This is a genomic window from Mesorhizobium sp. LjNodule214, assembly GCF_964252735.1.
GTDB lineage: Bacteria > Pseudomonadota > Alphaproteobacteria > Rhizobiales > Rhizobiaceae > Mesorhizobium.
Genome location: NZ_CAXUPE020000002.1, coordinates 1,238,307 through 1,292,303, shown reverse-complemented (window position 1 = coordinate 1,292,303; position 53,997 = coordinate 1,238,307). Strand labels below are relative to the sequence as shown.

The following is a 53,997-nucleotide window of genomic DNA, read 5'->3' as shown; positions in this document are numbered from 1 at the left end:
CGAACTGTTCGTCGGCAAGCTGAAGCAGAAGCCGAACGGTTATCTGTGGACGGCTCCAGACTCGACACGCACCGACGTGCCCGGCGTGTTCGCGGCGGGCGACGTCACCGACGACATCTACCGCCAGGCGGTGACGGCGGCCGGCCTCGGCTGCATGGCTGCGCTCGAGGCGGAAAAGTATCTCGCCGGCATCGAGGTTCACCGCGAGGCGGCGGAGTAACGAAGCGGCTGAGAAAGTCGTTTAAAAGCCTGATTTTTCATTCAGACGCCAAAACGGAGCGAGGGGAATCATGGCGCTGGACTGGGACAAGCTACGCGTGTTTCACGCTGCGGCGGAGGCGGGGTCGTTCACCCATGCCGCCGAGACACTGCACCTGTCGCAATCGGCGATCTCGCGGCAGGTCAGCGCGCTGGAGCACGATGTCGGCGTGCCGCTGTTCAACCGTCACGCGCGCGGCCTGGTGCTGACCGAACAGGGCGAGATGCTGTTCCGCACCGCGCACGACGTGCTGATGAAGCTGGAGACGATCAAGTCGCGGCTGACCGAGACCAAGGACCGGCCGTCCGGCGTGCTTCGGGTGACTACCACGGTGGGACTGGGTGCCGGCTGGCTCACCGAGCGCGTGCAGGAATTCATCGAACTCTATCCCGAAATCAGCCTGCAGCTGATCCTCGCCAATGAGGAACTCGACCTCACCATGCGCCAGGCCGATTGCGCCATCCGGCTGCGCCAGCCGCAGCAGCCGGATCTCATCCAGCGCCGCCTGTTCACCGTGCATTTCCATCTCTATGCCTCGCCGGCCTATATCGCCAAGCACGGCCAGCCAGCCTCGGTCGCCGAGCTGAGGACGCATCGCATCGTCACCTTCGGCGTGCCGGTGCCGTCGCACCTGTCGGAGCTGAACTGGCTGGAGACGGTGGGCGATTTCGAAGGCGGGCAAAGGGTGCCGACGCTGCAGATCAACGACATCCTCTCGATCAAGCGCGCCGTGCAGGGCGGCGCCGGCATCGCCATGCTGCCCGACTACGTGATCAACAAGGACTCAGGCCTGGTGCAGTTGCTGCCGGAGACCGAAGTGCCGTCCTTCGACACCTACTTCGCCTATCCGGATGCGATGAAGAACCAGGCAAAGCTTCATGTGTTTCGCGATTTCATCATTGCGAAGGCGCGAAGCTGGTCCTTCTGAGGGTGTGTCGATATTCAGGTGAGGCCGGCCTGCGAACCGGCGACTTCTTCCGCTTCCGGTACTCACGTACCAAAGTACGCTCCGTTCCGGTTCTCGGAATTCACCGTTCTCGGCTCGGCCTGACCTGAATCTCGACACACCCCCTACCCGCGCCACGGCGTCAGGCGAGGCAGCCAGCCGGGTACGGCGCGGCGGTAGGCTTCGTATTCCGCGCCATAGCGGCGGGCGAGCGTCGGCTCCTCGTAGAGCTTGACGAACGAGACCATGGCCGCGGCGGCGACGACGCCGTAGGCGAAGACGGCCCAGCTTGAAAACAGCAGCGCCTGGCCGAGGACGATCGACAGCACGGCCACATACATCGGGTTGCGGACATGGCGGTAGATGCCGCCGACGACCAGACGCTCGGTCGGCGCCACCGGTGCCGGCGTGCCCAGCCCCTCGAGCGCGAAACGGGCGAAGGAATGGAGCAGCAGGGCCGCCGCCGCTAGGATCAGGATCCAGCCGGCGGGGACAAAGCCCGGCAGTTTCGACAGCGGCAGACGATAGCGATCGGTCAGCAGCCAGGGAATCACGCCCGCGACCACGCCGGGCGCCGCGATGAAGAACAATGCGCTGCCGGCGATCGCCTGGCGTGCGCGCATCACGATCTCCTGCCATAAAATTGAACGGGCGCTGCTCGTTTCCGCATCATCCGGCGGTTTCTGTTTTTGGGTGGCAAAATCGGGCGGGTTCGGCGTTCCGCAGCGGGTTTGGCCACGAAACCTTCACCATTTCCGGCGATTCTCCTGGTCCTATCGTGCCTGAGAACGGGTTGGACCACAGCCTGCGTCTTTTTGCATGCGTGTGTTGCAAAATAGATGCTTGTTTCTTGGGCATGATGAGCACATATATAGATCATCTCCTGGGCGCGTTCTCCTCCCATTAGCGCCCTCGAGTGTTCCCCTCTGGAGGTTAGCCTTAATCGGCACTTCCAATCAAACTCAGCCGGATCTTTATTGATCCGGCTTTTTTGTTGCCCGAAGTCCACTGACCTCGAAAAAAGTCGATCGGCATTGCCACGTAACAGTGACATGTAACCTCTGGTAACATGGCGCAAACGCACTCCATCGATTAAGCAGATCATAGGACGCGGTTGGCTCGTCCGGGAGATGGGGGCATCACTCGGACGAACCGGGCTCAGGCGGCTACCGCGTCCGAACCATTTTTATCCGTCAGCCAACGGCGGAGCGATGCGGCGGACCTGCCGTTTGCCTCCCACGAGACGGTCCGCAATAGACGGCGTCCGGAACACCCGGGCGCCGTTTTTTGCTTTCTCACGCAGCCTTGCCGCTGGTGTTCATCGCCTCGTCGGCCAGACGTCCGGTGAGTTCGGCCATATGGTCGAACACGGCGCGGTAGCTGGCCACGCCCGCCGTTGCCGAGCGCAACTCGATGATCAGATCGCCGATCTCCGCCTGCGGCATGGTTGCTTCGACGACATCCCAGCCCGGCCAGTCGGGCCGCGCGTCATAGCCGAGAATCTGGCCACGCCGCTGCGGGATCAGCGCGATGATCTTCGAGGTCGCTTCGGACGGCGTGACGATCTCGACCTTCATCACCGGCTCGAGCAACACCGGTGAGCAGGCGGCCATGCCTTCCTTCATCGCCAGCTTGGCGGCCATCTGGAAGGCCATGTCCGAGGAATCGACGGCATGGTAGGAGCCGTCGGACAGGTTGACGGCGACGTCGACCACCGGGAAGCCAAGCGGGCCGAATTTCAGATAGTCGCGTATGCCCGTCTCGACCGACTGGATGTAGGTCTTCGGCACGACGCCGCCGGTGATGGTGTCGGTGAACTGGAAACCCGAGCCGCGCGGCAGCGGCTTGATCTCGATTACCACATCGCCGAACTGGCCGTGGCCGCCGGACTGCTTCTTGTGGCGGCCGCGCTGCTGCGCCGGTTTGCGGATGGTCTCGCGGTAGGGCACGGCCGGTGTGTGGCCTTCGACCGGGATCTGGTTCTTGCCTTCGAGCCGCTCACGCACGACACGCAGATGCATCTCGCCATGCCCCGACAGCACGGTCTCGGCGGAATCCTGGTTGTGGCGCAGGCTGAGTGAGGGATCTTCCTCGGCAAGACGCTGGATGGCCGCCGACATCTTGACCTCGTCCTTGCGTTCCTTCGGCCGTAGCGCGAAGGCGAAGACCGGTTGCGGTGGCGCCAGCGTGGCCAACGGCTTGATGCCGCCCTTGGCTGAACTCAGCGTTTCTCCGGTCTTGACGGTGTCGAGCTTGCCGAGCGCGACAGTGTCGCCGGCCTTGGCGATGGCGAGCTTGGACTGGTCCTTGCCGAGCATCCTGTAGATGCCGGAGACCTTTGCCGTTTCGCCGTTCGACAGGAAGAGTTCGGTGGCGTCGGCGACCTGGCCGGAGAGCACGCGCGAGACCGACAGCTTGCCGCCATGCGCCGTATGGATGGTCTTCATCACCTGGACCACCGTCTGATTGCCGTCGGTAGCAGCCAGGCGTTTGCGCGTCGCCTCGACGTCGGGCGCATCGTGGCGGATCGCCTTCAGCAGACGCAGCACGCCATTGCCCTTCTCGGCGGTGCCGATGAGCACCGGCGTTACAATACCTTCACGCAGGTCGGCCGCGAGGTCGTCGAAGATTTCGTCCTTCGGCGGTTCGATCTCCTCGAGCAGCTGTTCCATGAGCTGGTCGTCGTGGTCGGCGAGGGTCTCCAGCATGGAAAAGCGCGCCTCCAGCTCACGCGCCTTGTCGTCGCCCGGGATGTCGGCGACCTCGCTTTCGGCATATTCGCGATAGATGTAGGCGCGCTCCAAGGCCAGATCGATCGAGCCGATGACGACGCTGTCCTTGCGTAGCGGAATCTGGCGCAGCAGCAGCGGCACCGAGCTTGCCGGCTGCAGCATCTTCAGCGTGTCGCGCACTCCGGCGATGGCCTTGTCGACCTTGTTCAGGAACAGGATGCGCGGCAGGCCGAGATCGTCGAGCTTGCGCATGATGAGCTGCAGGGCAGGGATCTTCTTTTCATCGGCTTCGGCGACGACCACGGCGACGTCGCAGGCGGCGAGCACAGGCTCGGCCTCGAACGAGAATTCGATAGAGCCGGGACAGTCGACGAAGGTAAGCTGCTCGCCCATGAATTCGGTGGTCGCGAAGGTCGCCTCGACGCTCATGGCATGGGCGCGCGCCTCGGGCGAATGATCGGAAACGGTGCTTCCCGACGAAACGGGATTCTGGCGGGGAATGGCGCCCGTGCGGGCGAGTATGGCTTCGAGAAGTGTCGTCTTACCGCTTGCGAAGGGACCGACTATGGCAATGCATTTCGGTCCCGTGCGTCGTCCTCCGGCGCGAGTACCCATGGCTGACCTCCACTCAGGCGTTTCCCTGGGAGCGGCGGCCGGCCTGTTCGGCCGTCGCGGGGCGGGGGTTCTTTTCGTTTTGCCACCTGCCCGAGAGCATCGTCCCACGGGTTTGCGGGGAGGGCAAGGAAAATAGGAAATTCGCCGGCTTTGGTTGTCTCAGGCGGTCCGGGCAAGCGATCCGGAGCGCGCGGCAAGCAGGGCGCCTGCCTTGTCGCGCGGTGCCGGCCTGCCGAAGAAGTAGCCCTGGAAGCGGTTGCAGCCGGCGGCCCTGGCAAGGGTGAACTCTTCTTCCGTCTCGATGCCTTCGGCAACGATGGTGACATGCTGGATGCGCGCGATCTGCGCCAGCGCCGAAACGAAGATCTGGGCGACCTGATCGTGGGCGAGGCTGCGGATGTAGGATCGGTCTATCTTGATGCTGTCGATGGGCAAGGTCTTGAGATAGTTGAAACCGCAATGGCCGGTGCCGAAATCGTCGAGCGCGATGTGAAAGCCGAGGCCGCGCAGCGTTTCGAGGCGCCTCAGGATTTCGGGTGAGGCGGCGGTCGCCACCGTCTCGGTGATCTCGATGATGAATTGCTCCGCCGAGCGGCCGGTCTCACGCAGCACGCGGTCGCACATCGTGACAATCTCGTCGCGTTTCAGTTGCTCGCCCGAGACGTTGATGCTGATGCGGCGCCCGTGAAAATGGGCAACGTCGGCGCAGGCGCGCTTGAACACCCATTCGCCCAGCATGTCGATCAGGGTCGAGCGTTCGGCGATTGGAATGAACTCGGCAGGCGAGATCAGGCCACGCACAGGATGACGCCAGCGTATCAGCCCCTCCAACGCGTAGGCGGAGCCGTCGGGGTCGACAATGGGCTGATAGTGCAGTTCGAGTTCGCCGAGGTAGACGGCTGCCCGCAATTCGCGCTCGATCAGGCGGCGGTAGCGTTTGTCGGACAGCATCTCCTCGTCGAACACTGTGACGCGGCCGCGGCCGCCGGCCTTGCTTTCATAGAGCGCCAGGTCGGCAAGCAGCATCAATTCCGTCGTGTTCGAGGCATGCGCCGGGGCAAGCGCCACACCGATCGAAATGGAGAGCGGGATGGTCTTGCCTTCATGCGACTTGCCGGCCCGCATTGCGTCGAGCAGGCGGCGCGCATCCTTGTTGATCGCTGCCAGATCGCCATGCGGAATGATGACGCCGAACTCGTCGCCACCCAGGCGTCCGACCACCCCGTCGGCAAAGGTGCGTTCAGCGGCCTTGACCAGATGCGCCAGGGCGAGATCGCCAAACTGATGGCCGAACGTGTCGTTGAGCTGCTTGAAATGGTCGAGGTCGATCAAAAGCAGGCTCGCCTGTCGCCGGTTGCGCAAGGAGGTCAGCCTGTCGCGCAGCGCCTCGATGAAATAGCGGCGGGTCATGGCGCCGGTCATCGCGTCCACGGTCAGAAAACGGTGCTTTTCCGCTTCGGCCGCCGCCGCCGACTGCAGGCGCTGGACCACGCTGCTGCGCATGTACATCAGCACCAGCAGCGCCAGGCCGGTAGCGACCATCGAAACGACGAGGGCGGTGATGTAGGAGAAGTCTTCGACCCAGCCGAGCGCGCCAAGCGCGGTCGCTGCTATGCTCAGCACAAGCAGGAACTGGATGCCGCGGTAGACCCTGCCGCTATGGTCCTTGATCGTCGCCAGTATGCTCATGTCACCGTCCCCGCAACACAAGCCACGGCTAGAGCCCAGCTGTTAAGAAGACATTGAGTTTGCCGAAGGCAGCCGCGATTTTTCGTCCTGTGGCGCCGACGATCGGAAACTTCTGGGTTGGCATCGTCGCCGACGCGGTCCGTTCAACCGGCCTGGCTTCGGCGCTGCCTCACCAGGGCGCTATCCGCGCTCTGCGCCTCGACCGCGTCGGCAAAGCGCGACAGCATCGGATTGAACAGGTCCGGCCGCTCCCAGAAGGGGGCGTGCCCGACACCGGGGACGACATGGCAATGTTCCCACAGCGCGCCGTAGTGCAGCGTCTCGAAGTAACTGAGCCGGACAAACGGATCATTCTCACCGTTGACGATCGCAACCGGGAATGCGGCCTGCTCGACCACCTGCCTCTGGTCGGCGCCGTCGCCGCTCATCATGCTGCGCGTCACCGTGGCGCGCAGCCTGCCGTCCGTGCGCAGTATGGTCTGACGGAAGGACGGATCGGCGCTGTCGCCGAAGCACAGTGTCTCGAAACGCTCGGCATCGCGTTCCGAGTAGATTTTCTTGGAGGCGAGCAGCATGTCCCAATGCGCGTGGAAGCCGCGCAGCATGCCGAACAGCCCTTTCGACACTGGCGGGGCGCCGGTCAGCATCAGTCCGCGGATTGCCGGATAGAAACCCGCGAGCTCCATGGCGACGTGGCCACCGAGCGACCAGCCGAAGACGATGGCATGGCCGATGGCCAGACGGTCGAGGAGCTCACCCGCCGATCGAGCCAGGCCGGCGATCGTGTAGGCTGTTGCCGGATCGTGAGCATCCGAGGATCCGCCATGGCCGGGAAGGTCGAAGGCGATCAGTCGGTGGGCATCGGCGAGCGGGCTGTCGAACTGCCTGGCGAACACGGCGCGCGAGCTGCCCGAGCCATGGATCATCAGGATCGGCATGCCAAGGCCCGACGATTCGCTGAGGCGCAAATCGGCCTGTGATGTGCGGATCGTGCGCTCGGCAACGGCCATACTGGATTGAACCTCCGGATTGCGTGGCCGGCAACATCTCACAGCGGGGTCTACACCACCTTTAAGTTTCTGGTTAAGAAAGGATTTATAAGCGGCGACCGGTTATAGTGGCCGAATCCTTGGTGAACGATGGGGGTGGTGATGGAACGCGGGCTTGATCTTCTTCTCTCGATCAGCAGCATCGCAACGGTCGGCCAGTATCTCTGGTCGATGCGTGCCCATTTCCAGGCGACGACCATGTCTGCCGGCGCGATGGTGATTTCGGCGGTCGTGGCCGCGACGGCACTGTTCTTTCTGGCGATACTCTGGATCCTGCCGCAGCCGCCGGCGGCGTTGATCGCCGGGCTGGCAATCCAGTTGATCAGCTCTGCCCTGTTCTGGTGGGCGATCTCGACGTCGCGCAAGGCGCGGCTGCGCTTTGCGTTTGCCGAGGACAATCCCCATAGCCTGGTGACCGACGGTCCGTTCGGCTATATCCGCCATCCGTTCTACACATCCTACATCATCTTCTGGATCGGATGGGGCGTCGCCACCTGGTCGATCCTGGCCGTGGTGCCGGTTGCCGGGATAATCGTGATCTATGTGATCGCGGCGCTGGACGAAGAGAAGAAGTTCTCGCGCACCGAACTGGCCGATGCCTATGCGGCCCACCGCAAGCGAGCCGGCCTGTTCTGGCCGCGGCTGGGGTAACGCTGCCGCAATATCCATGCGTGCCGCTTGCTGGACGGTGTCGAGCAGGCGGTTGCGCAACAGCCGATATCGGACGAGAGTGCCGCCGGCTTCCATGATCGGCGCCGCCGGATCGACGGTTGCCGCGCCATCAGCTTGAGGATCGAGACCATGAAGATCATTGCCTGCGGCAGCGTGCCGACCATTCTCGCTCCGGACAAATATTTCACCGGCCGCGTGCTGCAGACACCGATCATCGAGAAGGAAGCGCCGGCCCGGCTCAGGGCCACCCTGGTCAGCTTCGAGCCGGGCGCACGCACCTTCTGGCACACGCACCCGCTTGGCCAGACGCTCTATGTCACATCCGGCGCCGGCCGCGCGCAGACTTGGGGCGGCCCGATCCAGGACATCAAGGCCGGCGACGTCATCTCGTTCGATCCCGGCGAAAAGCACTGGCATGGCGCCGGCGCGCAAACAGCGATGACGCATGTCGCCATGCAGGAGGCGCTCGACGGCGTCCATGCCGACTGGCTGGAACAGGTCACCGACGCGCAGTTTGGCGGTTGATATCTTGTGGTTTTGAAACAAAAAACCCGGCCGCGTGGGGCCGGGTTTCATTGCAACAATGCCGTGCGCGATCAGGTCAGCGAGGCAGTGAAACGCTGGATGCGGGTGCATGCCTCTTCAAGCAGCGTTTCCGAGGTGGCATAGGAAATGCGGAAGTTCGGGCCGAGGCCGAAGGCCGAGCCAAACACCACCGCTACGCCTTCCGCCTCGAGCAGTTCCGAGCAGAAGGTCTCGTCGGTGTCGATGACCTTGCCGCCCTTGGTCGTCTTGCCGATCAGCTGCGCACAGGACGGGTAGACATAGAAGGCGCCTTCCGGCGACGGGCACGTGATGCCGCGCGCCTGGGTGAGCATCGAGACGACGAGGTCGCGCCGGCCCTGGAAGATCGCCTTGTTCCTGGCGATGAAATCCTGCGGACCGTTCAGCGCCTCGACCGAGGCCCATTGCGCGATGGTGCAGGCGCCCGAGGTCTGCTGGCCCTGGATCATGTCCATGGCTTTGATCAGTGCCACCGGGCCCGCCGCATAGCCGATGCGCCAGCCGGTCATGGCATAGGCCTTCGACACGCCGTTCATGGTCAGCGTGCGCTCGTAGAGCCTCGGCTCGACCTTGGCGATGGTCTTGAAGACGAAGTCGCCGTAGGTCAGGTGCTCGTACATGTCGTCGGTCAGCGTCCAGACATGGGGATGCTTCAGCAGCACGTCGGCCAGTGCCCTGAGTTCGGCTTCCGTGTAGGCGGCGCCGGACGGGTTCGACGGTGAGTTCATCAGAAGCCATTTGGTCTTCGGCGTGATCGCCTTTTCCAGCACGTCCGCCGTCAGCTTGAAGCCGTTGTCTATCGAGGTGTCGGCAAACACAGACGTGCCGCCGCAGATCGCCACCATTTCGGGGTAGCTGACCCAGTAGGGGCGGGGGATGATGACTTCGTCGCCGGGGTTCAGCGTCGCCATGAAGGCATTGAACAGGATCTGCTTGCCGCCGGTGCCGACGATGGTCTGCTCCGGCCGGTAGTCGAGATTATTCTCGCGCTTGAATTTCTTCGAGATCGCCTCGCGCAGCGGCGCGATGCCGGAAACCGGCGGATACTTCGTCTCACCGCGGCGGATCGCCTCGATCGCCGCGTTCTTGATGTTGTCTGGCGTATCGAAATCCGGCTCGCCGGCGCCCAGCCCGATCACGTCGCGGCCGGCATTTTTCAGCTCACGCGCTTTCTGCGTCACCGCGATGGTCGCGGAAGGCTTTACGCGGGAAAGGGCGTCGGCAAGAAAGGCCATGACCAGATATCTCCAGGGACGGTCGGCGCGGCCAGGAGTGGCCGCGGCGCTTCTCTTGTCGCATCATGCCGGCAAGCGCAAGCATTGTCGGATGAGCCAGACCTCAAATCCGCGGCAACAATAAATTCATCAACGGCCGGTAGAACCTTGAGCGGCAGGATCGCAACCCAAATTCCGCCAGTCTTGCGGAGCGAGGAACCGTGTCGCGTAGCATCGGGCTTGCCCACATCATCCGTCATAATGACGGCACCTCCAGCGGTGTCTGGGGCATCTATACGCTGCAGAGCGCCTTCCAGCCGATCTTCGCCTTCAAGGAAGGCAAGTTGTCGGTCGTCGCATTCGAGGGGCTTATCCGGCCGTTTCGTGACGGCGAGCCGCAGCCGCCGATGAACTTCTTCAGCACCTGTCCGGCAGCCGACCGCCTGCACATCGAAGCGCTGACCAGGACGCTGCATCTGCTCAATGCCGGCGTCTGCCTGCCGGAAGAGGCATCGATTTTCATCAATTTCGACCCTTCGGTGTTCAGCGACCGCGCCATTGTCGACATGGCGCTACGCGAAATGAGGCTGGTGCTGCACGAGGCCGGGATCGATCCGCGCCGCATCGTCTGCGAGGTCACCGAGCAGAAGTCGGCATCGCAGGAAACCCTCTACAGTTTCGTCGAGGCGCTGAGGGCCAATGGCTTCCGCATCGCGGTCGACGACTACGGCGCCGACGATTCCGACATCAACCGCATCAAGGAACTCAGGCCCGACATCGTCAAGTTCGACGCGCACTGGATCACGCAGCTGATGGAGTCCGGCGCCGGCTTTGCGCTGTTGACCGCCATGGTGACGAGCTTCGAACGGCAAGGCATCCGCACGGTGTTCGAAGGCATCGAGGAAGGCTGGCAGCTCGAGCTGGCCGAAAAATCCGGCGCCTCGATGGTGCAGGGTTTCGTGCTGGCGCGGCCGGAACTCGCGCCGACCAGCTTTCGCGTCTTCGGCAAGGACGTGCAGCCGCAGGCGGCAGACAGCACGGCCAAGGCACCGGCCAGCCCGGCCGTCGCGGCTTCGGGCCGGCCGGCGAAAGCGTTCGGACGCAGGACCGCGCCATGAGCGGGCGGCCGGACAGGCGGCGCGATGCCGCTGATGCGATCTTTGCCGACGAGGTCGGCATCGAATATGGCGTCTACAACGCATTCCGGCTGAGAAGCGCCTATCAGCCGATCTTCACGCCGCGCGGTGGAACGCTGACGGCGGTCGCCGTCGAAGGACTGATCGAGCCGCATCGCGCCGGCAGGCCGGTTGCCCCGCCAGTATTCTTCGACGGCATTGCGGCGCCTGATCGCCTGTTCGTCGAGACGATGTGCCGGATGTTGCATCTGAGGAACTTCCGCAACATCGGCGTCGAAGGGCTTGACCTGTTCTTCAACTACAATCCGCTGATCAACGACCATCCCGGTCGCGCACTGGCCGAAATCCGGCTGATGACCAGGCATCTCGGCGACTTCGACCTCCATCCAGGCATGCTGGTCTGCGAGATCACCGAGCAGGCGGCGGACGACAAGGTGCTTGTTGGCCTGGTCCATGAAATGCGCCGCCACGGCATCCGCATCGCCATTGACGATTTCGGCACCGGGCACTCGACCGAAGAGAGGATTGCGCTGCTTTCGCCCGATATCGTCAAGATCGACGGTACGTGGTTTGCGCAATTCTGCCGCCATGCCGCTGCCGAACGCTTCTTCCGGCCGCTTGTCTCGATGCTGCACGATCGCGGCGCCAAGGTGCTGGTCGAAGGCATCGAGCAATCGGTGCATCTGCGCGTGGCGCTCGACGGTGGTGTGGATCTGCTGCAGGGCTTTCACCTCGCTCGTCCGGCGCTGGCCGGCACGATCTTCAACGAAGAGCCGCTTTCCATCGAGGCGCTGCTCGGCATGGACAACAAGGTCGTGCCGTTGCATCAACGGCGCTGATGGGAACGCCAAAACAAATCACTGGATGATCTCATCTGCGTCGCGATAGAGCCTTGCAGCGGGCTGAACGCGCGAGGGAGCAGCGATGATACTCTACGGAATGATCGACAGCGGCAATTGCTACAAGCCGCGCCTGCTGATGGCCAAGCTCGGCATCGCCTTCACCAATGTCGAGGTGAGCTCGCACACCGGCGAAACCCGCAAGGCCGACTATGTCGCCAAGAACCCGAATGCCATGGTGCCGCTGCTTGAGCTCGACGATGGCAGGCGGCTCGCCGAATCCAACGCCATCCTGCTTTATCTTGCCGAAGGCACGCGCTTCCTGCCGGCCGACCGCTACCAGCGGGCGCTGGCCTATCAGTGGCTGTTCTTCGAGCAGTACAGCCACGAGCCCTACATCGCGGTGCGCAAGGCGCTGCTGACCTCCCCTGAAAGAGCCAAGGATGCAACACTGGAGCGGCTGGCGTCGACGCTGGAGCGCGGCAACAAGGCGCTCGGCGTGATGAACCGGCATCTGGAGAAAAACACCTTCTTCGCGGGCAGTGCGTTCAGCGTCGCCGACATCGCGCTCTATGCCTATACGCACACGGCCGAGATGGGCGGCTTCCAGCTTGACGCCTATCCGGCGGTGTCGGCTTGGCTTAGCCGAGTGGAGGCGGATCCGGAGCATGTTCCGATGGAATGGCTGGGGTAGTTTTGTCCTCACGCTGTCGCCGTTTCGCGGCTGCTCCGGACGGGGCGCGCCAACAGGCGCGACGCCCGGTCGGGCTTGCGGCCTGCGGCCCGGGTGTCAAATCCGAATACGTCCAGATTGAAGGAATCCGGGCAAATAAAAAGGCGGGACAAATCCCGCCTTCCCATTCCGGTAGCCTGATCGGGAGCGTTGGGGCCGGGCCGGCAGCAATCCGCTGCTTCGGCTTGTCGGGATCCTTCCGCTCCGGCGCGCTTCTCGCGCGACCGTCAGTACATCCGTGACTTGCCGCGCGCCCCGAACCTTCGTCCGGCGCGCGCTATCGCCAAATCAGGCTGCCTTGCTCAGAGATCCAGCAGCGGACTTGCCGGTGCGGCGGTCCTGCTCGATCTCGAAGTTGATCTTCTGGCCTTCGACCAGGGTCGACAGTCCAGCGCGCTCGACTGCGGAGATGTGGACGAAAACGTCCGCGCCGCCCGCGTCAGGCTGGATGAAGCCGAAGCCCTTGGTGGCGTTGAACCACTTGACCGTACCAGTTGCCATTTCGATAGTCCTTCACATTTGCTTTAGTTTGACCGGACCAAGGTCCAGCCGGTGGTATCGAGATTTTGGGGATAGACGTCAGCAAACGCGAAGATCGCGAGGCCCGATCGATCGGCCGAAATATCAATGGGAGCCATATAGGCTGTTTCCACACCGAAAACAAGACTGTGTGAGAAGAGCGTGATTGCGGTATTGTCCAACGGCCGCCCCAATCGCGCGGAAGCGTGGCGGCAGGATCGCGTGGCCTCTAGAGGCTGGGCATCGTGCTTTCCCGAAAAATCGATTGCGATTTTCGGGCCGATGCGGCGGGCATCCGATCGGGTTTGGGAGAGGGTCATGAAAACCATTCTGCTTGCCGCCTGCCTGACGCTGGTGGCCGCCGGGGCGCAGGCGGCTCTGCGCTATGACCCGACACGCATGAACTGCGGCAAGGTGCAGGCGACGATCGCGCGCCAGGGCGCGGTCATCCTGCGCTACCAGTCGGCGCGTGTGCCGGGCCTGCCGCTCTACAATCGCTATGTGCAGAGCGAACGCTTCTGCGACATCGGCGAGATCAGGGCCCGCGCCTACGTGCCGAGCGCCGACACGAAATCCTGCCCGGTCTATGTCTGCAAGCGGCCGGATTTCGACCGCCACTTCCGCCGCCGCATCCTCAAGCATCTCTGAGCCTAGAGCGGTTCAGCTTTTGATAGAATCGCTGAACCGCTCTAACTCTTGTTTTTGCGCAATTCCGGACGGAAAACCGCTACGCACTTTTCCTGGAATTGCTCTGGGGAAATCAGAACCCGAACGAAGCCTGCGCGGCCGACGGCGGACCGACGCGCACGCCTTCCATGGCCAGCATCTTTTCCTTGGTGGCCGAGCCGCCGGGCGCCGAAAAGCCGCCGATCTTGCCGCCGGCGGCAAGGATGCGGTGGCAGGGGATGACCAGTGGCACCGGGTTGGCACCGAGTGCCGCCCCGGTTTCGCGGGGCAAGCCGGCATGGCCGGCGCGCTTGGCCAGTTCGCCATATGTGGTGGTTTCGCCGTAGCTGAGTTTTCGTGCCGCGTCATAGATGGCGAGGCGGAAATCGTCGACACCGGTGAGATCGACCGGCACGCCGGAGAAATCGACGTCCTCGCCCGCGGCATAGGCCTTGATCGAGGCGATCAGCTCGACGACCCAGCGTGGCTCCTCACTCGATGCGGCAACGCCGGGATGGCGCAGTAGCCGGCGCTCCACCGTGTCGCGGTTGCGCTCCGGCAGGCAGAGCCGCATCAGGCCCGCCTCGCTCCAGGCGATGCCCATGAAGCCGAGCACGGTTTCGAAGACCGCATGGCCGGCGGGGTGAGAGGTGGTTCCCATGACATGCTCCTTTCCGTGAAGGGAGGGAATTCAGCACAAATCAGGAACAATATGGCAGTTCCCGGTCACTCCGACCACCCGAAAACCACCTGCTGGCCCGGATTGCCGGGGGAAAGGCGCTGGTGTAAGGACTTCTTAACAACCCGATGAACCGGACCCGTGCGCGGCTTGCCAGCAAAATTCATCTTTTCTGCGATCGGCGTGCTCATCGTCGCGGCCGGCCTGAGCGGCTGCACCTCGACGTCGCAGATGAAGGCGGCGCCGGCGCTTGCGGAAGCAGCGCCCGCAGTTGCCAGCGATGACAGCCCGACGCTGGCGCTGCCCGATACGGTGGCGGTGCTGCCGGAATCGTCCGGCCTGGTCCCGGTGCAGACGGCAGCGCTTCCCGCCGATGGCAGCGCCGCGGCGACGGCCGGTGAGCCGTTCCCGGCACCCGCGCAGCCGGCGGCCTTTGCCGGGCCGACGCCGCTGGCCGCTCAGCCCGCTGTGATGGCTGGAACCTCTCCGGCCAGCCCCGGTTCGGTCGAGACGGCGCCCGTCTATGCAACGGCAGCGATGGCCATGCCGGTCACCGGACAGACGGTCAAGACAGGCGCTATGCCGGGCGTCCAGCAGGTCGCCTATGTCGTGCCTGAGAACCCGGCCCTGCTTGCCCCGGCCGGCCCACCGGTCGAGCACGCGACAGGCCCCCGCGGCGAGATCGAGCGGCTGATCGAGAAATATTCCGCGCTCTACCAGGTGCCGGTCGACCTGGTGCGCCATGTCGTCAACCGCGAGAGCACCTTCAACCCGAAAGCCTACAATCGTGGCCATTGGGGGCTGATGCAGATCAAGCACGCCACGGCGCGCGGCATGGGCTATCTTGGGCCGGCAGCCGGCCTGTTCGATGCCGAGACCAATCTGAAATACGCGGTGAAGTATCTGCGCGGCGCCTGGCTGGTGTCGGGCGGCAACGCCAAGCGCGCCGACCAGCTCTACCAGAGCGGCTATTATTACGACGCCAAGCGCAAGGGCCTGCTCGAAGCGACCGGCCTCGGCCGTGACCGTGCGCGCCGACGCATGCAGCCCGATGCCTGAGCGCGATGCCTGAACCGCGTCCGCCGGCACCAGACGACATCCGGCTGCGCAAGATCCTCGACGACACGCTGCTGCCGCCGCGCTGGCCCGAAGGCTTCGTCATGCGCGGCTTCGCGGCGACCGATGCGCTGCCCCTGCACGCCCTGCTGACGGAAGTCTTCGACGATGGCGCCGATGGGCCGTTCGACGAGTGGTGGCCACGAATTTCCGATGATGCGGAGTTCGACCCCGCTTTGTGTTTCCTCGTCATCGATGGCAAAGGGCGGCTGGCGGCTGCTGCACTTTGCTGGACAAGGGCGTTCGTGAAAGACCTCGCCGTCCATCCCGAGGCGCGCGGTCTGGGCATCGGCGAGGCGCTGATGCGGCACGCCTTCCTCGCCTTTCGCGACCGCGGCGCCACCCATGTCGACCTGAAGACCAACACGGTGGAAAATGCCGCCGCCGTCCGCCTCTATGAGCGGCTGGGCATGATCCCGGTCGCCTGGGAAGGTTAAGTCCCCGTTTACCAAGATTTCGGCGCTGTCTTGTCATCGCGACGCTTCGCGGTGGGAAGCACGGCGGCTTTGTGAACCGCTTCACAGCGTCCGGCAAAAAGTAACTGCTAATAGATTTTCGTCACGCAGTGCATCTGACCAAATATTTTGGATAGTCGAATTTCAAAATGGAGGGACGAGACTATGGCAGGACCAAACCTTCGACAGAGAATTGGGCACGGCTTTGTCAGCCGGCAAGTGTTCGCCGAAAAGGCGATTGAACAGGTCGCGATGGCCGCCAAGGCGGCGGCCGCGCCCGGGGCCAAGAAGGCCAAGGCCGGCGCTGCGGCGGCCATCGTGCCCGGCGGCAAGCTGGGTGCGGGCTTCTTCGATTTCATGTTCAAGAATTTGCCCCCTTTCTCCGCCAGCGATGCCGACCTTGATACGCTGGCAAAAGCCATGAAGGATCCGGCGCCGGTCGACCAGCCCAATCCCGATCCGCACGACAACAAGAAGATCCCGTCCGGGTTCACCTATCTCGGCCAGTTCGTCGATCACGACATCACGCTCGACATGACGCCGCTCAGCCGCGCGCTGGCCGATCCGGGGATGGTGAAGAACTTCCGCTCGCCGAGCCTCGACCTCGACTGTGTCTACGGTGCAGGCCCCGGTCCGCATCGCTTCCTGTTCGCGCGCGAACCGGCCCCTGGCGGCAATGGTGCGGTGGATTCGCCGAAGCTGCTGATCGGCACCGCCCAGGCTTCGCAAGAAAACGGCGACCGAGTGGCCCAGACGCCGCAAGTATCGGAATTGCCCAACGATCTGCCGCGCAACATGCAGGGCGTCGCGCTGATCGGCGATCATCGTAATGACGAGAACCTGCTGGTGGCGCAGATCCACCTGGCGTTCCTGAAATTCCACAATGCGGTGATCGACCATCTGAAGGCCAAGGGGGTGCCGGATGACACGCTGTTCGAAGACGCGGCGCGCACCGTCCGCTGGCACTATCAATGGCTGGTGCTGCACGACTGGGTCGAGCGGCTGACCGAGAAGGGTTTCGTGGCGAAGATCCTGCAGGAGGGCCGCAAGTTCTACCGCTTCAAGACCAAACCGTTCATGCCGTGGGAGTTCTCGGCCGCAGCCTATCGCATGGGGCATTCGATGGTGCGTGAGAAATACAGCCACAACCGCATTTTCAGGACACCCAATCCGCATATTGCGGAAGCCAGGCTCGCGACTCTTTTCCGCTTCAGCAACCTCTCCGGCGCTCTTTCCAGCAGCGTGCCTGGTCAAGGCACCTTGCCGAGCAACTGGGTGATCGACTGGCGGCGCTTCTTCGAACTGCCGCCGCCGGCCAACACCGCGCAGTTCGAGTTCAATTTCTCGCATCAGCTCGACCCATTGCTGACCGATGCCCTGCACAAGCTGCCCGGCGCCACCGGTCCGGAGGCGAGTCTCGCCTTCCGCAACCTGAAGCGCGGCGTGCGCCTTGGCCTGCCTTCGGGCCAGGCTGTGGCCAAGGAAATGCGCAAGAAGATCACCTTCACGCCGATCACTCCGGACGAGATCGCGTCCGGCCCCGACGGTGTGGTGGCGAAGTCGCTGGGTTTCCACACCAACACGCCGCTCTGGTACTACATCCTGAAGGAAGCGCAGGTGAAGGGCGGCGGCGAGCGGCTCGGACCGGTGGGCGCGCGCATCGTCGGCGAGGTCTTTGTCGGCCTCGTCCAGGGTGACGAGGAGTCCTTCCTGTCGAAGCCGGGCTGGAAGCCAGACCTGCCCGCGGCGAAGCCAGGCACGTTCTTCATGACCGACCTGTTGAAGTTCGTCGCCAAGGCGGCCGATCCGGCCAATCCCGACAAGGGGCTCAATCCGATCGGCGATTGATCAGCGTGTTCGTGCCCCGATTGAAACGTTCCGTTTCGGCCGGGGCACGAATTTTCGGCCCTGGGGCACGAATTTTCGGCCCTGGCGTGGAATCCTCCGGCTTAGCAGCGGTTTTGTGAACTGCTTCACATAGGCCGCCGCGCCCAGATGCTACCCCAGCGTCATGCCACGTGGGGCGCCGATCGGGGGATCGAGGGCTTGCAAGGCATCGGAGGCGGCTGCGCCGGCATGTGTCAGCCACTCCACGGCGGGTCCCGGGGCGGGTTCGGGGCCCGCTTGTTGCGTTTACTTCGCTGTCAGATGTCCGGCGCGTTGCCGATCTTTCTCTTGAGGTCGAGCGCCCAGGCGCGGCCTTCGTCGCCGCCCCACAGCAGCCAGGCGATGTAGCCGGCCGACGGGTTTTTGCCGTTGCCGTAATTCTTGCCACGCTTGTCGACCTCGTGGCGGGCGAAATAGCTGACCATGCGCCTTATGGTCGAAGGCGAGAGCTTTTCCCGATTCTTCAGTTCGGTCGCACGGGCCATGCCGATCTCGGTGCCGCCACGGCCGAACTGCTTGCGTAGCTCGAGCCCCTTGGCGGCATTGTCGGCGACGATCTGCGGGCAGCGCAGGTCGATCTCTTCGTGCATTTTTCTCCCCAGGCCCGGAAGCCTTAGCCTGCGGACGGAATGCGGGGAAGCGAAACCGGTTCCAGAAGTACCGCGCTCGATAGCCCATATTGCCGATTGCCGCTCGGTTCCTAAGTTCGAAGCGGACGCGTCGTCCTCCTCGCTGTTTCGGCGTGCAAAAAATGTCGGAACCGTGCCGCGCCGTGCGTCCTTGAGAGGCAAGGCGCGTCGCCGGCAACGGCCGCGTCGTCAGGAGATGGAGATGACGATGATCAGCTTTCCCAACGAATCCAGCGAATACCGCGCCGCCCGCGAAAAACTGCTGCAGAAGGAAATCGAGTTGCGCCGCGTCATGGAGGACGTTGCGGTCGCCCGGCGCGCGCTGCCCAAGGGCGGTCTGCTGCCGCAGGATTATGTGTTCGACGGGCTTGGGCCGGACGGCAAGCCGGCGCGGATAAAGCTGTCGGAGTTGTTTGCGCCCGGCAAGGACACGCTGATCCTCTACAGCATGATGTTCCCGCGTCATCCGCAGGAGACGCGCGAGGTGGCGACCAGCGGCGGCACGGCGAAGCTCGCCCGGGCCGACCAGCCATGTCCGTCCTGCACGGCGCTGCTCGACCAGTTCGACGGCGCCGTCGGCCATCTCGAGGCTGCCGGCTTCAACTTCGTCGTGGTGGCCAAGACCGCGCTCGACAATCTGCTGATGCTCGGCCGCGACCGTGGCTGGAAGAACATGCGGCTCATCTCCTCGGCCGGCAACAGCTTCAAGCGCGACTACCACGCCGAGGCCGAGGACGGCGCGCAACTGCCGGTGCTGTCGGTGTTCCACCGCGACGGCGATGGTGTCAGGCATTTCTGGTCGTCGGAGCTCGGCTTCGTGCCGCCGGAACCCGGCCAGGACCCGCGCGCCATCGGCACCTGTGAGATTCTGTGGAACCTGATGGATTTTGCCCCGGCGGGCCGACCGAACTGGAATGAACAGCTGCAGTATGGCGAGGCTTGCTGCCACTAGGGAATTAGGGCGAAGCGAAGGCGCTTCGACGGCAGTCGTCGTCTAAATTAGAATGCCGACACAGAGACTTACGGAGGAGTGCATGCCCAAGATCGACCTATCCGCCGTGCCCGCCCGCAAGGGCTCGCCCTATCCGCCGCCTTTCGATGAGCCCTGTGCCACCCGCATCAGGCGGCGCCTGGGCGATGCGGGTGGTCTCAGCGATTTCGGCGTCAATCTGATGACCTTGCCGCCCGGCGGCTGGTCCAGCCAGCGTCACTGGCACAGCCATGAGGACGAATTCGTCTATGTGCTCGAAGGCGAAGTGACGCTTGTCGAGGACAGCGCCGAGACAGTGTTGCGCACCGGCGATTGCGCGACCTTCGCCAAGAACAGCGGCAATGGCCATCACCTGATCAACAGGTCCGCCGCGACGGCGCTCTACCTGGAGGTGGGCTCGCGTAACCCGCAAGACCTCATCACCTGCTCGGACATCGATATGATGAGCTCCAACGCCGACGGACGGTTCGTGCACAAGGACGGCATGCCCTATCCAGGTCAGCGCTGAGCGGTGCTCAAATCGTTCTGATCTGCTCGACCGCGGTCGCCAGCAGGTCTTCCATGGCGACGCGGATCTGGGAATCCGACTGGGCGATGCCTGCCGCGTCGAAATCGGCGCGTACCTTGCGGAACACGTCGTTGTCGCCTGCCTCTTCGAAGTCCGCGCGCACCACCTCTTTCGCATAGGCGTCGGCATCCTCACCGGATTTGCCGAGCTTTTCGGCGGCCCACAGGCCGAGCAGCTTGTTGCGGCGCGCCATGGCCTTGAACTTCGTTTCCTCGTCCATCGCGAACTTCTTTTCGAAGCCTTCCTGACGGTCTCTCATGCTGCTCATGGTTTGCCTCGTTCAGATGTGAGACCGACCTTAACCCGATGTCTGGGGGAAGAGCGGCCAGAAGAGGCGAGAGTGGCGCGCATGGATGTCATTAGCAAGGCAGGATCGTTCATGCCGGAGATCGAGCCGGTCCTGGGTGAGCGGCGCCGCACCGATCCTGATTGGATTGCGTTGCAATTCTCGCAATGCCAGAGGTTTTCGCCCCCGATGTGATTGACGTTGCCGCGCCGTGACCTACTCTCGAAGGCCTGCTGGATGAACCGAGGAGACGAGCGATGCAGTCACCTTTCAATCAGGTTCGGAGCGTCGCGCTGACAGCGGCAGTGATCCTCGCCGCCGGCACCGCGGCCTATGCCCATCACGGCTGGTCGTGGACGCAGGACGGGTTCTTCGAACTCAGAGGTAAGATCACCGCCATCTATATCGGCAATCCGCACGCCACGCTGGATGTCGACGCGGAGGGCGAGGCTTGGCGCGTGGAGATGGCGCCGCCCGCCCGCACGATCGCCGCCGGCTTCACGGAGGAGGTCGCCAAGGTCGGCGACGAAGTGACCGCGATTGGCAACCGCTCGCTCGACGAGACCGAAAAGCGGATGAAGGCGGTCCGCATCATCGTCGGCGGCAAGACGTACGATGTCTATCCCGACCGCGTGCCACCGGCATAAATGGCCGAGTTCCTCGCCGGCATCGAGCAACTCGCCTTCGTGCGGGGGCTGAAGGCCTCCTTCGTCGCCTATCCGATCATCAATGCGCTCCACATCATGGCGATCGGCGCGCTGCTGACCAGCGTCTTGCTCATGGACTTGCGGGTCTGCGGCGCCTTCCGCTCGCTGCCCTACGCGGCGTTCGTCGCGCTGCTGCGCCGCACCGCGTTGGGGGCGTTCGCCGGCGCTTTGGTCACCGGCTCGCTGCTGTTTTCGGTCAAGGCGAGCACCTATGCGGCGATGCCGATTTTCCTCGGCAAGATGGCGCTCATCCTGCTCGCCGGCGTCAATTTTTTCGCCTTCACGCGCCTCAGCCACGCAACAGGCGCTGACGTGCCGGCCGGCGGGACCGCCAGCCTCCTGGCCGTGCTCTCGATGCTGCTGTGGACTTCGGTGCTTTTCGCCGGACGGTTCATCGGCTTTCTCTGATCAAAGTGAGCGCCGGCACTGGCCTTCCCGAGGCGGCCAGATAAGCTCCCTGCAACAAAGGGAGGATTGCCATGAAGAAGGAAGTCATCGAGGTGCCTGTCATGTCGGCCAAGGTGCGGGCGCTCGGCCTGCCGTGCTCGACGGCGGTGAAGGCCAACGGCTTCGTGTTCATCTCGGCCACGCCGCCGGTGGACATGGTGACCGGCGAGATGGTGCGCGGCGATATCGAAACGCAGACCGAGGCGTCGCTGAAGGCGCTGAAGCATTGCCTGGAAGCGGCGGGCACCTCGCTGGACAACGTGGTGATGGTGCGCATCTATGCCGTCAATTCCGGCTTCTACAACGCCATCAACCGGGTCTATGCGAAGTACTTCTCGACGAACCCGCCGGCACGCAGCTTCGTGCCGGTGGCGTCGTGGCCGATGGAGTTCGACATCGAGATCGAGTGTGTCGCGGTGGCGTGAGGGGGTCCTTCTTTTCTTTTTCCCAAGGACGGCTGCGTTGACGGCACGCGCCAAGGACTGACAATGCTTGTGGAGCCGGAGCAATGAGCATGAGCCCACTAAGCGTAGCGATCGTTGGCGGCGGCATTGGCGGCGCCGCCACTGCTTACGCCCTGCTTCAACGCGGCATGGACGTCCGTCTCTACGAGCAGGCGGCAGTTCTGACCGAGGTCGGCGCCGGCGTCGCGATCCAACCGAACGGTGTCCGGATGCTTCGTCGGCTCGGCCTCGGTGACGAGTTGATACGCTCGGGGGCCAGATGGATCGACCCACAGTTTCGTCGCGCCGATGGATCCTATGCTGCGGCGATGTGGCCCCCCGAACTCGCCGGCCAAATCGAGTTCTACGGCATGCACCGTGCCGATTTGCTGGCAATGTTCGTCGACCGGTTACCTGCCGACATTGTGAAGGTTGGCCACAGATGCATCGGCCTCGAACAGGATGATGAGCAGGCTGTCATCACTTTCGCCAATGGTTTGCGCACCACGGCCGACGTCGTGATCGCGGCTGACGGGATCCATTCAACCCTTCAGCAGTTCGTAGTCGCCCCGTCCGCCCCGCTCTATTCGGGATCGGTCGCTTATCGAGGGGTGATCCCGGCGGAGAGCGTCTCGTGGCCGCCGGGAGCGATGCGCAACTGGCTCGGTGCGGGCAGGCATTTTCTGGTCTTTCCGGTGCGCGCCGGCCTGCTCATCAACTACGTCGGCTTTGTGACGACTGACGAGCCGATGAAGGAGTCATGGTCGGCACGGGGCGATCCCTCCGCGCTTGCTCGGGAGTTCGCCGGCTGGGATCCAATGGTTGAGACGATCATTGCCCAAGTGAAAGCGACATTTCGCTGGGGCTTGTTCGATCGCGAGCCGCTCGCAACCTGGACTCGCGGGCGCCTGACCTTACTGGGTGACGCCGCCCACCCGATGCTGCCGCACATCGGACAAGGAGCCAATCAGGCCATCGAAGACGCCGTTGCTTTGGCGACCGTGCTGAGCCACGCGGACCGCAAGTCAGCCCCACGGGCAATGCTGATCTACGAGCAGCTGCGGCGCGAGCGGACTGCCGGCGTCCAGCGCATGTCGCGCGTGAGTGGTGCTCGCTATGACGCATCCAGCGGCGACTTGCATACCCGCGACCGCAAGCTTGACGCCCAGCGGCAGGAACGCGCCTGGGTCTGGAATTACGACGCCTATGCCGAAGCCGAGGCAGCCGCCGCTTCGCTCTAGTCGCACCTCGCTCTGCGGGTACGGCCCTAGCTAAGCAAAATACTCCTGCAGCGGCCTGACCTCGAGGCTCCCCGCCCTCAGCGCCGCAATCGCCTCGGCCACCGCGGCCGCCCCCGACAGCGTCGTGTAATACGGCACCTTCTGCATCAGCGTGGCGCGGCGGAGCGACTTTGAGTCCGACACCGCTTTCTGGCCGTCCGTGGTGTTGAAGACGATCTGCACCTGGCGGTTGCGGATGGCGTCCTCGATGTGCGGGCGGCCTTCGAGCACCTTGTTTATTTTCTCCGCGACGACGCCGTTCTCGGCGAGGAAGCGGGCGGTGCCCGATGTGGCCATCACTTTAAAACCCTGGCCGGCGAGGCGCTTGACCGCCGGCAATATGCCTTTCTTGTCCTCGTCGCGGACCGAGACGAACAGTGTGCCGGAGCGCGGCAGGTCGACGCCGGCGCCGAGCTGGCTCTTGGCGAAGGCCAGAGCGAAGTCGCGGTCGAGGCCCATGACCTCGCCGGTCGAGCGCATTTCCGGTCCGAGCAAAATGTCGACGCCGGGGAAACGGGCGAAGGGGAACACCGCTTCCTTGACCGCGATGTGGCCGGGATTGCGCGGATCGGGCATCGGGCCGTAATGGGCGAAGGCGTCTTCCAGCGTCTCGCCGGCCATGATGCGGGCGGCGATTTTCGCAATGGGACGGCCGATGGTCTTGGCGACGAAGGGCACGGTGCGCGACGCGCGCGGGTTGACCTCCAGCACATAGACCGTGCCGTCCTTGATCGCATACTGCACGTTCATCAGGCCGCCGACATTGAGTGCGCGGGCAAGGGCGGCCGTCTGGCGCTCCAGCTCGTCCACCAGGTCCGAAGGCAGGCCGTGCACCGGCAGCGAGCAGGCACTGTCGCCGGAGTGGATGCCGGCCTCCTCGATGTGCTCCAATATGCCGGAGACGAAGGTCGACTTGCCGTCGCAGAGGCAGTCGACGTCGACCTCGATGGCGCCCGACAGATAGGTGTCGAACAGCAGCGGGTTCTTGCCCAGCAGCGTGTTGATCTGGCCGGTCTTGTCGTTGGGATATTTCTGCTTGATGTCCTCCGGCACCAGGCCGGGCACGGTGTCGAGCAGGTAGGTCTGCAGCATACCCTCGTCATGGATGATCTGCATGGCGCGGCCGCCGAGCACATAGGACGGGCGCACCACCAGCGGGAAGCCGAGCTCGCCGGCGACGAGGCGGGCCTGCTCGACCGAATAGGCGATGCCGTTCTTCGGCTGGGTGAGGTTGAGCTTGTGCAGCAGCTTCTGGAAGCGGTCGCGGTCTTCGGCGAGATCGATCATGTCGGGCGAGGTGCCGAGGATCGGGATGCCGGCTTGCTCCAGTGCGTCGGCGAGCTTCAGCGGCGTCTGGCCGCCGAACTGGACGATGACGCCGACCAGCTCGCCCGATGCCTGTTCGGCGCGCAGGATCTCCAGCACGTCTTCCGCCGTCAGCGGATCGAAATAGAGGCGGTCGGAGGTGTCGTAGTCGGTCGACACGGTCTCGGGATTGCAGTTGATCATGATCGCTTCGTAGCCGGCGTCACGCAGCGCGAAGGCGGCATGGCAGCAGCAATAGTCGAACTCGATGCCCTGGCCGATGCGGTTCGGCCCGCCGCCGAGGATGACGACCTTCTTGCGCGACGATACTTTCGCCTCGTTGGCTAAAGCGCCGGCGAAGGGCACTTCGTAGGTCGAGTACATGTAGGCGGTGGGCGAAGCGAACTCGGCGGCGCAGGTGTCGATGCGCTTATAAACCGGATGGACGTCGAGCTTTTCGCGAACCTTCTGAATCACTTCGGCGTCGGTCTTCGTCAGCGACGCAAGGCGGGCGTCGGAGAAACCCATCGCCTTCAGCATGCGCAGATTGGCGGCATCCTGCGGGATGCCGTGCTCGCGGATGCGCTCTTCCATGGCCAGGATGCCGGCGATCTGCTCGAGGAACCACGGGTCGATCTTGCACATGGCGTGCACGTCTTCCAGCGAAGTGCCCATGCGGATCGCCTGCGCCACCATGCGCAGCCGGTCCGGCGTTGGTGTACCGAGGGCGGCGCGGATGGCGTTGCGGTCGTCGACATGGCTGGCGGGCGCGGTGCCATGGCCGAGGCCGGGGATCTCGATCTCGTCGAGGCCGGTGAGGCCGGTCTCCAAACCACGCAAGGCCTTCTGAAGCGATTCCTGGAAAGTGCGGCCGATGGCCATCACCTCGCCGACCGACTTCATGGCGGTGGTCAGCACCGGCTCGGCGCCGGGGAATTTCTCGAAGGCAAAGCGCGGGATTTTTGTGACGACGTAGTCGATGCTCGGCTCGAACGAGGCGGGCGTGGCGCCGCCGGTGATGTCGTTCTCCAGTTCGTCCAGCGTGTAGCCGACGGCGAGCTTTGCCGCGATCTTGGCGATCGGGAAACCGGTCGCCTTGGAGGCCAAAGCGGAGCTGCGCGAGACGCGCGGGTTCATCTCGATCACCACCAGGCGGCCGTCGGCCGGGTTGACGGCGAACTGCACGTTGGAGCCGCCGGTCTCGACGCCGATCTCGCGCAGCACCGCGATCGAGGCGTTGCGCATCATCTGGTATTCTTTGTCGGTCAGCGTGAGCGCCGGGGCGACGGTGATCGAGTCGCCCGTATGCACGCCCATCGGGTCGATGTTTTCGATCGAGCAGACGATGATGCAGTTGTCCGCCTTGTCGCGGACGACCTCCATCTCATACTCCTTCCAGCCGAGCACGCTCTCCTCGATCAGCACTTCGGTGGTTGGCGAGGCGTCGAGGCCGGACTGGACGATCTCGTAGAATTCGGCGCGGTTGTAGGCGATGCCGCCGCCGGTGCCGCCCATGGTGAAGGACGGGCGGATGATGGCGGGCAGGCCGACATGGTCGAGCGCCTGGGCGGCGATCGCCATGGCGTGGCTGATGTAGCGCTGCTTGCGGTCGCCTTCGCCGAGGTTCCAGCGGGTCTCCAGCGCATCGAGTGCTGCGTCGAGGTTCTCGGGCTTCTCGGCCTTGAGCGCTGAGCGCTCGGCCTCATGCGTCTTGCGGTCGGCGTTCTTGACGTCAGTGGCGTTGGCCAGCATCGACTTCGGCGTTTCGAGGCCGATCTTGCTCATCGCCTCGCGAAACAGCGCCCGGTCCTCGGCCTTGTCGATGGCATGCGCGTCGGCGCCTATCATCTCGACATTGTAACGCTCGAGCACGCCCATGCGGCGCAGCGACAAAGCGGTGTTGAGCGCGGTCTGGCCACCCATCGTCGGCAGCAGCGCGTCGGGTCGCTCCTTGGCGATGATCTTGGCCACCACTTCAGGCGTGATCGGCTCGATATAGGTGGCGTCGGCCAGTTCCGGGTCGGTCATGATGGTGGCCGGGTTGGAATTGACCAGGATGACCCTGAAACCCTCTTCCTTCAGCGCTTTGCAGGCCTGGGTGCCGGAATAGTCGAACTCGCAGGCCTGGCCGATGACGATGGGGCCGGCCCCGATGATCAGGATCGACTTGATGTCGGTGCGTCTTGGCATGGTCGAGGCGTTCCGTTCGGCGAGCGGCTTGCACGAAAAACCGGGCGGGAAGACCCGGCCGGTTGTGCTTGCGATTCTGGTATCAGGCTAGGAGGGCCTTATAGGGAAGAGTTTTGCCGGATGTAACCCCGAAAATGCGGGTTGTAGGGGCTGCCCCCAACAAGCGCCTTGCTGTCCCTCGACGCCCCGGCCCCTAACCGCCGGTCGCCAATGCATCCGTGATCTCGAAGCGCTCGGAAACGCCAACACGGATCATGTTGAGGCTGCCCTCGCGGGTGAAGCGGAACTCGTCTGACGAGTCCGAGCCGGTCGGCAGGCCGCCGTGAAAGCTGATGACGCGCGTGCCGCCATCCGGCCATGTCACGGTCACCGCGCTGTCGCTGCCCGCATGGGCGACGCTTATCTCGCAGCGGGTCATTGGCTGGCCGACATGGCGCGCGCAGGGGATCTCGGTGGTGCCAGGTGCGTCTCCAGTCGAGGCGGTTTCAACGGTCGCGAATGCCAGGCCATAGGCATCCTGCATGGCGGTCCTGCCGATTGCCTCGGCGGATTTCGGCGCGCCGTCGGAATCGGTCGTCTGGTCCGCGCCCAGGCGTGCCGTCAGGTCGGGCGGCGGGGCAGGGGCTGGCTGCGGGTTCGTGGCGCCGGAGCCCGGTTGGGCGGAAAATGCCATATCCGCTTCCGTCAGCACCACCGCGCTGGCGGGGTTGAGGTAGCGTGCCGGAGCCCATCCGCGGATCTGCGGGTTGTCGACCTCTTCGACCTTGCACCACGGATTGCCGTTGACGTCGGCGCAGCCGAAGTTCTTGACGGGTGAGCCGACCGGCAGGCGCGCCTCGGTCTTGCCGATCGCCGACGGCGTGGCGCGGATGTTGAGGAGATCGTCGGGAGCGAGGCCGCTGACATAGGAGACGACAGGTGCCGGCGGTTCCTCGGCCCTGGCAGGCAATGCCGCCAGCAGGAACGGAGCGGCAATCATGAGGTGCAGCGTCTTCGGGAGCGTAATCGTGCGCCTCATCATCTGGCCGTGGGCGTGCGTTGAAGCGCGGCTCGACTCAGAAGTCGTCGCCGCTTGCCGGAGCGCTTTATAAGGGACGACGCGATGCGATGTCATCCCGAAAAGATGCCGCTGCTTACTCAGCGGGGGCATGAACGCGTACCGCGTTCATGCCCTGAGGCATGATCGCATTCTGCGTTCAGCCTGACATGAACCAGTAGGTTCAGCCTGACATGAACGCATTCTGCGTTCAGTCTGACATGAACCCTGTCCTGAGCGCGTGCGCCCATTCCGGCCTGCCGGCCTGCTCGGCTTGCCGCGCCGCCGCCTCATGGTCGTAGTCGACGGCGAAGGTCTCGAAACGATCGGGACGGCCGGGCACATCCAGCTCGACAATGCCGTAGCGCGCATGCGGCGAGCCCTGCTCGGAGACATGCGCCGGCGGCGTCGAATCGTCATAGGCCGGGCAGCCGGCGCTGCCAGGATTGAAGATCACCGGTCCGCCGGGAATGCGGATCAGCTCGCTGCGGTGGCTGTGGCCGCAGAGCACGATGCGGCAGGCGGGATCGAGCGGCTTCAGCCTTCGCCTGATGGCGGCGAGCGGCGCGCGCACCAGCTGGCCGTCGGTAATGGCATCGGCCAGGTATTTCTCGTCATGGTCGGGCCGCGCGTGGAAGGCGATCACGCCGGGCACGATCTCCAGCGTGAAGGGCAAGGCAAGCAGCGCCTCGCGCTGCGTTGCCGTCAGCCGCTCCTGCGCATAGCGGTCGGAGGGTCACATGGTTTCGTCGGCCGGGTCGACGGCGACGCGGCGGTCGTGGTTGCCGCGCACCGTCGGCAGGTCGAGCGCCTGCAGCCGCTCAAAAGTCTCGCGCGGCCAGAGCGGGCCGGAGACGCAGTCGCCGAGATTGACGGTGAGATCAGCGCCGCCGCGGCGCCTGAGATCGTCGAGCACGGCATCCAATGCAAGGACGTTGCCATGGATGTCGGCGAGGACTGCGATGCGCATGGAAAGCTCCGGTGGTGAGGCAGTGTTTCCTCGCCCCCGCATAGCGGGGAGGAATAGCCCTAGGCCTGGATTTCGATCTCGTCGGCGCCGCCGACTGCCGGCAGCGCCTTGTCTTCGCCGGCGGCTGCAATGACGCTGTCGAGCAGGCCGGGGAAGCGGGCGTCGAGATCGGCGCGGCGCAGCGTGATCATCCGGTTGGTGCCGACCACTTCGGCACGGGTGACGCCAGCCTCGCGCAACTTGGCCAGATGGTAGCTGAGATTGGTCTTGGAGCCGAGATCGAGGAACTGGCTGCAGTTCAGAGCGACGCCTTCCTTGCTGGCGAGATAGCGCACGATGGCGAGCCTGGTCGGATCGCCGAGCACGGCGAGCACGATCGGCAGGCTGATCTGGTCAGCGTTGGGGTGGGGCAGTGTCATGGGCAGGAATTAAGCATAATCGGGGCCGATTTCAACGCGTCTCCTCCGTCAGTGGCTGCACACAGCGTCTCATGGCGGGTGCAAAGAGTTTATTGAACCCACCGCTTGTCCTGACACAGGGCTGTCAGCAGGCTTCAGCTATTTTTCCGTGGCTTCATTGACATCATGCCCGTTTATGTCCAATTGTTCAATAACTTTTGAACTAATGACATCCCGCCATGGACAAGCGCCTCTTCTGGCTCGCGCTCGGATCGTTCACGATCTCGACCGAAGGCTTCGTCATCTCCAGCCTTCTGCCCGACATCGCAACCGATGCCGGAATCTCCATTCCGCTCGCCGGCACGCTGATCACCGCTTTCGCGCTCGCCTATGCGGTCGGCACGCCGATCCTGGCGACGCTGACCGGCGAATGGGACCGGCGCCGTGTCATCCTGTGGACGCTGGTGTTTTTCGTGCTCGGCAATCTGGTGGCGGCGCTGAGCTCGTCCTTCGAATTGCTGCTGATCGCCCGCATCATCATGGCGCTGTCGTCGGGCCTGTTCGCCGCGACCGCGCAAGGCACGGCGGTGGCGCTGGTCGATGATCATCACCGGGCTCGCGCCATTGCCGTCGTCGTCGGCGGCACCACGGTGGCCGTTGCCCTCGGTGCGCCGCTGGGCGCGCTTGTCGCGACCGTTGCCGGCTGGCGTGGCACCTTCTTTGCCATCGCCGGTCTCGGCGCGCTCGCCGGCGCGATCCTGTGGTACCGGCTGCCGCGCGGCATCGTCGGCACCAGGCTGCCGCTGAAGCGCAGGCTGGCGGCCGCGCTGCGTCCCGGCGTGATGCCGATCCTGCTGACGACGATGTTGGCACTGATCGGCGCCTTCACCGTCTTTTCCTATGTTGCGCCTCTGGCCATCGAAGGTGGCGGCCTGAGCTCGATGGCACTGCCAGGCATGCTGCTCGCCTTCGGCGTCGGCGCCGTCATCGGCAACATCGCCGGCGGGCAGGCTGCGGACCGTTTCGGCGCGACGCGTACCGTCGGCTGGTCGCTGGCGCTGAGCGCGGCCATGCTGGTCATGCTGTCGGTCATCCCGACCTTCCTGCCGCACCACATTGCCGGGCCGGCGCTGATGGCGATGATGGTGCCGTGGGGCATCGTCGGCTGGGCCTTCCCGCCGGCGCAGGCCAGCCGCATCATCAAGCTCGCGCCTGATGCCGCTCCGATCGTGCTGTCGCTCAATGCCTCGGCGCTCTATCTCGGCGTGGCGCTGGGCGCGGTGGTCGGCGGTGCCGTGCTGCGTTACGGCGCGCCGGCCGATCTCGGCCTGATCGCCGCGGCGTTCCCGTTGATCGGGCTCGGCGTCCTGTTGGCCGGGCGGATGCTGGCGCGGCCGGTCGCGGTTCCGGCGGAGTAGTCTTCTAGAAAGTCCGCCGGCCGCTTATCTGGCCGGCGGCATATCGAAATCCAGCGCGGCGATTGCATCAAGCGCCGCGCGCAGCTCCGCCGCCTCGTCCTTGCCGACTATCGCTTCGAAACGCTGCTGGGCGATGCGCCACAGTTTCATCGCTTCGTCGAGCTTGGCCCGGCCCTGCGGCGTCAGCCGCACACGCTTGACGCGGCGGTCGTCCTTGTCGGCGAAGGTCTCGACATAGCCGTCGCGGATCAGCGGCTTCAGCGTGTGGCCGAGCGCCGACAGGTCCATGATCAGCGCCTCGGCTATGGCGCCCATCGCCGGCCCGCTGCCGATATGGATCTGGTAGAGCAGGCCGTATTGCGTGCCCTTCAGGCCCGAAGGCGCCAACACATCGTCGTAGAACCGGCCGAGCTTGCGCCCGGCGCGCCGCAGCGTGGCGTTGTTGCAAAGGGTGAGGCCGGGCAGGGCGGCTTTGGTCATGACAACTCCTTGCCGGCGAATGGATCCGCCGACCTGCCGCAGAAATAGTTTTTGTCGCCGCCGTTGACAAGATAGTGGCATATACCTACTTCGGCAAAAGTGGCATATGCCACCAATTGAAATCTGACACGGACGAGCGCCGTGGGGCTCGTCGCGCTTGGTAGCAAAAGGAACACGACAATGAGCACGAAGGACAACAAGGGCACGGCTGTCATCACCGGCGCCTCATCGGGCATCGGCGCGGTCTATGCGGATCGGCTGGCCGCACAGGGTTACGACCTGGTGCTGGTGGCGCGGCGCGCCGACCGGCTGCAGGAACTGGCGGACAGGCTGGGCTATGCCTATGGCCGCAAGGCCAAGGTGATCGGCGCCGATCTCTCCGACGATGGCGATGTTCGCCGGGTCGAGCAGGCGATCGCCACCGATGAGAGCGTGACGCTGCTCGTCAACAATGCCGGCCTCGGCGGCCAGCAGGTCGTGGCAGACGCCGATGCCGATGCGACCGAGCGCATGATCAAGGTCAATGTCGTGGCGCTGACCAGGCTCACACGAGCGGTGCTGCCGGGGCTGCTCGCACGCAATCGCGGCGCCATCGTCAACATTGCCTCGGTGGCCGCCTATGGCACGGCAATCGGCGGCATCTACAGCGGCACCAAGGCTTATGTCGTCAACTTCACCGAGGCGCTGCAGCGCGAGGTCGCCGACACCGAGGTGAAGGTGCAGGTCGTGCTGCCCGGACCGATCCGCACCGACTTCTGGGAATTGGCCGGCGCCGATCTCAACTCTCTCAACCAGGACTGGGTGATGACCGTTGACGATCTGGTCGATGCCGCGCTTGCCGGCTTTGCCCAGGGCGAGACGGTCACCGCGCCGGGGCTCGCCGATCCGGCCAAGCTCGATGCGTTCATCGGCGCCAGGGACAGTTTTTATGTCAGCCTGATCGCCGGCAAGCCGGCGGCGCGCTACGCGACTTGAAACACTAAGGCGGCCGGTCTCAGGCCGGTCGCCACATCGGCACGATCGAGGCGGCGAGCACCAGACCAAGCAGGATGTTGAGCGCCCGCCATTGCCGCTCCGTCTTGAGCAGCCGCGCAAGCAGCGTGCCGGCCACGCACCACAGCGAAAGCGACAACGCGGCTGCAAGGCCGAAGACGGCGCCGAGCAGCAGCGCGAGCTGAAGCGGGCCGTCGGCGAGCGCTGCGAAGGAGGCCGCGGCGCCCAGCCCCATGGCCCAGCCTTTCGGGTTCATCCATTGCACGCTCGCACCGCCGAAGAAGCTGTTGGGCTTTGCCATCGACACATCGAGATTGGGCGGGCCGCTGCGGCCGATCTTGAAGGCAAGCCAGACCAGATAGGCCGATCCGGCGATCTTCATCGCCAGTTGCAGCGACGGCACGGCAGCAAGAAGGCCGGCAAGCCCGGCGGCACCGGCGGCCGCCACCGAAGCGAGGCCAGCGGCGCTGCCGGCCATCAGCGGAATGGAACGGCGAAAGCCGAACTGCGCCCCGGATGCCGTCGACAAGGTCGTGGCGATGCCGGGAGTCGAGGTGGAGACCAATGCGAACAGGATGAGGGGAAAGATGGCCTCAAGCATGCTGTTTCCCTTTGTGGAAACCAGCATTTCTAGGGATTGTTTGACATCAGTAAATGCAATGTTTGCCATGGATGACATTAGCATTCATAATGCAAGCATGATCCGCAATCTCGACACCGCCCTGATCCGCACCTTCGTCACCGTCGCCGACAAGGCCAGCATGACGGCGGCGGCGAATGCGCTGCATCTGACGCAAGGCGCCGTCAGCCAGCAGGTCAAGCGGCTGGAGGATCTTTTGGGCTCCAGCCTGTTCGAACGCGACCGGCGCGGATTGCGACTGACGCGCACCGGCGAACGGCTGTTCGGCAAAGGCAAGCGCCTGCTGTCGCTCAATGACGAGATCTGGACGGAGATGGTGGGCAATGCGGTAGCCGGACAGGTGCGGCTCGGCGTGCCTTACGACCTTGTCGGCACACTTTTGGCGCCGGTGCTGAAGGCCTATGCCGGGGCGTATCCGCAGATCGAGATATCGCTGTCCTGCGCCTCCTCGCCCGAGCTTGCGGCGGCTTTGGCAGCCGGGACGATCGACCTCGCCGTCATCGAAGAGCGGGTCGGCTCGTCCGCCGGCGAATGCCTTCTCATCGACCGATTGGTCTGGGTCGGCGCCAGAGGCGGTGTCGCCCGCCAAAAGCGTCCCTTGCCGGTGTCGATGGTGGCCGACACCTGCGCCTTCCGCCCGGCGGTGATTTCAGCGCTCGACGAACATGGGCTGGAATGGCGCACCGTGTTCGAAAACGGCAATATCGACGCGACGACGGCAACGGTGCGCTCGGACCTCGCCGTTACCACCTGGCTGGTCTCGACGGTGCCGGCGGACCTCGAGATTTTGTCTGCCGATGCCGACCTGCCGGCCCTGCCGAATTTCGCGATCAACTTGCATCTGCCCAGGCACGGCATCGCGCCTGCCGCGCGGGAGTTTGCCGCCCACATCCGCGACGGGTTGGCGCGGCGGCAACAGGCGGCGTGACCAAGCAGAACCCAGGTTCTGCAAGTCCGATCCGCTACTTCCAGTTCTTGCGTCTCGCGAGTTCGGCCTCCGAAGGCTTGTCCTGAGCGAACGAGCCGGTCCTGATCTCGCCTGATCGTTCATAGCTTGCCATGATGACGCCGGTGCTCGACGCCTGCGACTTGGTGAGCTTGAAGGCGGCGGGTATCGTGCCGCTGCCGAACAGCCGCTTGCCCTTGCCCAGCACCAGCGGGAAGATCAACAGGCTGATCTCATCGATCAAATCGTTGGCGAGCAAGGTCTGGATCAGCTCGCTCGATCCCTGGATGAGCAGGTCCGGACCGTCCTCCTGCTTGAGTTGGCGCAGCGTCGCCACGACGTCGTCGCCGAGCAACTGGGTGTTCTGCCAGGTGAGCGTCTCCGGCCGGTGCGTCGCCACATATTTGGTGACGGCATTGAAGCTGTCGGCGATCGGGCCGGTGCTATAAGGCCAATGCGCGGCGAAGATGTCGTAGGTCTTGCGGCCGAGCAGCAGCGCGAAGGGCTTGGCGAATGTTTCGTCCATGGCGGCGCCCATCAAATCGTCCCAGTAGTGGAACGTCCAGCCGCCGAATTCGAAGCCGCCGACCGGGTCCTCTTCCGGTCCACCGGGCGCCTGCATGACGCCGTCGAGGCTGACGAATGTGGCGGCGATGATCTTTCTCATTGGACTTCTCCCTTTCGATGATCCGTGCCGTCAGGGCCGGGTTTCGGCCTAAGGGCGGGTGAGCGGACGGTTGTCCGACAGAGACCGGATAAATTTCCGTGGCCCTAGCTGTTGAGCCGTGCTCATCGCCGCCGCCTGCCGAGGGCCCGCGACGAGAACCAGACATCACCGATGATGGCGGTGGCCGTGCGGTCCGGCTTCTTGTCGGCCGTCAACCAGATCGAGCGGCTGCTCGCGGCCTTTTCTCGGTCGGGGATCTTCGCCGCCGGGCCAGTAAGCGAGGCGCCGACGCAAGGGATGAACCATGAGCCCATGAACGGATCGCAGGCCAAACCCTGCACGGTGCGGGTCACTACCATCGCCAGGCCGACGCGCTCGGCTGGACGCCATGGGAAGATCAAGCGGCCGCCGGGCTTGAGCGCCTTCAGCCAGGGAGAAGGCGGCGCCACGACACCGGCATTGACATAGATTATGTCGGAAGGCGGCAGTTCACTTTCGACGGCGTTGCCATGGACAACCGAAACATTTCCATAGGGTTCGAGGTTTTTCCTCGCCCGGGCGGCGAGGCCAGCATTCAGCTCGATGGCGGTGACGGTGCCTGGCGCCACCAGCTTCGCCAAGATGGTGGTGTAATAGCCGGTGCCGGCACCAATATGGGTGACGGCCTCGCCAGGCTTTGGCGCGATCCTGCCGATCCACATGGCGTGCAGGAACGGTTCGCCATTGTTGATGCCCTTGTCGGCGTCGAGCACCACCAGCACGTTCTGGTAGATGTGAACCGGATCGGCACTCGGCGTTTCGACCTTGCCGTCACCGGCGATGATGGTCCATGGCCCGGGACCGAGAAAGGCCTCGCGCGGCACCGCGGCGATCACCTCCTCGAGACGCGGATCGGCTGATGCGGCATGGGCCGCCATCAGCCGCGCGTAGAACCTTCTGGCGTCCTCGATCCTGTTCATGGCGCTGCAGAAGATAGCGCAGGCCGCAGGTTTGTCGCGATGGCTGGAAGAAACTCAGCCGAAGCCGACGACGGTGTCGTAGAGCAGCTTGAAGTTGAGCACCAGGATGATGGCGGCGACCACCCAGGCAAGGGCGGCGACGCTGCGGGGGATGGCGAGATTGCCCATCTTCTTCTTGTCGGACACGAACTGCACCAGCGGCACCACCGCGAAGGGCAGTTGCATCGACAGGATCACCTGGCTGAGAACCAGAAGTTGACCGGTTCCCTTTTCGCCGTAGAGCGCAGTAACGATCACCACCGGAATGATGGCGATGCCGCGCGTCAACAGGCGGCGCGCCCATTGCGGGATGCGCAGGCGCAGGAACCCTTCCATGACGATCTGGCCGGCAAGCGTTGCCGTGACGGTGGAGTTGAGGCCGGAAGCCAGCAGCGCCACGGCGAACAGGATCGAGGCGATGCCGAGGCCGAGCAGCGGCGACAGCAATTCGAAGGCCTGGCCGATCTCGGCGACGTCCTGGTGGCCGGTGCTGTGGAAGGCCACCGCGGCCACGATCAGGATGGAGGCGTTGACGAACAGCGCCAGGATGAGCGCGATGGTCGAGTCCGTGGTCGCCCATTTGATGGCGTCGCGCTTGCCGGCCTCGGTACGCTCATAGGCGCGGGTCTGCACGATCGAGGAGTGCAGATAGAGGTTATGCGGCATCACGGTGGCGCCGATGATGCCGATGGCGATGTAGAGCATCTCCGGGTTGGTGACGATTGCGGACGACGGCACGAACATCGAATGCAGGATCGAGCCGACCGGCGGCGCGGCGGCAAAGATCTGGATGGCGAAGCAGCCGAAGATGATGATCAACAGCGCAATGATGAAGGCTTCGAGGAAACGGAAGCCCTTGTTCATCAAGAGAAGCAGCAGGAAGGCGTCGAGCGCGGTGATGATGGCGCCGCCGATCAGCGGAATGCCGAACAGAAGCTGCAGGGCGATCGCCGTGCCGATGACTTCGGCGAGGTCGCAGGCGATGATGGCCAGTTCACAGGCGATCCACAGCAGGAAATTGACAGGTCGGGGATAATAGGCGCGGCAGGCTTGGGCAAGGTCGCGGCCGGTGGCGATGCCGAGCCTGGCGGCAAGCGCCTGCAGCAGGATCGCCATCAGGTTCGACAGCATGATGATGAACAGCAGCGTGTAGCCGAACTGAGCGCCGCCGGCGAGGTCAGTCGCCCAATTGCCGGGGTCCATGTAACCGACCGAAACCATGTAGCCCGGTCCCATGAAGGCGAACAGCCGGCGCAGCCAGAAGCCGGACTGCGGCACGGCGATCGAGGCGTTGACCTCGCGCAGGCTGGGCTGGTCGTCTTCGTCCGGCCTGGCAAATCGCCACGTGGATCGGAGTTCTACGGTGGCTTCGGCGTCTGACATGGAGGGGGTCCGCTTGAATGGATGGCTGTGCTTCCTACTTATGCCGAGGCTCAACATTATGCAATATGCTATGTTTCATCGATCATGCTTTTGTGATGTGCCGATCGATGCCCCCGGACGGATAACCGCAAACGCCGGTTGCGCCTGCCCTGGAATGCAAATAAACGGCCAGACCACCCGGGTCCGTGCTATGAGTGCGGAGCCGATTCAGACTTCAAGCAGCCAAGGAGGAGCGCGTATTGGCGTTGAGGAACAGACCGGTTCGACGCGAAAAGCCGCTTCCCGACGCTGACGTTCATTCGCAAGGGTTTCGGCAGACGCGTGAAGCACGCCGCAGCGCGCTCGTCGAAGACTATGTCGAGCTGATCGCCGACCTGATCGAGGACGGCAACGAGGCACGGCAGGTCGACATAGCGGCAAGGCTCGGCGTCGCTCAACCGACCGTGGCCAAAATGCTCACCAGGCTCTGCACCGAGGGACTGGTTTCCAGAAAACCCTATCGCGGCGTGTTCCTGACCGAGGCCGGCCGCAAGGTCGCCGAGGAGAGCCGCATCCGCCACCAGACGGTCGAGGCCTTCCTGCGCTCGCTCGGCGTCAGCGCGGAAACCGCGCGCATCGATGCCGAGGGCATCGAGCACCATGTCAGCGCCGAAACGCTCGAAGCGTTTCGCAAGGCGATGACGGCGGCGCGCTGATTGCGGTTTGCCAAAAGCGTTTCCCCTGATCGAGCTTCTCGCGGGCGGCTAGTCCACGTCCTGGTCCTGCGTGTCCTGGACCCAGCTGCGCGGGTGGCCGTCGACGCGGAACTGGAAGATGAAATAGGGCGGGATGCAGGTGCCCTTGCCGGGCTTTGCTTCCGCCAGATCGTCATAGCCGGCGGTGCAGATATAGTCCTCGCGACAGGGATGCGCCTTGTCGCAGGCGCGCAGGCCGGCGGTCTTGGTGAATTCCCTGGTGCAGAATTTGTGATCCTTGCCGGAGCCGATGCAGTCGTTGAAGCCGGTCTTGGCAAGCCGGCCGCAGGTTGCTTCCTCGGGTAGCTTGTCACAGCTCGCCTTGCGCAACATGCCGCCTGGAAAACCGCCCGTCTTCTGTTCGGGATTGTCGTAGCGCTGGCGCGCCGCGCCATAGCCGGCGACCTTCACCAGCGGCTTCTTGTCCCTGGCCGGGTCGATGGCGCAGGCCTTCGCGGTGGCCGGCGACAGACGGCAATACTGGTCGCTGCCCCATTTCGACATTTTTATCTCGCCGAACTCGACCGGGTCGCCGACCGCGGTCCCTGCTTCGCTGACGCAGGTGCCGAAGCCCGGATGGATGGCGCTCTCATGGACACCGGCACAACGCAGGCTTTCGCCGCAGCTCCAGTCCTTGAAGCTGGCGTCCGTGCCGCGATAGCAGATCGAGCCCCAGCCATTGTAGAGGTCGGCGCCCTTCAGCGCTTCGGCGTATTTCTGATCCGGACGGGCGGCGAAGCCTCGACTGAAATCGGGATGCCTGCCGGCGGCGAACTGTTCGACGATAGCGCGCCTTCGCGGCAGGTCGGCGAAGAAGACGGCCGAGCCCGGTACGAAGACGGCGTTGCGGCGCGGTTCGCTCGCCGGATCGGCGCCGGTATAGTGGAAGCCGGCAATGCCGTGCGTCTGATGGCAGCCGGTACAGGTCATCTCGTTGAGACGCAGATTGAAGCCGGCCACCGATTTCACGGTGCGCAGCGTATTGCCCCTGGCGACATAGTCCTTCAGCGCCTTGTCGACATCATCGTCATCAAGCAATCCGTAGGCGATGTTGTTCTGGGAGCGGCTCATGCCGCCCGGCGCCACCGAGACGGCGCTGGTCGCCAGGAATTTCTCGTCGATGACCAGCCGGCCGCGATCGAGGTCGTAGATGTTGCGGTCGGTGAGCAGCCATTTCAAGAAAGCCTGCCTGTCGGCGAGCACCAGCCTGCGGTCGATCTGGTTCTCCATCCGCGATTCCTGGAAGGTGGAAGTCGCCGGATCCCATTTGAAGATCTTGAGCAGATACTCGGCGTGGCCGCCGAAGTCGCGGCGGGTCGAGGCCGACAGGCGCAGCACCTGCATGTTGAGCTCAAGCCGCATGATCTGCGAGGAATTGAGCATCGCGCCGGAGAGCGGACCTTCGTCGGAGCGCAGCCAGGCCGCCAACTGGTCAGGCGGAAGGTCCTTCTGTCCGGCAGCCAGCCAGCGCTCTGCAACATCCGCGCAGGAGACGCTGGTCGAGCGCGGCCGGTCCTTCGAAGCGCGATCCGCGGCAGCCGTGGGCTTGGCGTTGAAGACCAGGCTCATGGTCAGCGGCAGGCGGGACGAGATGCGCTGCCCAGGCTTTTCCTCGACCGAATAGTGGAAGCGGTAGATCAGCCTGATCTCGCCGCATTCGGTATGGCCGAGATAGCCGCGATCCATGCGGTTGACTACGCCGGTGAGGTCGAGCGTCGAGCCGTCGTCGTCGATGTATTTCGGGTTGAATTTCTGGCTGGTGTCCTTCGACTTTGCCAGTGCCGCGACATAGGGGTCGGGGCTGCTGCCGGGCTCGTCGGCGATCTGCTGTTTGACGGCGTTGCGGACCGGGGTCAGCGCGCGCACCGAAAACAGGCCGCGATTGTCGACGTCACGCGTCAGCCCAAGCGCCGGCCCGAGCAGGCGGCTGATCGAAAGGCCGCCGCGCTCGAGCGCCTGCAGCGTCTCGGGGTCAGTGATGGCGACGCTGGAATCGAGGGTGACGGCACGGGCTGTCCCGATGCCTGGACCCATCAATGCCGCCAGCAACAGCAGGAACCGGCCAATTGTCCGCAAGCGCCCCTCGCAACCCCTTGTTGACACGCATGCTACAGACCTTGCGCCGTCTCGGCCAGAGCGGTGAAGCCGCACGCCATCCGGCGCGAAAAATGCTGTGACTTGCTGCAACCATTGGGATAATTATTTGTTGGGTGTGGCCGGCATCGGGATGCCGTCCTGATCGTTTGGAAATTCGCATCGCAGGGAGTTGCCATGCTCTGGAGAGGCCGTCGTCAGAGTGACAATGTCGAGGACCAGCGCAGCGACAGCGGTGGCGGCGGTGGATTGGGCGGCGACAGCCCGGGCCAGTTCCGCATCCCGATCGGTGGACGCACCGGCGGTGGTTCGAGCATCTTTATCGTAATCCTGGTTGTGCTGGCCGGGTGGTATTTCGGCTTCGATCCGTCGCAGATACTGGGCGGAGGCGACAGCGGCGCGCCGGGTGGCGGCGGCCAGATCACCGACAACAGCGGCTCGCAGGATGGTGGCACCGGCGCCCCGGCTTCGGACGAGATGAAGCAGTTCGTATCGACCGTGCTTGCCGAAACCGAGGACACCTGGAAAGGCATCTTCCAGGCCAACGGCCTGACCTATGAGGATCCGAAACTGGTGCTGTTCAGCAGCCAGATCCGCTCGGCCTGCGGCTTTGCCTCGTCGGCCGCCGGGCCGTTCTATTGTCCCGGCGACCACAAGGTCTATCTCGACATGACGTTCTTCCAGCAGCTCGACCAGCAGTTCGGCGCTTCCGGGGAGTTTGCCCGGGCCTATGTGATCGCGCATGAGGTCGGCCACCACGTGCAGAACCTCACCGGCATCCTGCCCAAGTTCAACAAGATGCGGCAAGGCATGAGCGAGGCCGACGCCAACCACATGTCAATGCAGGTCGAGCTCCAGGCCGACTGCTTCGCCGGCGTGTGGGCGCATTTCACCGCGCAGAAGGGCATTCTCGAACAGGGCGACATGGAATCGGCGTTGAACGCCGCCAGGCAGATCGGCGACGACACGCTGCAGAAGAAGATGCAGGGCTATGTCGTGCCGGAAAGCTTCAACCACGGCACCTCGCAGCAGCGGCAGACCTGGCTGGCGCGCGGCTACAAGAGTGGCAAGCTTTCGGATTGTGATACCTTCAACAATCCGATCTGAAGCGCCCGGTTTTCTCGCTGATCTGACGGCGGCATAGCCGTCAGGGGATGTCAGGATGGAAGCATCCTGCTCGTTCCCTTATTGTTCCCGGTCGGGCGCTCGCCTATAAAGTGCGTCCGCCTTTGCCCCGGGGCGGCCCGAGGAGATGCCATCATGATCGACCCCAAAACCGCCAAGCGGGGCCTTGCGCTCGTTTTCACCACGCTGCTGCTCGACATCATCGGCTTCGGCATCATCATGCCGGTACTCCCAGCCTATCTGCAGGAGCTGACCGGCGTCGGCGTCAGCGAGGCCGCGATCGAGGGTGGTTGGCTGCTCTTCGCCTATGCAGCGATGCAGTTCGTTTTCGCGCCCGTCATGGGAGGCTTGAGCGACCGGTTCGGGCGGCGGCCGATCCTGCTCGCCTCAGTTCTCACCTTCTCCATCGACAATTTGATCTGCGCCGTCGCCTGGTCGTACCCGATGCTGTTCATCGGGCGCCTGCTGGCCGGTATTTCCGGCGCGAGCTATTCGACGACGTCCGCCTTCATCGCCGACATCTCGAACGATGAGAACCGGGCGAAGAATTTCGGCCTGCTCGGCATCGCCTTCGGCGTCGGCTTCGTCATCGGACCGGTTCTGGGCGGGCTGCTCGGCACGTTCGGGCCGCGCGTGCCGTTCTATTTCGCCGCCGGGCTGGCTTTCGTGAACTTCATGATTGCGCTGTTTTTCTTGCCGGAGACGCTCGACGACAAGCACCGCCGCCGCTTCGAGTGGAAACGCGCGAACCCGGTCGGCACGCTCATCCAGATGCGCAACTACCAGGGCATCGGCTGGATCGGGCTTGTCTTTTTCCTGATGACGCTCGGCCACATGATGTATCCGGCGGTCTGGTCGTTCGTCTCCAATTACCGCTATGGCTGGAGCGAGCAGCAGATCGGCTTCTCGCTCGGTGCCTTCGGCCTGTGCGGGGCGATCATCATGGCGACGGTCCTGCCGCGCGTGATCCCCAGGCTTGGCGAGTGGCGGACGGCGGTCATCGGCCTTGCGTTCACCGCGCTCAGCGCCTTCGGCTACGCCTTCGCATGGCAAGGCTGGATGATCTATGCGGTGATCGTCTCCGGCTGCCTCGAAGCGTTGGCCGATCCGCCGCTCAGGAGCCTCGCCGCCGCCAAGGTGCCGCCGTCGGCGCAGGGCGAACTCCAGGGCGCGATGACGTCGATCTTCTCGATCACCTCGATCATCACGCCGCTGCTTTATACGGGGATCTTTTCCTGGTTCACAGGGCCGAACGCACCGGTGACCTTCGGTGGCGCGCCTTATCTGCTCGGCGCGATTTTCCTCACGCTGGCGCTCATCGTGTTCGTCACCAAAGTGGCCAGGCCGACGCCGAAGGAAGTCGAGCGCATGCATGCGCAGGAGACGGCGACCGACGCGGTTTGAGATTCGCGAAGCACGGAGAAGCTGAAGGGCGGCGTCCGGCTTTAAGCGCGCTCGGCCAGCAATTCTTCGCCGCGCTTTTCGCGGATCAGATTGACGAAGCGGCGGAAGAGGTAGTGCGAATCCTGCGGGCCCGGCGAGGCCTCGGGATGGTGCTGGACCGAAAACACCGGCCGGCCGGTCAGCGCGATGCCGCAATTCGAACCGTCGAACAGCGAGACATGGGTTTCCTCGACGCCCTCGGGCAGCGAGTCGGCGTCAACGGCAAAGCCGTGGTTCATCGAGACGATCTCGACCTTGCCCGTGGTGTGGTCCTTGACCGGATGGTTGGCGCCGTGGTGGCCCTGATGCATCTTCGCCGTCTTGCCGCCAAGCGCCAGCGCCAGCATCTGGTGGCCGAGGCAGATACCGAACACCGGGATGTCGGTCTTCAGCAGGTCCTGGATCACCGGCACGGCATAGTCGCCGGTGGCCTCCGGATCGCCGGGGCCGTTGGAGAGGAAGATGCCATCGGGCTGCATGGCGAGGATCTCCTCGGCGCCGGTCTTTGCCGGTACCACGGTGACCTTGGCGCCGAGACCCGCGAGCAGGCGCAAGATGTTGCGCTTGACGCCGTAGTCGATGGCGACGACATGCAGGGACGGCTCGACCTGTTCGCCAAAGCCTTCGTTCCAGACCCAGGACGTCTCGCGCCAGACCGAGGATTGGCCTGACGTGACCTCCTTGGCGAGGTCGAGCCCGATCAGGCCCGACCAGGCGGCGGCGCGGCGCTTCAAATCGTCGAGGTCGAAGACGCCATCGGGCGCGTGCGCGATGACGGCGTTGGGCATGCCCTTTTCGCGGATCAGCGCGGTGAGTGCACGCGTGTCGATGCCCGACAGGGCAACGATGCCGCGCTTCTTCAGCCACTGGTCGAGATGACCGGCGGCACGGTAGTTGGACGGGTTGGTGACATCGGCCTTGAACACGGCACCGACGGCGCCGGCGCGGGCGACCGGGTTGAGGTCTTCGATGTCCTCGTCATTGGTGCCGATATTGCCGATATGCGGAAAGGTGAAGGTGACGATCTGGCCGGCATAGGACGGGTCGGTGAGGATTTCCTGGTAGCCGGTCAGCGCCGTGTTGAAGCAGACCTCGGCGACGGCGGAACCCGTGGCGCCCAGGCCGCGGCCCTCGATGACGGTGCCGTCGGCCAGCACCAGCAAGGCGGTCGGCTTCTCGGTGGCCCAGGGGGCGGTCATCGTCGCCATCGCGGCACTCCTAAAGGCTGCTTGCGGATTGTCCTGCGCAGCAAACAGCGCGGCAGCGATTTCTCGAGCCTCCGCGCATCAATTCATTGTCTTATGCAAGGCCGAGTACATAGGGGAAGGCGCCAGAACGGTCAATGATACAGCCAGTGACCGGCACAGATTTATTTCGTCGAACAATATCAGTGACTTGCCGGAATCCCCGAGATTTGCCTTGCGCATTCGCCGGGGCTATTGTCCGCGCCGATCGAAGGAGAAAGCATCATGCGCGCAAAAATCGCCGAATCCCTGAAGAGCGCGATGAAGGCGCAGGACAAGCAGCGGCTGCCGACGCTACGGCTGATCCAGGCCGCCATCCACGACCGCGACATCGCCAATCGCGGCGCCGGCAAGGAGCCGGCGAGCGACGAGGAGATCCTGCAGATCCTGGCCAAGATGGTGAAGCAGCGCGAAGAATCGGCCAAGGCCTTCGAAGACGGCAAGCGGCCCGAGCTTGCCGCGCAGGAGCGCGGCGAGATGGAGATCATCCGCGGCTTCCTGCCGACGCAGTTGGACGATGCCGCGGTGACGGCCGCGGCGCGCGAAGCGATCGCGGCGACCGGCGCTGCCAGCCAGAAGGACATGGGCAAGGTGATCGCCGCGCTCAAGCAGAAATATGCCGGTCAGATGGATTTCGGCAAGGCAAGCGGTATCGTCAAGAGCCTGCTGCAGTAAGAGGTTCTCCGCCCGTCACGCCCAGTTTGCGAACTGGGAGCGGTGTAGGCTGTCGTCATGATCGAAATCGTCAAACCGGCGCTCGTACATCTGCGGTCCTACAAGGCTGCGCTGGAGCGCGGCTGGTCGCCGGACAATGTGCGACTGCTGGAGGCCACGCGCGAGCAGCTTGCTGCTATCGCGGAGGATCCGGTCGCTTTCCTCGCCGACCTCGATGACCCCGAACCGCCGATTACTTTGCCCGACGGCAGGACAGTACCGCGGCTGCCCGGATTCCGGCGCTGGATCTGGGACGGCGATGTCGCCGGCTCGATCGGCTTTCGCTGGCAGCCCGGCACAGCGGCGCTGCCGCCGCATGTGCTTGGCCATATCGGCTACGCCGTGGTGCCCCGTGGAAGCGCGGGCGCGGGTATGCGACAGAGGCGGTGCGGCTGATGCTGAACGAGGCGAGGGCGGTCGGTCTGCCTTATGTGGAAATCACCGCCAAGCCGCACAATCCGGCCTCGCACAAGGTGATCCTGGCCAATGGCGGCAAGCTCGTCGGCCGCTTCTTCGAGGATGCCGCCTATGGCGGAGCGGAGAGCCTGCGGTTCCGGATTGACTTGTAGGCTGCGCTATTCTGCTGCTGCCGGCAGCGGCGGCGTGGCGCGGCTACGTCCTTCCCAGACATAGGAGGCCAGCGCCACCACCACTGCTACCAGCATGGCCATGGCGCCAACCACCGGCAAGGCTCGATAGCCGTAACCGGCGTTGAGCATGGCGGCGCCGAGTGACGCGGCAAGCGCAATGCCGACATTGAAGCCAGAGGGGATGAGCGAGGAGGCGAGGTTCGATGCATCCGCCGTCCAGGCCAGGATGCGGGTCTGGATCGGCGTGCCGATGGAGAAGTTGAGGCCGCCCCAGATGACGATCGCAACGATCATCGGCAGGGGATAGGGGCTGACGGCATAGATCACCGCAAGCGTGACCGCCTGCAGGCAGAGCAAGGTGATGAGCGACGGCATCAGCTTCCAGTCGGAGAGTTTCCCGCCGACGAAGACGCCGATCGTGGCGCCGACGCCGTTGAGCAGAAGCACCCAGGGCACCAGGCTCTTGTCGAGGCCGGTGACTTCAAGCAGCGTCGGCGTGATGTAGGTGAACAGGGTGAACTGACCGATCATCAGCATCAGCATCAGGATCAGCGAGGTCCAGACCTGCTGGCGGGCCAACACGCGCACCTCGCGGGCAAAGCCTGCTTGTGGGTTCGACGCACCTGCCGTGCGCGGCAAAAGCGCCAGCATGGCCAAGGTCGCCACCACGCCCAGCGCGCACATCACCCAGAAGGTGGCGCGCCAGCCCCACAGAGTGCCGATCGCGGTGCCGGCCGGCACGCCGATGACGTTGGAGACGGTGAGGCCGGACAGGATGACCGCCACGGCCATGCCGCGCTTGTCCTCGGGGACGAGGCCGACGGCAACCACCATCGCGACGCCGAAATAGGCGCCATGCGCCACGGCGACCGCAATGCGCAAGAGCAGCATGGAGGCAAAGTCGGGCGCCAGCGCGCATGCGGCCTGGCCGATCGTGAACGCTATCGAAAGGCCGAGCAACAGGGCCTTGCGGGAAAAGCTCTTGGTGGCAAGCGTCAGCAGTGGGCCGCCGATCGCGATGCCGCAGGCGTAGCCCGAGACGAGGTAGCCCGACGTGGGGATGGACACGCCGAGGCCATCCGCCACCTGCGGCAGCACGCCGGCAATGACGAATTCCGTGGTGCCGAAGGCGAAGGCGGCAATGAACAGGGCGAATAAAGGAAGCATGGCGCAGCAAGCGATCCCAGGATGAGTTGGCCTCAAACCACGGATAGACGCCGCCGGCAATGCAGAAATTGTCGACGCCGCTTTAGCTTTTCTTGACTGGGTTCAATCCGGTTCCGGCCGCCTGCCAATCAGGCTCGGCGACGGTCTTCCTTCCATAAGGAATTTTCAGCCACGCCCGCTCGTGAAGGTAATAGAGCAGCGACTTGGTGACGACCTCGGTGGCGCCGATGGCCGCGGCAAGCTTGATGCTGCCGGTGACGACGAGCGAGATGATCATCGTATCGATGGTGCCGGTGGCGCGCCACGAAAGCGCCTTGGCGAAGCTGCGCGAATGGGTATCCAAACCTATCCTCCCGATGGACCTGGTCCGATGCTTAGAGCGGTTCACCGTTTCAAGAAAACGCAGAACCGCTCGATCCGCTTGTTTTGACGCAACTCCGGACGGAAAACCGTTTCACACTTTTCCTGGAATTGCTCTAGCCGACGGATGGCTGGAGGAGCAAAGACTAATTTTCCCGCTCGCGCCGATAGCGGAACCTTGTTCCCAAGTTGATATCGGTGCTGCAATTTTTTCGGCTATCCGGCCTTCAGCCGGGAACCGCCGAGCAGGCCGCGTTCCTCCAGCACCGGATAGGCCATGGACGCCAGCAGCGAGTTGATCTGCTTGAGGTCGCGGATGGTGTCGAGGTGGATGGAACTGGTCTCGACACTCTTGGCGGTGCCGTCGCGCAGCCGCAGGAAATGGCTGGCGCTGGTTTCCTTCTCGCGGTCACGCAGGCGGTCCTTTTCCAGCACCAACTGGCGCGCCGTCTCGGCATCGCGCGACACCAGCACGTTGAAGGCAAGCCTGGCATTGGCGAGCACCGAGGCGTGGAAGGCACAAAGCTCGCGCCAGCCTTCGGGCGTGAACTCCAGGCCGCGCTCGAGCTTCTTCCTGACATGCACCAGCATGTTGCGCACGATGATGTCGCCGACCTGCTCCAGCTTGACGCAGGCGCCGATCAATTCCTGGCAGCGCAGCGCTTCGTCCTCGGAGAGCGGGTTCTTGGTCACCTTGGCCAGATAGAGCTTTATCGCCGCATGCTTCTTGTCGACGCGATCGTCGAGTGCCGCCAGCGCCTTGATCTTGTCGGCGTCGGCGCTCTCATAGAGCTCGATGATGCGCTTCAGCATGATCTCGACCGTCTCGCAGACCCGCACCACCTCGCGAGTGGCATTGGCCAGCGCTTGGCTCGGTGTGTCGAGAGCGCTTTCGTTGAGCGCCGACAGTTCGATGACGTCGAGCGCGGCCGGCTCGGACTTGGCGCCGAGGGCCACGATCTTCTCCGAAGCGAGGTAGACGAGCCCGGCGAGCGGCAGGCCGGCGAGCAGGATCAGCACGTTGAACAGGATATGGGCATTGACGATCTGGTCGGGCACGCCGGCGCCGAGGAAGGCGACCGGTGGCTTGAAGGTCAGGAACAGGATCAGCATGACCAGCGAGCCCATGCCGCGCATCAGGAGATTGCCGATCGGCACGACACGAACGCCGGGCTCGGCATTGCGGGTGAGCAACGGCGCAATGATCGAGGAGCCGAGATTGACGCCGAGCATCAGCACGATGCCAAGCTCGGGCGGGATGAAGCCACGGCCGGCCAGCGTGACCATCAAAAGCACGGCGGCAATCGAGGAATGGAACAGCCAGGTGATCAGCGCCGCCAGAAGGTAGGCGGTGACCGGGTCGCCAGAGAAGTAGTTGACGATGACCGGCATCAGCGTGCTCTGGCGCAGCGGTTCCGATGCCTGGCCGATCATTTCCAGCGACAGGATCAGGAGGCCGATGCCGATCAGGATGCGGCCGAACTGGCGCCAGTCGCGCCGCTCGGTGGCCATGAACATGACGGTACCGGCGACAAGGCAGACCGGCACCAGCAGCGACAGGTCGAAGGTGAGAAGCTTGACCACCAGCGCCGAGCCGATCTCGGCGCCGCGCACTGCCAATTGGCCGGACATGCCGGAGACGATGCCCGCCCCGGCGAAGGAGCCGACGAGCAGGGTGACCGCGGTGGAACTCTGCAGCGCGATCGACAGGCCGCAGCCGGCAAGGACCGCCATCAGCGGATTGCGCATGGTGGCGCGCAGCCGGTGGCGCAGCACGTCGCCATAGGCACGCTCGACACCCGTTTTCACCAGGCGAGTGGCGAACAGCATCAGCGCCACTGCGCCGGCAAGATGCAAAAGGACGACCGAACCGCTCATGACTGGCCCCGCGATCCAACCAGTGCCGGCGGCGTGGTCACCGTGGCGTCGAATAAGCAGGAGAGGGCGCGAATCATGGACATTGCGGAGGCCTAGATTATTCCAATTTCTTTTAGCCGGGTAATAAATTCCGACTGATTCTGATGCCGGTTGCCGCGCGACAGGGCGTGTCGGAAATGGATGGACCGCAATTTGGTTGCATGGCGGGCCGGCGCCTGGACAAGCGTGCCGCCCGGCTCTCGCATCCGTTTCCAGCCAAGTCTAAGCGTGGCGTTGAATTAGATCATGTAAATATTGGAAATCATTACAGAAACGTAATCTTGACGTTCAGTTTCGGTTCATCCTTGGCACCCTATTGCTTGGGCATCGACAACCAAGGAGTAGCTGTCATGAAACGTCTCGTTCTTTCCGCTGTCGCCGCTTCGATGTTGGCTGCCACGTCCTTCTCGGGCCAGGCCGCGCCGCTCAACGCGCCCGTCGCGCCGCAGTCGAATTACAGCCAGGTCGACTGGCAGAAGCCCGACAGGCATGTCGTGAAGAAGAAAGTCGTGGTGAGGAAGAAGGTCGTTGTGGTGAAGCGGAACCATTGGCGCAACGGCCGGAGATATTTGAGCTGGAAGCGCCACCAGGCGATCCGCGACTACGGCCGCTATGGCCTGCGTCGTCCTGGCCCCGGCCAGGAGTGGATCCGCCTCGGCAACGACTATGTGCTGGTCAGTATCCTGTCGGGCATCGTCTTCGGCGCCATCGCCGCGCACTGATCTATCTCGAATTGTACCGCAAGAAGGCGGCCGGCAGGGCCGCCTTCCTTTTTTGCCCTGTGAAAACCGGGTACGGTCGGCATTAGGAGTCGTCGTGTTCCGCCTGCGTGATTATATGGAGAACAAACGAGCCGTTCCCTGATGCGCTTTCCGCCCGCCTTCCTCGACGAGATCCGCGACCGCGTGCCGATTTCATCGGTCATCGGTCAGCGCGTCGCGTGGGACAGGAAGAAGACCAACGCGCCGCGCGGCGACTATTGGGCGTGCTGCCCGTTCCATGGCGAGAAGAGCCCGTCCTTCCACTGCGAGGACAAGAAGGGCCGCTACCATTGTTTCGGTTGCTCGGTGTCGGGCGACCATTTCAAGTTCCTGACCGAGCTCGACGGGATGAGTTTTCCCGAAGCCGTCGAGAAGATCGCCGACATGGCCGGCGTGCCGATGCCGGTGCGCGACGAACAGGAGGAACGGCGCGAAAAGGAACGTGCCAGCCTGACAGACGTCATGGAGATGGCGACCACCTTCTTCCAGGAGCGACTGCAGGGACCGGAAGGCGCAAAGGCGCGCGCCTATCTGCGCGAGCGTGGGCTGACATCGGCGACGCAGCAGTCGTTTCGCCTCGGCTATGCGCCGGACAGCCGCAACGCATTGAAGGAGCATCTTGCTGCCAGGGGCGTTCCAAAAGCCGATATCGAGGCCTGCGGGCTGGTACGCCATGGCGACGACATCCCGGTCTCTTACGACTGGTTCCGCGACCGCATCATGTTTCCGATCCCGGACTCCAGGGGCAAGATCATCGCCTTTGGTGGCCGGGCGCTGGCGCCGGATGCGCTGGCCAAATACATGAACTCGCCCGACACGGAGCTCTTCCACAAGGGCAATGTGCTCTACAATTTCGCCCGTGCCCGAAAGGCGCTGGCCAAGGGCGGCACGGTCGTCGCCGTCGAAGGCTATATGGACGTGATCGCGCTGGCGCAGGCCGGCTTCGAAAATGTCGTGGCGCCGCTCGGCACCGCGCTCACCGAAAACCAGCTCGAGCTTTTGTGGCGCATGGCCGGCGAGCCAATCTTATGCTTCGACGGCGACCAGGCCGGGCTGAAGGCAGCGTGGCGCGTCGCCGATCTGGCGCTGCCGGCGGTCCAGCCGGGACGCTCGGCGCGTTTCGCGCTGCTGCCCGAAGGCAAGGATCCCGACGATCTGGTCAAGGGCGAAGGTGCGGACGCCTTCCGCGTCGTGCTCTCCGAAGCGCGGCCGCTCGCCGACCTGTTGTGGATGCGCGAGACGTCGGGCGGCGTCTTCGACACGCCGGAGCGACGGGCGGAACTGGAAAAGACGCTGCGCGAACTGACCAGCCGTATCCGCGACGAGAGCCTGCGCTACCACTATCAGCAAGAGATGCGCGAGCGGGTCCTGAGCTTCTTCGGCGCCCAGCGCGGCGCCCGGCAAGGTCATCAGGGCGGGCGGCCCGGCGAGCGCGGCAAAGGTGCGGGGGCTGGAGGGCAGTTCGCGCGCGGCGGCAATGCCGGCGGACGCACCGCGATCACCGAAAGCCTCGGACGTTCGGCGCTGGTCAAGCGCGGCGCCGAAGGCATGTCGGTGCGCGAGGCGACGATCATCGTGGCGCTGATCAACCACCCGGCGCTGATCGACGAGAACTTTGCCCACGTCGAATTCCTCGATCTCGCCAACGCCGACCTGAAGCGGCTGCACGCCGCGATCCTCGATGCGATGGCGCATGACATGGCCAACGACCGCGGCGCGGTGATCGCGACCGTCGAAAGGGCCGGCTGCGGCGATATCTGGGAACGCGCTGTGGCGCTGATCAAGCGCGCACGGCAATGGCCGGCGCTGGAAACGGCCGCCCTTGAGGATGCCCGCGACGCCTTCAACCAGGCGCTGCACTTGCAGCGCAGCGCGCGCACCTTACATAGAGAGCTGAAACAGGCGCAGGCAGCGCTCGATCAGGATCCCTCGGACGAAAACTTCCGGCATCTGGTCGAGATTCAGGCGCAATTCAACGATGTGCAAGCAACGGAAGCGCTGATCGAAGGGTTTGGCGTGTCCTCGGGCAGGGCTGGTCGCGTATAGGTGGAATCCTGCGCCAAGAATGAAGTGGGAATGTGCCGCGCGTCGAATCGACGCCCCTAAGTCGGGTAATTGATTCGCTTTTTTCATGCGAATCATGCGAGAGGCGCTTGACCTTCTGGCAGAATGGCGGAATCAGGACGATTCGAAACGTTAACCCGTGCCCGGCGTCGACGGGAAATGAGCGATGTGAGGGTACTGGTCACTGGACAGGCGGCAGGCCTGCCACAGATACCAGGGTTAATCTGGACTTAACGAGAGATGCGGTTACTGGCCCGGTGACGTGCGTTTGAAGCGAGCGCATCCGATTTGACCGGCCCGGCAGCTTACGCGGCTTCGACACAGAGCCGCTTGGAGACGATAGAGAATGGCGACAAAGGAAAAGGAAGAGGTCGAGACCGAACGTGAAGGCGCCACCGATGGCCCTCTGCTCGACCTTTCCGATGATGCTGTCAAGAAGATGATCAAGGCCGCCAAGAAGCGCGGCTATGTGACCATGGACGAGTTGAATTCGGTGCTGCCTTCGGAGGAAGTGACCTCCGAGCAGATCGAGGACACGATGGCCATGCTTTCCGACATGGGCATCAACGTGGTCGAGGACGACGAGCAGGGCGAGGAGTCCGAAGCCGCCGACACCAGCGCCGATGCCGAGGAAGACGCCAACGAACTGGCCGAGCAGACCGGCACTGCGGTTGCCGCCACGACCACCAAGAAAGAGCCGACCGATCGCACCGACGATCCGGTCCGCATGTATCTGCGCGAGATGGGCTCGGTCGAGCTTCTGTCGCGCGAGGGCGAAATCGCCATCGCCAAGCGCATCGAGGCCGGCCGCGAGACGATGATCGCGGGCCTGTGCGAAAGCCCGCTGACCTTCCAGGCCATCATCATCTGGCGCGACGAGCTCAACGAATCGAAGATCCTGCTGCGCGAGATCATCGATCTGGAAGCCACCTATGCCGGGCCGGAGGCCAAGCAGGCGCCGGTGGTCGAGCGCATCGAGGAAGCCCCCAAGACCGAGGACAAGCCGCGCCGCGCCAGCCGCGAAGACGAGGACGACATCACCAATGTCGGCGGCGACACCCGCGGCCTGACGGACGACGACGAGGAAGACGAGGACGAGGCGAGCCTGTCGCTGGCGGCGATGGAAGCCGAACTGCGTCCGCAGGTGATGGAGACGCTCGACGTCATCGCCGACACCTACAAGAAGCTCAGGAAGCTGCAGGACCAGCAGGTCGAGAACCGGCTCGCCGCCGCCGGCACGCTGTCGCCCAGCCAGGACCGCCGGCTGAAGGAGCTGAAGGACCAACTGATCAAGGCGGTGAAGTCGCTGTCGCTCAACACGGCGCGCATCGAGGCGCTGGTCGAGCAGCTCTACGACATCAACAAGCGCTTGGTGCAGAACGAAGGCAAGCTTTTGCGGCTCGCTGAAAGCTATGGCGTGCGCCGCGAGGAGTTCCTCAAGGAATACCAGGGGTCGGAGCTCGACCCGAACTGGACGCGTTCGATCGCCAATCTGACGTCGCGCGGCTGGAAGGAATTCACCAAGAACGAGAAGGACGCGATCCGCGACCTGCGCGCCGAAATCCAGCATCTGGCCACCGAGACCGCGATCTCGATCCTGGAATTCCGCAAGATCGTCAACCAGGTGCAGAAGGGCGAGCGCGAGGCGGCGATCGCCAAGAAGGAAATGGTCGAGGCCAATCTGCGCCTCGTCATCTCCATCGCCAAGAAGTACACCAATCGCGGCCTGCAGTTCCTCGACCTGATCCAGGAAGGCAATATCGGCCTGATGAAGGCGGTCGACAAATTCGAGTACCGTCGCGGTTACAAGTTCTCGACCTACGCGACATGGTGGATCCGGCAGGCGATCACCCGCTCGATCGCCGACCAGGCGCGCACCATCCGCATCCCGGTGCACATGATCGAGACGATCAACAAGATCGTGCGCACCTCGCGCCAGATGCTGCACGAGATCGGCCGCGAGCCGACACCGGAGGAATTGGCCGAAAAGCTCGCCATGCCGCTCGAAAAAGTGCGCAAGGTGCTGAAGATCGCCAAGGAGCCGATCTCGCTCGAAACGCCGGTCGGCGACGAGGAGGATTCGCATCTCGGCGATTTCATCGAGGACAAGATGGCGATCCTGCCGATCGACGCGGCGATCCAGGCCAATCTGCGCGAGACCACCACGCGCGTGCTGGCCTCGCTGACGCCGCGCGAGGAGCGTGTTCTGCGCATGCGTTTCGGCATCGGCATGAACACCGATCACACGCTGGAAGAAGTCGGCCAGCAGTTCTCGGTCACCCGCGAGCGCATCCGCCAGATCGAAGCCAAGGCGCTGCGCAAGCTCAAGCACCCGAGCCGCTCGCGCAAGCTCAGGAGCTTCCTGGATAGCTGAGGCAATCCTTTTTCAGGATTTTGGTGTGGGCGCGACTTACGGAACCGTCAGCATTAAGGGGCCAACGCAAGAAGCGTTGGCCGGCTGGCTAAGATCGAAGACCGTCGACGCCTTCGTCACGGCCGAGCAAAACGGTTGGACCACTTTCTCGGATCGTCACACAGACCAGCTCGACCCGCGCTGGATTGAGCCTTTGCTCCAGAGCCTGACTCTCGATCTGACTTGCGTCGGCATCGCGATCACCGTCTACGACGAGGAACAGTTTCAGCTCTGGGCGGCAAAGCACGGTGTTCTTCAATCGCGCTACAATTCCTGTCCTGGCATGGAGATGAGCGACCCTGGCGACGAGGATATGCGTCCTCGGCTCGAAGACGCTCCCGCCTTGCTGGCCACGATCGGCAAGCCGGCGGCGCCTGACGATTTGCTTCGGATCCTTGGAATGGATGGATCGAAAGAGTACATAGATCCGCTCGACCTCCATGAGGAACTCGCCATCTATCTAGGACTTCCGGAAAATTCTCTTGGCCTTAGCCACAGATACATTCTGAAGGATAAGATCGATCTTTCAGAGCAGGGTTTGATCAGGACGGTCGAAAGCTAACGATTTGAAGGGCGCTGATGGCGCCCTTTTTGTTGCCGGCGCGACGGCTCTTGTCGTCCATCTCTGTCGGGAGGATACTTCCCAGGTCGGATGCATGTTCTGGGCGATAACCCGGATGCCCGCCCCGGCGGAGGCCACGACCTACCGCCGTGCTCCGTGGCCCGGAGGGAGGTGTGCCATGACGACTTACATCGTGCTTATCAACTGGACCGAGCAGGGCGCCAAGAACGTGCGCGACTCTCCGAAGCGGCTCGATGCCGCCAA

Annotated in this window: 54 protein-coding genes and 1 pseudogene (2 of these 55 running past the window's edge); 30 read left to right on the top strand and 25 right to left on the bottom strand. The window is 64.0% G+C overall.

The annotated features are described in order from the left end of the window. Positions 1–220, top strand: partial view of a thioredoxin-disulfide reductase gene (gene trxB / locus ACSQ3Z_RS19935; RefSeq protein ID WP_436173006.1) — the end only. Its footprint begins 755 nt before the window's first position; 220 of the gene's 975 nt are visible here — the last part of the coding sequence; the start codon falls outside the window, past its left edge; the stop codon is at positions 218–220. A 70-nt stretch (positions 221–290) separates the two neighbouring features. After that, positions 291–1,187: a LysR family transcriptional regulator gene (locus ACSQ3Z_RS19930; RefSeq protein ID WP_436173005.1), complete on the top strand. Its 897-nt coding sequence runs from the start codon at positions 291–293 to the stop codon at positions 1,185–1,187. Positions 1,188–1,330: 143 nt separating this feature from the next. Here ACSQ3Z_RS19930 and ACSQ3Z_RS19925 read toward each other — a convergent pair whose 3' ends face one another. From ACSQ3Z_RS19925 to ACSQ3Z_RS19910, 4 genes are all read right to left on the bottom strand, one after another. Beyond that, on the bottom strand, positions 1,331–1,828 hold the full coding sequence (locus tag ACSQ3Z_RS19925) for a methyltransferase family protein (protein WP_436173004.1): 498 nt from the start codon (positions 1,826–1,828) through the stop codon (positions 1,331–1,333). A 672-nt stretch (positions 1,829–2,500) separates the two neighbouring features. Next, a complete protein-coding gene (locus tag ACSQ3Z_RS19920; RefSeq protein WP_436173003.1) occupies positions 2,501–4,552 on the bottom strand; it encodes an elongation factor G in 2,052 nt (683 codons plus the stop codon). A 159-nt stretch (positions 4,553–4,711) separates the two neighbouring features. Continuing rightward, positions 4,712–6,241, bottom strand: a complete 1,530-nt coding sequence (locus ACSQ3Z_RS19915; protein WP_436173002.1) for a putative bifunctional diguanylate cyclase/phosphodiesterase — start codon at positions 6,239–6,241, stop codon at positions 4,712–4,714. A gap of 143 nt (positions 6,242–6,384) precedes the next feature. Continuing rightward, positions 6,385–7,251 carry an alpha/beta fold hydrolase gene (locus tag ACSQ3Z_RS19910; protein ID WP_436173001.1) on the bottom strand — a complete coding sequence of 289 codons (867 nt, stop codon included), beginning with the start codon at positions 7,249–7,251 and terminating at the stop codon, positions 6,385–6,387. 141 nt (positions 7,252–7,392) lie between these two features. Between ACSQ3Z_RS19910 and ACSQ3Z_RS19905 the strand changes: the two genes are divergently transcribed. Continuing rightward, on the top strand, positions 7,393–7,941 hold the full coding sequence (locus tag ACSQ3Z_RS19905; RefSeq protein ID WP_436173000.1) for a methyltransferase family protein: 549 nt from the start codon (positions 7,393–7,395) through the stop codon (positions 7,939–7,941). A 150-nt stretch (positions 7,942–8,091) separates the two neighbouring features. Beyond that, positions 8,092–8,487: a (R)-mandelonitrile lyase gene (locus ACSQ3Z_RS19900; protein WP_436173946.1), complete on the top strand. Its 396-nt coding sequence runs from the start codon at positions 8,092–8,094 to the stop codon at positions 8,485–8,487. A gap of 71 nt (positions 8,488–8,558) precedes the next feature. Here the strand turns inward: ACSQ3Z_RS19900 and ACSQ3Z_RS19895 are convergent, their stop codons facing one another. Then, positions 8,559–9,761 (bottom strand): pyridoxal phosphate-dependent aminotransferase, encoded by a 1,203-nt coding sequence (locus ACSQ3Z_RS19895; protein WP_436172999.1) that lies wholly within the window; start codon positions 9,759–9,761, stop codon positions 8,559–8,561. 200 nt (positions 9,762–9,961) lie between these two features. Between ACSQ3Z_RS19895 and ACSQ3Z_RS19890 the strand changes: the two genes are divergently transcribed. The 3 genes from ACSQ3Z_RS19890 (at position 9,962) to ACSQ3Z_RS19880 (ending at position 12,409) form a co-directional block, all read left to right on the top strand. Continuing rightward, positions 9,962–10,858 (top strand): EAL domain-containing protein, encoded by an 897-nt coding sequence (locus ACSQ3Z_RS19890; protein ID WP_436172998.1) that lies wholly within the window; start codon positions 9,962–9,964, stop codon positions 10,856–10,858. Next, positions 10,855–11,715, top strand: a complete 861-nt coding sequence (locus ACSQ3Z_RS19885) for an EAL domain-containing protein (RefSeq protein ID WP_436172997.1) — start codon at positions 10,855–10,857, stop codon at positions 11,713–11,715. Before ACSQ3Z_RS19890 ends, ACSQ3Z_RS19885 begins: the two co-directional genes overlap by 4 nt. An 85-nt stretch (positions 11,716–11,800) precedes the next feature. Beyond that, positions 11,801–12,409 (top strand): glutathione S-transferase family protein, encoded by a 609-nt coding sequence (locus ACSQ3Z_RS19880; RefSeq protein WP_436172996.1) that lies wholly within the window; start codon positions 11,801–11,803, stop codon positions 12,407–12,409. 327 nt (positions 12,410–12,736) lie between these two features. Here the strand turns inward: ACSQ3Z_RS19880 and ACSQ3Z_RS19875 are convergent, their stop codons facing one another. Together ACSQ3Z_RS19875 and ACSQ3Z_RS19870 are read right to left on the bottom strand one after the other, a co-directional pair. Then, entirely contained in the window at positions 12,737–12,949 is a 213-nt protein-coding gene (locus ACSQ3Z_RS19875) for a cold-shock protein (protein ID WP_006202464.1), read from the bottom strand. A 23-nt stretch (positions 12,950–12,972) separates the two neighbouring features. After that, entirely contained in the window at positions 12,973–13,287 is a 315-nt protein-coding gene (locus ACSQ3Z_RS19870) for a hypothetical protein (protein WP_436172995.1), read from the bottom strand. Between ACSQ3Z_RS19870 and ACSQ3Z_RS19865 the strand changes: the two genes are divergently transcribed. Then, the gene (locus tag ACSQ3Z_RS19865) at positions 13,286–13,615 is read left to right on the top strand and encodes a hypothetical protein (RefSeq protein ID WP_436172994.1); all 330 of its coding nucleotides are present in this window, start codon (positions 13,286–13,288) and stop codon (positions 13,613–13,615) included. The genes ACSQ3Z_RS19870 and ACSQ3Z_RS19865 overlap by 2 nt on opposite strands. A 112-nt stretch (positions 13,616–13,727) precedes the next feature. Here the strand turns inward: ACSQ3Z_RS19865 and ACSQ3Z_RS19860 are convergent, their stop codons facing one another. Continuing rightward, a complete protein-coding gene (locus tag ACSQ3Z_RS19860; protein ID WP_436172993.1) occupies positions 13,728–14,294 on the bottom strand; it encodes a methylated-DNA--[protein]-cysteine S-methyltransferase in 567 nt (188 codons plus the stop codon). Between the two features lie 168 nt (positions 14,295–14,462). Between ACSQ3Z_RS19860 and ACSQ3Z_RS19855 the strand changes: the two genes are divergently transcribed. From ACSQ3Z_RS19855 to ACSQ3Z_RS19845, 3 genes are all read left to right on the top strand, one after another. Beyond that, complete coding sequence (locus ACSQ3Z_RS19855; protein ID WP_436172992.1) at positions 14,463–15,371, top strand: transglycosylase SLT domain-containing protein; 909 nt, start codon at positions 14,463–14,465, stop codon at positions 15,369–15,371. A gap of 5 nt (positions 15,372–15,376) precedes the next feature. Continuing rightward, positions 15,377–15,865 (top strand): GNAT family N-acetyltransferase, encoded by a 489-nt coding sequence (locus ACSQ3Z_RS19850; protein WP_436172991.1) that lies wholly within the window; start codon positions 15,377–15,379, stop codon positions 15,863–15,865. A 183-nt stretch (positions 15,866–16,048) separates the two neighbouring features. Further along, on the top strand, positions 16,049–17,731 hold the full coding sequence (locus ACSQ3Z_RS19845) for a peroxidase family protein (protein ID WP_436172990.1): 1,683 nt from the start codon (positions 16,049–16,051) through the stop codon (positions 17,729–17,731). Positions 17,732–18,027: 296 nt separating this feature from the next. On the opposite strand, the gene ACSQ3Z_RS19840 is transcribed toward ACSQ3Z_RS19845, so the two are convergent. Then, on the bottom strand, positions 18,028–18,360 hold the full coding sequence (locus tag ACSQ3Z_RS19840; protein WP_436172989.1) for a hypothetical protein: 333 nt from the start codon (positions 18,358–18,360) through the stop codon (positions 18,028–18,030). Between the two features lie 247 nt (positions 18,361–18,607). On the opposite strand from ACSQ3Z_RS19840, the gene ACSQ3Z_RS19835 reads away from it, so the two are divergent. Both ACSQ3Z_RS19835 and ACSQ3Z_RS19830 read left to right on the top strand, forming a co-directional pair. Beyond that, the gene (locus ACSQ3Z_RS19835; protein WP_436173945.1) at positions 18,608–19,351 is read left to right on the top strand and encodes a DUF899 family protein; all 744 of its coding nucleotides are present in this window, start codon (positions 18,608–18,610) and stop codon (positions 19,349–19,351) included. 82 nt (positions 19,352–19,433) lie between these two features. After that, positions 19,434–19,898 carry a cupin domain-containing protein gene (locus ACSQ3Z_RS19830; protein WP_436172988.1) on the top strand — a complete coding sequence of 155 codons (465 nt, stop codon included), beginning with the start codon at positions 19,434–19,436 and terminating at the stop codon, positions 19,896–19,898. 7 nt (positions 19,899–19,905) lie between these two features. Here ACSQ3Z_RS19830 and ACSQ3Z_RS19825 read toward each other — a convergent pair whose 3' ends face one another. Further along, a complete protein-coding gene (locus tag ACSQ3Z_RS19825) occupies positions 19,906–20,226 on the bottom strand; it encodes a DUF1476 domain-containing protein (protein ID WP_436172987.1) in 321 nt (106 codons plus the stop codon). Between the two features lie 275 nt (positions 20,227–20,501). Here ACSQ3Z_RS19825 and ACSQ3Z_RS19820 point away from each other — a divergent pair, with 275 nt between their 5' ends. From ACSQ3Z_RS19820 to ACSQ3Z_RS19805, 4 genes are all read left to right on the top strand, one after another. Beyond that, positions 20,502–20,891, top strand: a complete 390-nt coding sequence (locus tag ACSQ3Z_RS19820) for a DUF6152 family protein (RefSeq protein ID WP_436172986.1) — start codon at positions 20,502–20,504, stop codon at positions 20,889–20,891. Next, entirely contained in the window at positions 20,892–21,359 is a 468-nt protein-coding gene (locus ACSQ3Z_RS19815; protein WP_436172985.1) for a DUF6644 family protein, read from the top strand. A gap of 71 nt (positions 21,360–21,430) precedes the next feature. Continuing rightward, positions 21,431–21,823, top strand: a complete 393-nt coding sequence (locus tag ACSQ3Z_RS19810; RefSeq protein WP_436172984.1) for a RidA family protein — start codon at positions 21,431–21,433, stop codon at positions 21,821–21,823. Between the two features lie 83 nt (positions 21,824–21,906). Beyond that, positions 21,907–23,082, top strand: a complete 1,176-nt coding sequence (locus tag ACSQ3Z_RS19805) for an FAD-dependent monooxygenase (RefSeq protein ID WP_436172983.1) — start codon at positions 21,907–21,909, stop codon at positions 23,080–23,082. Positions 23,083–23,112: 30 nt separating this feature from the next. On the opposite strand, the gene carB is transcribed toward ACSQ3Z_RS19805, so the two are convergent. From carB to ACSQ3Z_RS19780, 5 genes are all read right to left on the bottom strand, one after another. Continuing rightward, positions 23,113–26,616, bottom strand: coding sequence for a carbamoyl-phosphate synthase large subunit (gene carB, locus ACSQ3Z_RS19800; RefSeq protein ID WP_436172982.1), 3,504 nt, complete (start codon positions 26,614–26,616; stop codon positions 23,113–23,115). A gap of 193 nt (positions 26,617–26,809) precedes the next feature. After that, a complete protein-coding gene (locus ACSQ3Z_RS19795; protein WP_436172981.1) occupies positions 26,810–27,595 on the bottom strand; it encodes an SH3 domain-containing protein in 786 nt (261 codons plus the stop codon). Between the two features lie 268 nt (positions 27,596–27,863). Then, positions 27,864–28,328 (bottom strand): hypothetical protein, encoded by a 465-nt coding sequence (locus ACSQ3Z_RS19790; protein WP_436172980.1) that lies wholly within the window; start codon positions 28,326–28,328, stop codon positions 27,864–27,866. 60 nt (positions 28,329–28,388) lie between these two features. After that, complete coding sequence (locus ACSQ3Z_RS19785; RefSeq protein WP_436172979.1) at positions 28,389–28,622, bottom strand: metallophosphoesterase family protein; 234 nt, start codon at positions 28,620–28,622, stop codon at positions 28,389–28,391. A gap of 59 nt (positions 28,623–28,681) precedes the next feature. Then, on the bottom strand, positions 28,682–29,041 hold the full coding sequence (locus ACSQ3Z_RS19780; protein ID WP_006200050.1) for an ArsR/SmtB family transcription factor: 360 nt from the start codon (positions 29,039–29,041) through the stop codon (positions 28,682–28,684). 218 nt (positions 29,042–29,259) lie between these two features. On the opposite strand from ACSQ3Z_RS19780, the gene ACSQ3Z_RS19775 reads away from it, so the two are divergent. Then, on the top strand, positions 29,260–30,438 hold the full coding sequence (locus tag ACSQ3Z_RS19775; RefSeq protein ID WP_436172978.1) for an MFS transporter: 1,179 nt from the start codon (positions 29,260–29,262) through the stop codon (positions 30,436–30,438). A 24-nt stretch (positions 30,439–30,462) separates the two neighbouring features. Here the strand turns inward: ACSQ3Z_RS19775 and ACSQ3Z_RS19770 are convergent, their stop codons facing one another. Further along, complete coding sequence (locus tag ACSQ3Z_RS19770; RefSeq protein WP_436172977.1) at positions 30,463–30,918, bottom strand: MarR family winged helix-turn-helix transcriptional regulator; 456 nt, start codon at positions 30,916–30,918, stop codon at positions 30,463–30,465. A 180-nt stretch (positions 30,919–31,098) separates the two neighbouring features. Between ACSQ3Z_RS19770 and ACSQ3Z_RS19765 the strand changes: the two genes are divergently transcribed. Then, positions 31,099–31,893 carry an SDR family NAD(P)-dependent oxidoreductase gene (locus ACSQ3Z_RS19765; RefSeq protein WP_436172976.1) on the top strand — a complete coding sequence of 265 codons (795 nt, stop codon included), beginning with the start codon at positions 31,099–31,101 and terminating at the stop codon, positions 31,891–31,893. A gap of 19 nt (positions 31,894–31,912) precedes the next feature. On the opposite strand, the gene ACSQ3Z_RS19760 is transcribed toward ACSQ3Z_RS19765, so the two are convergent. Next, positions 31,913–32,512: a LysE family translocator gene (locus ACSQ3Z_RS19760; protein ID WP_436172975.1), complete on the bottom strand. Its 600-nt coding sequence runs from the start codon at positions 32,510–32,512 to the stop codon at positions 31,913–31,915. A gap of 58 nt (positions 32,513–32,570) precedes the next feature. Here ACSQ3Z_RS19760 and ACSQ3Z_RS19755 point away from each other — a divergent pair, with 58 nt between their 5' ends. Continuing rightward, entirely contained in the window at positions 32,571–33,479 is a 909-nt protein-coding gene (locus tag ACSQ3Z_RS19755) for a LysR substrate-binding domain-containing protein (protein WP_436172974.1), read from the top strand. Positions 33,480–33,513: 34 nt separating this feature from the next. Here the strand turns inward: ACSQ3Z_RS19755 and ACSQ3Z_RS19750 are convergent, their stop codons facing one another. From ACSQ3Z_RS19750 to ACSQ3Z_RS19740, 3 genes are all read right to left on the bottom strand, one after another. After that, complete coding sequence (locus ACSQ3Z_RS19750; protein WP_436172973.1) at positions 33,514–34,164, bottom strand: dihydrofolate reductase family protein; 651 nt, start codon at positions 34,162–34,164, stop codon at positions 33,514–33,516. Positions 34,165–34,286: 122 nt separating this feature from the next. Further along, positions 34,287–35,123: a protein-L-isoaspartate O-methyltransferase family protein gene (locus ACSQ3Z_RS19745; RefSeq protein WP_436172972.1), complete on the bottom strand. Its 837-nt coding sequence runs from the start codon at positions 35,121–35,123 to the stop codon at positions 34,287–34,289. A 54-nt stretch (positions 35,124–35,177) separates the two neighbouring features. Continuing rightward, positions 35,178–36,545 (bottom strand): Nramp family divalent metal transporter, encoded by a 1,368-nt coding sequence (locus tag ACSQ3Z_RS19740; RefSeq protein WP_436172971.1) that lies wholly within the window; start codon positions 36,543–36,545, stop codon positions 35,178–35,180. 239 nt (positions 36,546–36,784) lie between these two features. Between ACSQ3Z_RS19740 and mntR the strand changes: the two genes are divergently transcribed. After that, on the top strand, positions 36,785–37,240 hold the full coding sequence (mntR, locus tag ACSQ3Z_RS19735) for a manganese-binding transcriptional regulator MntR (RefSeq protein WP_120014612.1): 456 nt from the start codon (positions 36,785–36,787) through the stop codon (positions 37,238–37,240). Between the two features lie 48 nt (positions 37,241–37,288). Here mntR and ACSQ3Z_RS19730 read toward each other — a convergent pair whose 3' ends face one another. Beyond that, on the bottom strand, positions 37,289–39,355 hold the full coding sequence (locus tag ACSQ3Z_RS19730; protein ID WP_436172970.1) for a hypothetical protein: 2,067 nt from the start codon (positions 39,353–39,355) through the stop codon (positions 37,289–37,291). A 195-nt stretch (positions 39,356–39,550) separates the two neighbouring features. On the opposite strand from ACSQ3Z_RS19730, the gene ypfJ reads away from it, so the two are divergent. Continuing rightward, entirely contained in the window at positions 39,551–40,480 is a 930-nt protein-coding gene (gene ypfJ / locus ACSQ3Z_RS19725) for a KPN_02809 family neutral zinc metallopeptidase (protein WP_436172969.1), read from the top strand. 153 nt (positions 40,481–40,633) lie between these two features. Further along, positions 40,634–41,902 carry a TCR/Tet family MFS transporter gene (locus tag ACSQ3Z_RS19720; RefSeq protein ID WP_436172968.1) on the top strand — a complete coding sequence of 423 codons (1,269 nt, stop codon included), beginning with the start codon at positions 40,634–40,636 and terminating at the stop codon, positions 41,900–41,902. Positions 41,903–41,943: 41 nt separating this feature from the next. Here the strand turns inward: ACSQ3Z_RS19720 and carA are convergent, their stop codons facing one another. After that, complete coding sequence (carA, locus tag ACSQ3Z_RS19715) at positions 41,944–43,149, bottom strand: glutamine-hydrolyzing carbamoyl-phosphate synthase small subunit (protein ID WP_436172967.1); 1,206 nt, start codon at positions 43,147–43,149, stop codon at positions 41,944–41,946. Positions 43,150–43,410: 261 nt separating this feature from the next. Between carA and ACSQ3Z_RS19710 the strand changes: the two genes are divergently transcribed. Beyond that, on the top strand, positions 43,411–43,860 hold the full coding sequence (locus tag ACSQ3Z_RS19710) for a GatB/YqeY domain-containing protein (RefSeq protein ID WP_436172966.1): 450 nt from the start codon (positions 43,411–43,413) through the stop codon (positions 43,858–43,860). 57 nt (positions 43,861–43,917) lie between these two features. After that, a pseudogene (locus tag ACSQ3Z_RS19705) lies at positions 43,918–44,468 on the top strand (GNAT family N-acetyltransferase). Positions 44,469–44,474: 6 nt separating this feature from the next. Here the strand turns inward: ACSQ3Z_RS19705 and ACSQ3Z_RS19700 are convergent. From ACSQ3Z_RS19700 to ACSQ3Z_RS19690, 3 genes are all read right to left on the bottom strand, one after another. Continuing rightward, the gene (locus ACSQ3Z_RS19700) at positions 44,475–45,656 is read right to left on the bottom strand and encodes an MFS transporter (RefSeq protein ID WP_436172965.1); all 1,182 of its coding nucleotides are present in this window, start codon (positions 45,654–45,656) and stop codon (positions 44,475–44,477) included. 82 nt (positions 45,657–45,738) lie between these two features. Then, entirely contained in the window at positions 45,739–45,999 is a 261-nt protein-coding gene (locus ACSQ3Z_RS19695) for a DUF2061 domain-containing protein (protein ID WP_436172964.1), read from the bottom strand. 233 nt (positions 46,000–46,232) lie between these two features. Next, complete coding sequence (locus ACSQ3Z_RS19690) at positions 46,233–47,894, bottom strand: Na/Pi cotransporter family protein (protein ID WP_436172963.1); 1,662 nt, start codon at positions 47,892–47,894, stop codon at positions 46,233–46,235. 389 nt (positions 47,895–48,283) lie between these two features. Between ACSQ3Z_RS19690 and ACSQ3Z_RS19685 the strand changes: the two genes are divergently transcribed. From ACSQ3Z_RS19685 to ACSQ3Z_RS19665, 5 genes are all read left to right on the top strand, one after another. Then, on the top strand, positions 48,284–48,655 hold the full coding sequence (locus ACSQ3Z_RS19685; RefSeq protein WP_436172962.1) for an RcnB family protein: 372 nt from the start codon (positions 48,284–48,286) through the stop codon (positions 48,653–48,655). A gap of 141 nt (positions 48,656–48,796) precedes the next feature. Further along, the gene (dnaG, locus tag ACSQ3Z_RS19680; RefSeq protein ID WP_436172961.1) at positions 48,797–50,740 is read left to right on the top strand and encodes a DNA primase; all 1,944 of its coding nucleotides are present in this window, start codon (positions 48,797–48,799) and stop codon (positions 50,738–50,740) included. A gap of 364 nt (positions 50,741–51,104) precedes the next feature. Further along, positions 51,105–53,132, top strand: coding sequence for an RNA polymerase sigma factor RpoD (gene rpoD / locus ACSQ3Z_RS19675; protein WP_436172960.1), 2,028 nt, complete (start codon positions 51,105–51,107; stop codon positions 53,130–53,132). 25 nt (positions 53,133–53,157) lie between these two features. After that, a complete protein-coding gene (locus tag ACSQ3Z_RS19670; protein ID WP_436172959.1) occupies positions 53,158–53,733 on the top strand; it encodes a hypothetical protein in 576 nt (191 codons plus the stop codon). A 178-nt stretch (positions 53,734–53,911) separates the two neighbouring features. After that, positions 53,912–53,997: the beginning of a GYD domain-containing protein gene (locus tag ACSQ3Z_RS19665; protein ID WP_120014599.1), read on the top strand. Its footprint extends 208 nt past the window's final position; only the first 86 of its 294 coding nucleotides appear in the window; its start codon is at positions 53,912–53,914; the stop codon falls past the right edge of the window.

Excerpts from the sequence above, each read along its gene's own strand:
- ACSQ3Z_RS19930 (WP_436173005.1), top strand. The coding sequence starts at position 291 with ATGGCGCTGGACTGGGACAAGCTACGCGTGTTTCACGCTGCGGCGGAG.
- ACSQ3Z_RS19925 (WP_436173004.1), bottom strand. The coding sequence starts at position 1,828 with ATGCGCGCACGCCAGGCGATCGCCGGCAGCGCATTGTTCTTCATCGCG.
- ACSQ3Z_RS19920 (WP_436173003.1), bottom strand. The coding sequence starts at position 4,552 with ATGGGTACTCGCGCCGGAGGACGACGCACGGGACCGAAATGCATTGCC.
- ACSQ3Z_RS19915 (WP_436173002.1), bottom strand. The coding sequence starts at position 6,241 with ATGAGCATACTGGCGACGATCAAGGACCATAGCGGCAGGGTCTACCGC.
- ACSQ3Z_RS19910 (WP_436173001.1), bottom strand. The coding sequence starts at position 7,251 with ATGGCCGTTGCCGAGCGCACGATCCGCACATCACAGGCCGATTTGCGC.
- ACSQ3Z_RS19905 (WP_436173000.1), top strand. The coding sequence starts at position 7,393 with ATGGAACGCGGGCTTGATCTTCTTCTCTCGATCAGCAGCATCGCAACG.
- ACSQ3Z_RS19900 (WP_436173946.1), top strand. The coding sequence starts at position 8,092 with ATGAAGATCATTGCCTGCGGCAGCGTGCCGACCATTCTCGCTCCGGAC.
- ACSQ3Z_RS19895 (WP_436172999.1), bottom strand. The coding sequence starts at position 9,761 with ATGGCCTTTCTTGCCGACGCCCTTTCCCGCGTAAAGCCTTCCGCGACC.
- ACSQ3Z_RS19885 (WP_436172997.1), top strand. The coding sequence starts at position 10,855 with ATGAGCGGGCGGCCGGACAGGCGGCGCGATGCCGCTGATGCGATCTTT.
- ACSQ3Z_RS19880 (WP_436172996.1), top strand. The coding sequence starts at position 11,801 with ATGATACTCTACGGAATGATCGACAGCGGCAATTGCTACAAGCCGCGC.
- ACSQ3Z_RS19875 (WP_006202464.1), bottom strand. The coding sequence starts at position 12,949 with ATGGCAACTGGTACGGTCAAGTGGTTCAACGCCACCAAGGGCTTCGGC.
- ACSQ3Z_RS19865 (WP_436172994.1), top strand. The coding sequence starts at position 13,286 with ATGAAAACCATTCTGCTTGCCGCCTGCCTGACGCTGGTGGCCGCCGGG.
- ACSQ3Z_RS19870 (WP_436172995.1), bottom strand. The coding sequence starts at position 13,287 with ATGACCCTCTCCCAAACCCGATCGGATGCCCGCCGCATCGGCCCGAAA.
- ACSQ3Z_RS19860 (WP_436172993.1), bottom strand. The coding sequence starts at position 14,294 with ATGGGAACCACCTCTCACCCCGCCGGCCATGCGGTCTTCGAAACCGTG.
- ACSQ3Z_RS19850 (WP_436172991.1), top strand. The coding sequence starts at position 15,377 with ATGCCTGAACCGCGTCCGCCGGCACCAGACGACATCCGGCTGCGCAAG.
- ACSQ3Z_RS19845 (WP_436172990.1), top strand. The coding sequence starts at position 16,049 with ATGGCAGGACCAAACCTTCGACAGAGAATTGGGCACGGCTTTGTCAGC.
- ACSQ3Z_RS19840 (WP_436172989.1), bottom strand. The coding sequence starts at position 18,360 with ATGCACGAAGAGATCGACCTGCGCTGCCCGCAGATCGTCGCCGACAAT.
- ACSQ3Z_RS19835 (WP_436173945.1), top strand. The coding sequence starts at position 18,608 with ATGATCAGCTTTCCCAACGAATCCAGCGAATACCGCGCCGCCCGCGAA.
- ACSQ3Z_RS19830 (WP_436172988.1), top strand. The coding sequence starts at position 19,434 with ATGCCCAAGATCGACCTATCCGCCGTGCCCGCCCGCAAGGGCTCGCCC.
- ACSQ3Z_RS19825 (WP_436172987.1), bottom strand. The coding sequence starts at position 20,226 with ATGAGCAGCATGAGAGACCGTCAGGAAGGCTTCGAAAAGAAGTTCGCG.
- ACSQ3Z_RS19820 (WP_436172986.1), top strand. The coding sequence starts at position 20,502 with ATGCAGTCACCTTTCAATCAGGTTCGGAGCGTCGCGCTGACAGCGGCA.
- ACSQ3Z_RS19815 (WP_436172985.1), top strand. The coding sequence starts at position 20,892 with ATGGCCGAGTTCCTCGCCGGCATCGAGCAACTCGCCTTCGTGCGGGGG.
- ACSQ3Z_RS19810 (WP_436172984.1), top strand. The coding sequence starts at position 21,431 with ATGAAGAAGGAAGTCATCGAGGTGCCTGTCATGTCGGCCAAGGTGCGG.
- ACSQ3Z_RS19805 (WP_436172983.1), top strand. The coding sequence starts at position 21,907 with ATGAGCATGAGCCCACTAAGCGTAGCGATCGTTGGCGGCGGCATTGGC.
- carB (WP_436172982.1), bottom strand. The coding sequence starts at position 26,616 with ATGCCAAGACGCACCGACATCAAGTCGATCCTGATCATCGGGGCCGGC.
- ACSQ3Z_RS19795 (WP_436172981.1), bottom strand. The coding sequence starts at position 27,595 with ATGATTGCCGCTCCGTTCCTGCTGGCGGCATTGCCTGCCAGGGCCGAG.
- ACSQ3Z_RS19785 (WP_436172979.1), bottom strand. The coding sequence starts at position 28,622 with ATGCGCATCGCAGTCCTCGCCGACATCCATGGCAACGTCCTTGCATTG.
- ACSQ3Z_RS19780 (WP_006200050.1), bottom strand. The coding sequence starts at position 29,041 with ATGACACTGCCCCACCCCAACGCTGACCAGATCAGCCTGCCGATCGTG.
- ACSQ3Z_RS19775 (WP_436172978.1), top strand. The coding sequence starts at position 29,260 with ATGGACAAGCGCCTCTTCTGGCTCGCGCTCGGATCGTTCACGATCTCG.
- ACSQ3Z_RS19770 (WP_436172977.1), bottom strand. The coding sequence starts at position 30,918 with ATGACCAAAGCCGCCCTGCCCGGCCTCACCCTTTGCAACAACGCCACG.
- ACSQ3Z_RS19765 (WP_436172976.1), top strand. The coding sequence starts at position 31,099 with ATGAGCACGAAGGACAACAAGGGCACGGCTGTCATCACCGGCGCCTCA.
- ACSQ3Z_RS19760 (WP_436172975.1), bottom strand. The coding sequence starts at position 32,512 with ATGCTTGAGGCCATCTTTCCCCTCATCCTGTTCGCATTGGTCTCCACC.
- ACSQ3Z_RS19755 (WP_436172974.1), top strand. The coding sequence starts at position 32,571 with ATGTTTGCCATGGATGACATTAGCATTCATAATGCAAGCATGATCCGC.
- ACSQ3Z_RS19750 (WP_436172973.1), bottom strand. The coding sequence starts at position 34,164 with ATGAGAAAGATCATCGCCGCCACATTCGTCAGCCTCGACGGCGTCATG.
- ACSQ3Z_RS19745 (WP_436172972.1), bottom strand. The coding sequence starts at position 35,123 with ATGAACAGGATCGAGGACGCCAGAAGGTTCTACGCGCGGCTGATGGCG.
- ACSQ3Z_RS19740 (WP_436172971.1), bottom strand. The coding sequence starts at position 36,545 with ATGTCAGACGCCGAAGCCACCGTAGAACTCCGATCCACGTGGCGATTT.
- ypfJ (WP_436172969.1), top strand. The coding sequence starts at position 39,551 with ATGCTCTGGAGAGGCCGTCGTCAGAGTGACAATGTCGAGGACCAGCGC.
- ACSQ3Z_RS19720 (WP_436172968.1), top strand. The coding sequence starts at position 40,634 with ATGATCGACCCCAAAACCGCCAAGCGGGGCCTTGCGCTCGTTTTCACC.
- carA (WP_436172967.1), bottom strand. The coding sequence starts at position 43,149 with ATGGCGACGATGACCGCCCCCTGGGCCACCGAGAAGCCGACCGCCTTG.
- ACSQ3Z_RS19710 (WP_436172966.1), top strand. The coding sequence starts at position 43,411 with ATGCGCGCAAAAATCGCCGAATCCCTGAAGAGCGCGATGAAGGCGCAG.
- ACSQ3Z_RS19700 (WP_436172965.1), bottom strand. The coding sequence starts at position 45,656 with ATGCTTCCTTTATTCGCCCTGTTCATTGCCGCCTTCGCCTTCGGCACC.
- ACSQ3Z_RS19690 (WP_436172963.1), bottom strand. The coding sequence starts at position 47,894 with ATGAGCGGTTCGGTCGTCCTTTTGCATCTTGCCGGCGCAGTGGCGCTG.
- ACSQ3Z_RS19685 (WP_436172962.1), top strand. The coding sequence starts at position 48,284 with ATGAAACGTCTCGTTCTTTCCGCTGTCGCCGCTTCGATGTTGGCTGCC.
- dnaG (WP_436172961.1), top strand. The coding sequence starts at position 48,797 with ATGCGCTTTCCGCCCGCCTTCCTCGACGAGATCCGCGACCGCGTGCCG.
- rpoD (WP_436172960.1), top strand. The coding sequence starts at position 51,105 with ATGGCGACAAAGGAAAAGGAAGAGGTCGAGACCGAACGTGAAGGCGCC.